The sequence below is a fragment of the Roseivirga sp. genome (assembly GCF_965216855.1).
GTDB lineage: Bacteria > Bacteroidota > Bacteroidia > Cytophagales > Cyclobacteriaceae > Roseivirga.
The window spans coordinates 4,600,929-4,658,599 of sequence record NZ_OZ244204.1 but is presented as its reverse complement, the minus strand read 5'-3'; the positions used below and the strand labels follow the sequence as shown (position 1 = coordinate 4,658,599).

The window sequence follows — 57,671 nt, the reverse complement described above, 5'->3', positions numbered from 1 at the left end:
AGGAGTGGCCTGAAGGCACTTATCTGACCGAGATTCCGACTCTGCCCCTGGCACGTCAGTTACTTGGTCCGGATGATGATGCTATAAGAAAAATCAAAAGCCGATATTATTACGATGAGTTACCCAACCAGGCCAGAACCCGACTGAGACTCGGTAAACATGATCGGGGGGAAGAATACCTGATTGCAGATGGCAAGATTCACGATGGTGATGCTGACGGTCACCGCAGGCACTTGCCATTGCACGTCAAGGTCATACGATACAAGAACTATAGCTTAGAAGCAGGAGAGGTGCTCGATGTCACCTCTTCTGCTACTTATTGGCCTGGATTACACTTTCGCGAGGAGCTCTATGTCTATATGAACATTGACAGACTCGTAGTTAAACCAGGAGCTAAAATCATGGTCAGAGGAAATGTCTTTATTCTGGATTGCCAGAAAATTATCTTTGAAGGGCATGAAGAGCAAAACCAGGAGTCCTTTGCCATCCACATCTTAGGTACAGCACATGCTGCTTATGGAAGCATCCGCAATAGTCCGGGAGAAGCTGGCCAAGATGGATTAAACGGACAAAATGGTATCCATGGCAGTCCATTAATCAAGCAAGGCTCTCTGTTAGGCCCGGTACTGTTACCCGGTAAGGGCTCACCTGATGGAACTGACGGAGAAGATGGCACTGATGGTACCAACGGATCAAATGGTCAGAATGGTGGCATGTCTATGTTAGCTGATATCCGGATAGGCCAGCTGTCTCATTTTGAGCCAGGCATGTTACAGATCTTTGGACAGGCTTCTACTGGACTTCCCGGAGGCGATGGCGGAAAGGGAGGAAATGGTGGCCATGGCGGTAATGGTGCTGATGGCATAGATGGGCATCCCGGAGGAAAAGCAGGTAAAGGTGGCAATGCCGGACAAGGTGGAAACGGAGGCTTTGGCGGCAATGGTGGTTTATCCAGTAATATCTTTGTTCAGCTACCCACTGATTATCATGACTGTCTCCAATTAATCTCCAAAGACAGTGAGGGCGGAGAAGGTGGTAAAGCGGGTGAGGCGGGAGAACCTGGACTAGCCGGTTCAAATGGTGATTACTCTAGTGCTCCTCTACCCAGCAATGGCTTAACTGCCCAACCCGGTAAAGCCGGTAGAAAGGGCAGGGGGAGACAAGGGCCGAGTATTGTTTTGGTCTGCACTTAACCTTACATTAGATATTATAAATTCAACACAATGCCAGAAAACAGGCCCAGATACCAAAGCCTCACAAGAGAGCAAGCTTTTGGCGTAGAGGCAAGGCTTTTACAAAGAGTATTTCCTTTATTCGTTTTAAAAGATGAAGTAAATCCAGCTGATGTAAATGAGTATTACCTTAATCTGTTTGATTTAACTCATCTCTTAATTCAAGTAGGAATAGGGAACAAGTCATTGGAAGAGGTCAAAGAACGGGCTGAAGAACTAAACAAGTACTTTCATTTAAACAAAATCTTTGCTGACAAAAGCTATTTGGCAGTGGAAGCAATCTACTTAATTACAGATGCCCTGAGTCAGTCCAATCGAATCAGATATTACCCACTGCCCGGGCTGCCTGTACATGATCAGGTAAATCCAGACCTGGTTATGTCAATTAGTACCGTATCGCATGCCATAACAAAGTTTAACCTGACCAAAGAGACATTAATTGAACCTGCTGATTTAGACTGTTATTATGTCCTTAAAAACTGCGACTCAGACTATCTAAATAGTGAGTTTTTTGCCAGAAAATTATGGCCAGATAATGGATCACCAACAGGTGATACCGGTATGCCCTTTCCATTTCAAATATTAATCCTTGAAAACTGGAAAAATGATTTAAGGAGTCTGGGTTTAACAGGAACAGTAAAAAGCTATGAAGGTTTGATTTATGGAATAAAGGTTAGATCAGAAAGGCAATTAGAAAATAAAAACAGCAATACCGTGATAAACAATGTAACAATCAATCTTGGCGATGGCTCTACTTTTACCGGGCCAGTTTCGGTAGGAGAAAACATACAGGTTTCCTACAACGCAGCAGCAAGCACTTCAGAAGAAGACTTAAAAGTAAAATTGGAGACTCTGGTTCACAATGTTTCCGGCCTTATTGAACAACTACCAACCGAAAAGGAGAAGAGTAATGTTTCAACCCAATTGAAGGCTTTTGTGGAAGAGTCTAAGAAGGAGTCTCCCAATGAATGGCTCATAAAAGTTTCAGCCGATGGCCTGATTGAAGCCGCTCAAAAACTGGCTTCCTTTACCGAACCGGTTACTTCAATAGTGAAAGAAATCATGGGGCTGTTCTCATGATTAGGAAATAACTCTTTCAGGTGCTCTCGTTTTAACCACAGGGTAGCAGTAGTAAATAACAACATTGTTATATAATGTCCTCAGTTTTGTGTTACATAGCTTGGGGTTCCAACTTCGCTGAAGCTTCGTTGTATAAATCAACAGGGGTATTTTATTCTAAGCAGCGTCTAGCCAATTAGCCACATAGGAGGGAGGCAATGGCACACTTATGTGACACGCTTTGCTGGCGCATGTGTGTGGCATGGGCAGTGGCAAATCTACTTAAGTCGATTAGCCCTCCTGTATTTTGTATTTATATTCAGGGTCAAAATCAACAGATAATTGATCATTAACTTTCTCCGACAAGAATTCCTCTGCTTCACTAAAAGAGGTAAATCCTTCAGCCATGAGAACCAAAAATTCTTGATTTGGATTAAGTGACCCTTTTTGAATTCTATAAATATTATATCTCTTCATTCTAACTCAGAAATGGAGGCAATTTCCTCTTCAATAAGTACGGATTTCAACCTATAAAGTTAATCTAACCAGTTATTTTTAGTAGTTTGTGAAGAAATGTAATGTAAAGGCTGAGCTTATGGCTCCATATCATTAGTACTGCTCTAGAGACTTAATGATAGTTCATTAGGTATCATCAATTACACGCACTAGATATGTTATCTACTAATATAAAAGAGGATTTCTTAAATCTGTTTTATCACGAACTGAAGAGGGAAACGCTAGAAAATGCCAACACTCTTGATCTATTCATTCTAAAAGTTCAGAACAACTCGTTTTCCTACGATGAACTCATAGATCAATTAGGAGATAAGCTCTGTTTTTTCGCCTTATCGAGAATAGAAGTCGAGGCCTTAAAAGCCCAAGACAGGTTTAACTCACTTGTAAAAAAGGCAAAATCTAAGTTTAGAGATTATAGCTCTAATGAAGGCGAGTTTGGAGAGATTTTATTGTACTGCTTCCTAGAGTCACATTTAAAGGCGCCTAAACTTTTGACCAAACTAGAGTTGAAGACTGCTAACAATGATTATGTGAAGGGGGCTGATGGAGTACATTTATTAAAATTGAATGACTCTGACTATCAACTTGTTTTAGGAGAATCAAAAATGAGAGCTGATCTCAAGCAAGGTATTTATGATGCATTTTCTTCAATAGGGAACTTGTTGAGTGATGGCCGGAAGAAATTACGATTTGAACTCGATTTGGTCAATAGTCAGCTTGTCAAGGAAGCCTTTGATGATCAGGCTTACAGTCTACTACAAAACATAATATTGCCCAGCGCTCGTGATGATGAATATAACTTGGATTATTCGTTTGGAATATTTCTTGGCTTCGACATTAACATAACTTCTCAGCAGCAACAGCTAACCAACAGCGAATTCAGAACCAACATAAGAAGCACCATTAAATCAGAAGTATTGGCTGTTGTTGATTCTATTAATAATCAAATCAGAAAAGAGAAATTCAAAGGATATAGCTTCTATGTCTATGTAATTCCTTTCTCTGATCTGGCAAAGACAAGAAAAGATGTAATTGAAAACCTGATAGCTTAATGAAATTGATAGATCGCCTTGTCCAAGATGTTTTTGAAGATGACTATTTCAATCACTTATTCAAGCAATCAGCCTTGCTATCAGCTGATTATGTTTTGGACCAACAGAAAGCCACAAAGCTATCAACCAAAGAATTTCTTGATTCGCTGAGGTTTGCAGATGTCTTGTCAAATAGCAATGACCCAAGAGCAAGAAACAAAGCATATCAGTTGATAACTTATTTGAATACAGAATATTCACAAACCCCTGAATATAAAACAGTATCAAAGGCTGTTTATTCCAAACTTGGGAATTTCCCTGCCATTTCATATTTGGAAAGTGACGATGACAATCAAGCTCAATTACCCTTTCAAAGAGCAATTGAAATGGAGTCAAAAAAAATCATTCAGGCTGTGCCAGATACGGACGGTCTAGTATTTACTGACTCACAATTTGAATTGTTTTCGAGGCTCAGTAATACATTAGAATTCAGTTTCTCAGGCCCAACTTCAATGGGTAAGTCATTCATGATCAAGGCCTTTATTAAAAAGGTGATGAGAAATAGCCCACCTGAAAATTTGGTGATTTTGGTCCCGACCAGGGCATTGATCAATCAATTTTCCATTGATCTACGCAGTGAACTGACTGACTTAATGGAAAAGTACAAGTACAGAATTCTAACTAATTCAAGCGTGTCAGATCTTACATCAGACGAGCCTCATAACTACATACTTGTGCTGACGCCTGAACGACTAATCAGTTATTTGTCTCAACCCGGCAACCCTCCAATAGGTTTTATTTTCGTTGATGAGGCCCACAAGTTGGCTAACGAAAAGGATTCTCGAAGCATTACTGCTTATACATCCTTAGAAAAAGCACTAAAAAGATACGGAAACATAAAACTGTATTTTTCTTCGCCAAACGTTTCTAACCCTGAAGTGTTTTTGGAATTGTTTGGTCGAGGTGCGGCTGAGAATTCATTCAGAACAGATGAATCACCAGTATCACAAAATCTTTTCTTTATTGATTTGATAGAAGCTTCCGCAGAACTTTATATCGATAAAGAACCAATAGCTGTTCCAATGAATGGGTTCTTTAATGAGGTCAATAGTGCAATTGATGTCGTTAAAATGGTCGGCAAAGGGAAAAACAACCTGGTCTACTGTAATGCTAAAGCAAGGACAATTGAAAGAGCACGAGAGTTCACGGAAAATCGAGAAAGGTCTGCTACTTCAAGCGCGATCCGGAAGGCTATCAAGCAAATTCAGGATTATATTCACCCTGATTATTTCTTGGCAGAACTATTAAGATTTCAAACAGCTTTCCATCATGGTAAGCTTCCTCAACTGATTAGGAACCTGGTAGAGGAACTATATAAAAGTGAAGAAGTAAAAACTGTTTTTTGCACATCGACTTTGCTTGAAGGAGTCAATATGCCAACAAAAAACATATTCATCTTAGACAATAGAAACGGACTTAATAAACTTGAGCCAATAGACTTTTGGAACTTATCTGGTCGTGCAGGAAGACTTGCAAAAGAGTTGGCCGGTAATATTTTTTGTATTCAACATGAGGACTGTGAATGGACAGATAGAAGAGTATTAAAGAAAGAGCCTATAAACCTAAAGCCAACGGTACTGACCAAGATTGACAGAAATCTACGCAAAATCGAAAAAGTCCTTAAAGAACAAAATATAAGTGGGTCAAAGGAAGAACAGTTTATTCTCAAATACTTAGCGAATATCATTAGTGTTGATACGCTGGAAATCGACTCGAACTATAAAAGTCCTTTGATAACGAAGTTGATTGAGAAGAATAAGGATCAAATTATCGAATTAGCCAGACAAGCCACTGTAGGCTTTGAAATTCCAGAATATATTCTAGGGCTAAATCAGTCTATCAATTTGAAAGTTCAGAACAATGTTTATACCGAAACGAGAAGAAGGTTTGATAAAGGTATGAATGTGAAGCTTCCGCCAAGTTCCGAAATTGATTACGAAAGATGTAAGAATGTACTATTGGGCATGTATGGGCTTTATGCTTGGGATAAAGCCGAAAAGAAACTAAATAATCAGAATAGCATGAATTATTATGCCATGCTAATGAACAAATGGATACACGGATTCCCCCTTAATATGATAATTAGTCAGTCGCTTGACTACTACAGAGACTCAGGTCAAAACGTTCAGGTAAGTTTTAATGAATACGTACCATTTGAAAAAGGAAACAAGGAGCACATCAACATTGTAATTGAAAAAGTAATTGAGGACATAGAGTATATATTGAGGTTTCTTTTCGAAAAATACTTCAATCACTACTATCAAATTCTGATACAACTATATGGTGAAGATGATGCTGGAGAAAATTGGGCTTCATTGCTTGAGTATGGCACTCAAAACCGTATAGTTATTGCGCTTCAGAATTTAGGCCTTTCTAGAAATACTGCTTTAAAAATTTATCAATCAAAAAGAGAAGCTCTGACTATTGTTGATGGAAAATTGGAGCGAGTGGATAGATCACAGCTACTTTCAGCGTTCAACGCTGATTCCCTAGAATTTGGAGAAATTATGAGGGTCCTATAACTGATAACTGCGTATGAGACTCATGCTTAAAATTCTTGCCGGACTTTTGATTGCTGCTGGTCTAGCAGTCAGCGTATTCTTTTTTATAAAGCTCTCTACTGAATATACAGTTTTCGGGGATAATGCAATTCTATTGGATAAGACCTCGAATGTTGGAGATTTTATTGGAGGCGTGGTTGGCACAATGTTTTCATTTGCTGGTTTTTGGATACTTATTTTGACATTGAATGATCAGAATAAATCCACTCAAAAAGAGAGGTTTGAGAGCAAATTCTTCGACCTCTTAAAGCTACATAGGGAGAATGTACAAGAAATGGCGTCTGACGGAACTAGTGGCAGAAAAGAGTTGCATGACATTTTCATGCAGGTGCTGAAGTGCAAAGAAGAAATAGGAATACATTTTCTCAGAAGAAAAGTCGAGCAGATTTACACAGAAGATTATTTGTCAGAAATAAAGAAAGCAATTGAGAACTTCAACCCAGAGTTAAACCTGAAAGACTTAGCTAAGATCAATTTAGCCTACCTAATAACATTTTATGGCCTAGGAGCTGCCGGAAGACAAATTATACATGATCTATTAGAGAACCGTTACCAATTGAGATTTTCAGACAGAACGATTAATTATATGTCTATGAAGCCAAGGTTAGATAGTGATTACTATTCTAACTGGTGTGAGTTTATGAATATTAGTAGGAAAGGACAACGCAAGAGAGCCTTCGAACTAGTAAGAAAGATTAGAAACAACGAAAAGTTAGATGACTACAAAGATCAACATTTAGTAAGTTTTGCCAAAAAACACTCTTATCCTTCGAACTATATCAAGTTTTATGGAGGACATCAATATAAGTTAGGACACTATTTCCGTCACCTATATCAAGCCTTTTCATTCATTGATCGTCAAAAATTTTTGTCTCCAGAAGAAAAATATTTCTACGCAAAAACTTTGAGAGCGCAATTATCCACACATGAACAGGCACTGCTCTTCGTTAATAGTCTTTCAATGCTCGGACTAGTTTGGGAAATCAAATCTGGAAAAGGACGGGGACAAGGACTGATTTCTAAATACAACCTCATTAAAAACCTGCCAGGTCAAGAAATATTTGGCATTATCTACAAGGAGTTTTACCCAGATGTTCAATATGAGCATGCTCAGTAACCCTTAGACTACCCCTTCGAACTTACCAGCAATTCCCTTATGTCAACATCCAAAATCTCCGCCATTCTGTGTAAATCCTTAAGGTGAGGCTGCGACTTGTTGTTGCAAATTGCCGTCATGGCTGTGGTGCTGATCCCCATTTGTTCAGCTAGCCATTTCTGAGATTTTCCCTGTATGACCAGGACTTCTTTAACTCGGTTAATTCGGAGAGACATATCTGTAAAAGTAACCTAAAATAGGGTATAGGAGGCACTTTTCAGTAAGAATGACTTAGATAAGAATAAGTCTTGCTTACATAAGTTTAAGTAAAAATTTAATTTAGTCTTGCTTTTTATTAAGTCATACTTACTTTTGTATAAGTAAAACTTAAACTTAGGAAAAATCATGTCAGAAAAAAACATTGCCCCATTAACTGCCTTTCCGACAATCACTACCGAAATGATTGAACAATTCGAGATTCTTACAGATTTCGTTAGACCCGCAGAATTTAGAAACCAACTTGTCAACCTGTATCTTCAATTCATTATCAGTGACCCTGAAGGTTTTCCCGGAGACTTCAAGAACATCACTGATAATCTATATATCTTCTTGGAATTCCTAACACATCTTCAAGAGGCAATTGATAACCGCAAACAATGAGTCAAGAATGGTCTAAACTGCGTCCTTTATCTAAGCTCGATCAGCTTGCCGAAACCATTATAAAAACGGCCTTTATACTATCTGAAAACCATCATGTAATACAGAGCTATTTGAATCATGACGGTGCGCATTTTAAAGTATTAAACCGGGTAGGGGAGTCGACTTTCGATGTGCTGTGTAAACAGATCAATCTTGAAAAGACCAATTATGCTTTTATACCTCAAAAACATCTTGAACAAGGTCTAAGAGACGATTTATACATAGGTTTGGTGCTGTTTGTGGACAATCAAAAACCTACCAAATTTCTATTTCCTTCAACTGTCTGGCGCAAGCCTAATCTGCTGTTTACAAATTCATCAATCAAAACGGCTGAGTATGGTATTAGCCTAGGTCAGAAAACCTTTGATATATTGAAAGAACACGACTTTGGGCAGATCGTTAAGACCCTATAACTGTTTTTTAGTTAGAGGAGAAGTTAAGTTTTTGAAGGTGGCTGGGCAGATGGAACCACTGTAGGAAATGAGTCTTGATAATTATTGGGATGTAATTGTATTCTATTGGAGGGTTGCATATTTTGAGTCCTGCAGAGCTACTAGAAATGCCTAAGGGTATTCATGGTCTCTAGGTCAAAATGTTTTCGAAAATGAAGGAATTTATTGAGTCTTATTGGGAGGTTATAATTGCTGTGTCAGCTTTACTCGTTTCCGTAGTATCCGTTTATTTTAATTCTAAAGCACTTAAAATTCAGAGAATTCATAATCAGAAATCTGTTACTCCAATTCCCAAAATCCTGATCAATGATCATTCGAATTACCTTTGCGTTTTCTTAAAAAATGTCGGAGTTGGCCCTTTAATTATTGAGAAGATGGTTGTTTCAAATAGAGTTGAAGGACTAAGCGGAAATACTTTATACGAAATTATGCCAAAATGCCCAAAAAACATAAGTTGGAGCCGTTATCTTGCCTCTTATAGACCAAAACGCACCACATTATCACAGAATGAGAGTATGCCTTTACTTGAAATATTCATAGACAAACAGAATCAAGCTGAAATTGATTTTCAAAAAGAAATAAGAGAGATTTTAAAGGGAACGGAGATTCGTCTTAAATACTGCGATGTTTACCAATACGAAGAGCCCTCTGATTATTCTACTCAATTGACGTATTTTTCTCGTGATTTTTCTGAGGTTGAAACTAGCTATAAGCGGTTTGATTTAATTAATGAAAATTATTATTGACACTTTTTGAACAAAGGTTCTTGCAGCGGTATAAGGTAATCAGGACTATGCTGAAAGCTTCAAATTATATTTCAGCTCATTCATATAGGCAAATGTCAAGTTTTGATGAAGCGGGCGGGCAGAAGGAATCGCGGGGATGCGTCCGCCTCGTGCGGCTGGCCGATTATTCCTTCTTGATTTCTTTGCATACTTTCTGCATCAAGGCAGAAAGTTTGAGCCCAGCGGCTTGAGCGATCACAAAAGCTACTGAACAACAACAGATCGACCTACAGGCTACCAAAGGTAAATGCACAGCCCACAGCAAAAAGAAAAGCCTTAAACTAGTACACAACTCACCAGAGACTACCAATAGTTCAGGACAGCACAAACAAAGCGTTGGCTCACATGTGTTTTGACAGGCAAATTCCTAACGCCTGAGAATTGAATATTTGGATGTATTCTGTACAACAGGACGTACACAAGAAAATAGAGCATTGGCTTTGCCTGGCAAATCTTATGTGAGGGGCTGGCCATTGGCTGGAACAGACACAGCGGGCTTGCCTTCGCGAAGCTTCAGCGAAGCAAAGCGGGTAGAATAAAATAGCAGCTTTGGAACAGGGCAGCCGCGGGTATGCAAATTGTAACAATGGCTCGGATTGATCTCGCTTAACGAGAACTAAGAACTTCATGAAAGACGAGAGCGTTCGGTCCAGCTTCGCTGGTTAATGTAATATAGAATTATATAAAAAACTTAGGTGGTGCGTGTGGGCTTAATTCCTTTAACATAAAATCTGATGTTATCTCACTGCACACTTTCGCTAAAGCTTCAGTGTACAAGTGGCGATAACTGATTTTATGCTAAATACTCGTACCTCGTATTACAGGAATTACTAAGGATTTGTTATATAATTTATATTATGTTAAATAACCCATCTAAAGAATAAGGGAGATTGATTTAACCTCCCTTACCTATTTCAATTAATTATCTTCCAGAGCATCTAGTCTGTCAAGGATTGCATCTCTCTTAGCGTCCATTCCTAACTGATCGTAGATAGTACTCAACGGTCTTAGTGAGTATACATCGTTAGGATCAGCCTCTAAAGCTTTCTCGAACATTGGCATCGCCTCTTTGAATCTGGCCATTGCCTTTTCTTTCAAGTCATTGTATTTGGCATCATCATCAACAGTCAGGTTAGCTTCTTTCATAATCTCAGCTGCCTGGTTAAAGATTACTGATCCGGCTACATATAGTGCCTCAGCATAGTTAGCATCTAAGTCCAACGCTTTCTTAGCATTCTTCTCAGCATCTTCCAACTGCTCGTTGTTCCACTGTAAGTAAGCTAATGTGTAGTAAGTAGTTTTGTCAGCTTGTCCAGCGTCAATGATTTTAGACAGACCACTAATGGCCTCGTCCATTCTCTCTGACTGGATCAATACGTCTACTTCCCACTTCTTGTACATTTCTTCTTCAGGATAGTTACCTTGAGCTTCTCTGATGTGAGCCAAAGCATTGTCGTAATCCTCATTGTCGATTTCGTACTGAATTACGCTGTTGTATGCGTAGTTCTTGTTGTCGTACTCTTCTTCGTGTCCGATTACTCTGTTGTAGAATTCGTAGGCTTCTTCGTCCATCTCAGCATTATCAGCTGCATAACCGGCAAAGAAATCACGCTCAATTGAGTTCTCTACTTCAGCAGAAATAGACAGCATAGCAAAAGCTTTTGCGAAATCTTCTTCTTCCAAAGCAGCATTACCGGCACTTACCAGGTAATAGTCCAACAAAGCCAGGGTTTCACCACCACCGATCCATTTCGTGTTATCAGCCGGGTTAAAGAATGGCTGCTCGAACAATGTCTCTTTGGTTTTCTCCTGAGTTTTCTCATCACCCTTGTCCATTGATTTCTTAAACCACTCCAAGCTTTTCGCAGCTGCTTCAGCGTCAGATTTGCCGCTGTCTACGAATTGCTGCAAGTAGATTTTACCTAATAAAATATATACATCGGGTTCAACTCCAGTCTCCGGGTCTTGAGTAGCCTGAGTAGCCAGCTCGATTGCGCTTTCCATTTCGCCCTTTCTGAACGCCTTGTCAGCATCTCTCAAAACCTTCTTTTGTGCAAACGCTCCCACTACGAACAGTGAAAGTGCAACAGTTAAAAACAGTTTCTTCATGGGTATTTTAGTCTAATTTTGGTTTCTAATTATGATTCAGTTGTCTCTGAGTTTGGCTCTTCGCCTCCCTCCTTGTTTTCCTCTTCAGATGAATCTATAAGTTCTTCATCTTCAGCAATTTGCTCTATCTTTTCTACAGAAGAGATTGCATCTCCTTCCTGTAGTCTGATCAGCTTCACACCTTGTGTGGCTCTTCCCATTATTCTGAGGTCAGCTACAGAAATTCTGATGGTAATGCCCGACTTGTTGATAATCATCAGGTCATCGCTATCAATCACTTCTTTTATGGATACTAAGTTACCGGTTTTTTCAGTAATGTTAATGGTCTTAACGCCTTTACCACCTCTTTTGGTAATACGGTAATCTTCTATTGGAGAGCGCTTTCCGTAGCCTTTTTCTGAAACGACTAACAGGTTAGCGTCATCCCTAGCTACACATACCATGCCAACAACACAGTCATCGTCTCCTTCAAGGCTTACACCTCTTACACCGGCTGCAGTTCTACCCATGGAGCGTACATCGCTTTCATGGAAGTGAACCACCTTGCCTGAACGCTTACCAATAATGATGTGATTGTCGCCATTGGTGAGCTTCACTTCCAATAGTCTGTCACCTTCATTGATGGTAATGGCATTGATACCATTGGTTCTTGGACGTGAATAAGCTTCGAGTGAAGTTTTCTTGATGGTACCTGACGCTGTACACATCACCACATAGTGGTTATTGATATAGTCTTCGTCTTTCAGGTCTTCAGCATTAATGACTGCACGGATTTTATCACCCGGCTCAATGTTCAACAGGTTCTGTACCGGACGGCCTTTAGAGGTTTTGCTACCTTCAGGCAATTCCCACACTTTCTTCCAGAACACTTTACCAAACTCAGTGAAAATGAGCAGGTAATTGTGCGTCATTCCGGTGAATAGGTATTCTGTGAAGTCATCTTCCTTAGAACCAGCTCCTCTGGAACCTACGCCACCTCTACCCTGTCTCTTATACTCAGATAGCAGGGTTCGCTTGATATATCCCTGATGAGAGATGGTGATAATCATCTCCTCATTTGGAATCATATCTTCAGTGGTGAAGTCTTCGGCAGAGTGAACGATATCGGTTCTTCTTTCATCACCGTATCGGTCTCTGATTTCAATGAGTTCATCTTTAATGATGCCCATTCTCAACTCTTCCTTCTCCAGGATTTCTTTCAACTTGGAGATCAACTCCATAATCTCTTCGTACTCCTTCTTGATCTTGTCTCTTTCCAGACCGGTCAGTCTTTGCAGACGCATTTCAAGAATGGCTTTGGACTGAATTTCAGACAGTCCGAAGTTCTCCATCAGGCCGGCTTTGGCTATTTCAGGGTCTCTGGACGAACGAATCAGGTTAATCACCTCATCCAGGTTATCCAAGGCAATCAGGTAACCTTCGAGGATGTGAGCACGCTTTTCAGCTTCGTTCAGCTCGTATTGTGTTCTACGGACCACGACTTCATGTCTGTGCTCTACGTAGTTCTTAATCAGGTCTTTGAGGTTGAGGGTATAAGGACGGCCTTTTACCAGGGCTACGTTGTTTACCCCGAAAGACGATTGTAGCTGTGTATACTTGAACAGGTTGTTCAGTACCACATTACCAATGGCGTCTTTCTTCAGTTCGTAAACAATACGAAGTCCGTTTCTGTCAGACTCGTCACGGATATCGGAGATACCTTCAATCTTCTTTTCATTCACCAGGCCGGCAGTCTTCTCGATCATGCTGGCCTTGTTGACCATGTAAGGAATCTCGGTCACAATAATTTGCTCACGTCCTGACTTGGTCACTTCAATATCGGCTTTAGCTCTGAGCACAATACGTCCCCTACCTGTTTCAAAGGCCGATTTCACACCGGTATACCCGTAAATGGTACCTCCGGTTGGGAAATCAGGGGCAGTTACATGCTGCATGAGTTCTTCAATACTGATATCGTTATTATCGATGTAGGCAATGGTACCATCTACCACCTCCGTCAAATTGTGAGGGGCCATGTTGGTGGCCATACCTACCGCAATTCCTGAACTACCATTAACCAGCAAGCATGGCAGCTTACCCGGCAATACGGTTGGTTCTTTCAGGGAATCATCAAAGTTCAGTTGGTAATCAACAGTGTCTTTGTTGATGTCGGCCAGCATTTCTTCAGCAATACGCTTTAGCCTGGCCTCAGTGTAACGCATGGCTGCGGGAGAATCACCGTCAATGGAACCGAAGTTACCCTGCCCATCGACCAGTGGATATCGCAATGACCATTCCTGGGCCATACGCACCATAGTATCATAAACTGAGGAGTCGCCATGCGGGTGATATTTACCCAGCACCTCTCCTACAATTCTAGCTGATTTTTTATAAGGTTTATTCCAGTTTACCCCTAGATCGAGCATACCGTAGAGTACTCTTCTGTGTACAGGTTTGAGTCCGTCTCTAACATCTGGTAAAGCCCTTGAGATAATCACCGACATGGAGTAGTCGATGTATGCACCCCGCATCTCATCTTCTATGTTAATCGGGATGATCGTTTCCTTGTCTCCTTCTGCCATAAATTGGTTAAAAAGTCCGTTTGATTCAAAGTCGCAAGATACTAAATATTATCTGTAGGAACCCCTAAAACGCAAGGTTTAATTGCCACTTCCTTTGCCTTTTTCAGCGCCTTTTTTCGACTTCTTTTGTTTGATGACAGGGAATGAAGAACCACGTGCTTTTCGGTTCACTCCACGCTGTCCGTAAAGTGGATTTTGTCGCTTGTAGAATGGTCTTCCACGATACATCTTCCCGTTGAAGACATGCTCCATCTGGACCATATCGGCCGAGTATTTATTCCTCGGGTAGGTTGGGTATTTCAGTAACAGACCTAAGTCGATACTAAAGATGGTGTACTGATGTGGCACGCTCACAAAGTCATTGGCCATCGTATAACTTCTCATTTCAACCGATGGTCTGATATAACCTTTGAAGTATTTCGAAAAACGCGTCTGGAACATTAAGCCCACATTGAAGAAAGGATCGTACTGAATGTTATCAGTATTGATCAGCGATTCCTTAATTTTCCAGACTCCTCCATAGACATCGGCATGCATGGAGAAGTCACCCATACTGTAGAAGTTATAAGTGACTGACGCAAACATTTTAGTAGTGGCAAACTCCGTTGTCGGTAGCTCATAGGAACGGAGTAGCGGATCAACATCCTGCTCATTGTAAGACCTTCGGAACTTAATGGCTCCAAAGCCAATTCCGGCACCAATCCTCAGTAGGTCTTCATCGAGGTATCGCTTCTCTCCTGTCCTCTGGAAATGACCTTTATCGAGCTTCTTGAAACTATAAGTCAGACGCAAGGTGATGGGATTCAGTCGACCTGTATTCGTAAAAACCACACTGGCCGTATCGGTACGAACTATCTGAGCATCATCATCAATGCGGTCGACTCCCAGTTCGGTAAAGCGATTGAACCAGTTGTTGTAGGCATTAATAGGCTGAACGCCACCACCTTCTTCCCCAATAGGTACAATGTAAAGGAACTGATTGGAAGGGTCTCTGATCACCGATACCCCTTCGAGCGGATTCTTATAGGTAAAGTAACCGTAGCTTTTTTCGACCTGAAGATTGAATCGATTGAGGAATTTCCGAACAGGACTCACCAGCTGGCGCTCCAGTGCCTTTCTTTGCTCTTCGGGTGTAGGTGCTTCCTGCAATACAAAGCCTTGCACATTCCCCTCTTTCTTTTTCTTCTTTTTAAATATCTGTGCCTCTACCGGCTGAACAGCCAATGACAGGAAGAAAACGAGCAATAAATATTGGAGTGATTTTCTCAAGAAAAAGCCTTTTGCAATTATAAAGACAAACCTATTCAATTATTATGGAATCCATCAAAAACAAACTCAACATTCTGCCTCGGTTCTGACAGTATCGGGAGACTTCAACAGGTATCAATAAAAAAAGACTGCCAAAGCAGTCTCTTTCCGTTTTTAGTATGTTAAGGTTGATTAAGGTTTCTCTACGAGCTCTGCCATGAAAGCATCGATTTTAGCCTTGGCGTCACCACCACTGGCGTATGCTTTTTTAATGGCATTGTATTTTTTTGCACCTAGACCATGAGTAGCCAATTGGCTCACTACAGTTTGAGCAGCCTTCTTTTTCTTAGCTACTACTCTATCTTGCATGGTTTTGTAAAAAGTGATTTCGAATTCAGTTGCTCCAGATCCTGAAAGTTTAGCCGGATCACCTTTAGCGATCTCATCCAACTCTGCAAATCTGTTGTTGTCAATTCCTTCTTGCTTAGCGATGTACTCCTCAACTGTTGGTGTGATTTTGTCAGTGATTGACTTCTGAGCCAAAAGAATGATGGCGTAGTCTTTATAATCCTGATCAGTAAGGTCCTGAGCCTGTGCTGCCACAGACATGAACGCAAAACAAACAGCAGCTAAAACAACTTTAGATAGTCTTTTCATGGTCTTTTTTAATTTTAGTTAATGAAAGGCCAGTGACCTCTCTTCCACAGATTAGTAGTTTAGTTATATTTTACAGCGTCACAAGAAAAATGATTTGTGACTAACATACAAGCGATTATGTGCCAAATTTGTTTAGAAAGGGCTTATTTAGCATTCGAATAACGAAATAAGACAAATAAAATAGCATATGAGAAAAGTTTACTACCTGTCTACCTGTGACACCTGCAAAAGAATTATGAGCGAATTGGACCTGTCGGGATTTGAGAAGCAAGACATTAAGACCGAACCAATGACTGCCGATCAGATTGAAGCTATGCATGCTCTTTCCGGAAGTTATGAAAGTCTGTTCAGTAAGGTAGCCAGAAAGTATCGTGCCCTTGGACTGAATGAGAAGCAGTTGACTGAAGAAGAAATGAAACAGCACATTCTGGATGAATACACTTTTCTGAAAAGACCTGTCTTTATCATCGACAATGAGATCTTCATTGGCAACAGTAAGAAGAATGTAGAAGCAGTGAAACAAGCTTTGGGGTAAGTCCTGGCCGAAACCACCACCCCGGCCCTAAAGGGTGACTAGACCCCGGCCCTAAAGAGACTAGATCCCGACACTAAAAGGTGAAATGTGGTAAGGCTAAATAAAGCTCTTGGCCACTTTTCATTTGTAATTCAATGCCTGAGTATGGACCAAACTCAACGGTTCCTTTTCCCTCTTGAGTGAAACGAAAGATATGCCGGTGAATCAAGGGTAAGTAGATTCCTCTGCTACGCTCGGGATGAAAAAGAGCGGATGAATCCTGCCTTAACCCCGGCCCTAAAGGGAGACTAGACCCCGGCCCTGAAGGGTGACTATAACCAGGGCCTAAAGGGTGACTATAACCAGGGCCTTAAGAGATGGTGGTTACTTCCCATCAAACTCTCCGGCCTTGAGGCGGGTGAAGTAGTGCTGAGCGGCTTTCCATACTTTCGGAGCCAGAATAACGGCTGAAACCATGGTTGGAATCGCCATTAAGGCGAAGCTGCTGTCAATCAGATTGACCACAAAACCCAAGGAGGTGACTGCACCAACTATTATGGTTCCTATATATAAATAGTTGTAAAGATTTCCTCTTTTGGCGCCCAACATAAAGGACACACATTTCACCCCATAGTATGAGTATGACAGCAATGAGCTTACGGCAAATACAAGAATACACAGTCCAAGTAAATAACCTCCTGCTCCTGGGATAGCTGTATTGAATGCCTCGAGGGTTAAGGTCACTCCAAGGAGTCCAGTGTCCTGTGCCCCCAGGTAACTCTCATGTACTCCTGTACCTAATATGACCAGAGCAGTTAATGTACAAACCAATAAGGTATCGATAGCAGGCCCGAGCATAGCCACCAGACCTTCACGAACAGGCTCATCGGTTTTAGAGTCTCCATGCACCAAGGGTGCTGTACCAATTCCGGCCTCATTGGAGAAGGCTGCTCTTTTGGCTCCAACAATAATGACCGCTCCAAGTCCACCACCCAGAATGGCACTACCGTTAAAGGCTTCATTTAATATGGATGAGAAAATAGCCGGTATCTCTGTTACATTCTGAAGCAGTATATAAACCACCAGAATGAAGTAAAGCACCACCATTGACGGCACCATACGAGAGGCCACCTTGGCAATCTTCTTAATACCTCCGAAAATTACTGTAGATACCAATATGGTAAGTATTACCCCGATGATAGATGAGGCATAAGATATCTCTGTACCGAACAAGACGAATGAATTGGCCGGATCATAGCCCATATTTGGACCCAACACAGCATTCATCGCTGCGGTAAGCTGATTGGCCTGGAAGATAGGCAATGCACCAATCAAAGCGAAAATACAGAAGAATATGGCCAGTGGTTTCCACTTTTGCCCAAGTCCCTCGGTAATCACATACATTGGTCCTCCCCTTACTTCTCCTTCAGAGTCTTTACCTCTGAACATAACAGCCAGTGTACAGGTAAAGAATTTAGTGGCGATTCCGAAAAATGCCGAAACCCACATCCAGAAAATTGCTCCTGGTCCACCCATGGTAATCGCCACGGCAACACCAGAAATATTTCCCATACCTACTGTAGCCGCCAAAGCGGTCGAAAGGGCCTCATAATGGCTAATCTGACCTTCTTTATCTTCTTCGTGATACTTGCCTGCGAGTACTCTTATCGCATGTCTGAAGTAGAGAAAGGGAGTAAATCTGGCATAAGCCATAAAAAACAATCCACCTCCCATTACCAGAATTAAAAGAGGTATTCCCCATATCCATCCGGCAAAACCGGAAACAGCATCTTCGATAAAACTCACAAGTGATAATTTAAGTCAAGCCCCTATAATAGTGTATCGTAGCATATACACCAAGTGCATATTGGTTTTTTGGTAGGTTAGATTACAAGACAGGGCTGAGTTTTACTTAAGAAGATTCAAATACCGTAGTCAGTTCAGATGAAATGCTGAACAAAATCAGGCTTGAAATTATAGCAGCCCCTGGCTCATTGCCAACAGATTGATTAGCCTGTAAAGTACCCTGGCACCTACATTCGCATCCCATTCATCTTCTCCAGGGGAAACTTCATTTAAATCGGCACCGACAATGGTTCTGCCTGATTTTACCAGTTTCTTCAGCAGGAACATGACCTGCTCGAATTCAAAACCTCCGGGAACAGGTGTTCCCGTATTAGGGCATAGTTTCGGATCAAGACCATCAATATCAAAAGAGAGATACACCTTGTCAGGAAGCTGATTGACGATTTCATCACAAATACCTTCCCATGATTTACCTGCATACTGTGCTTCTTTAATATGCTGGTCATAGAAGCTAACAACACGACCATCGGAATCACGAACATAATCGGCTTCCTGCTCACAGTAGTCTCTGATACCAACCTGCACCAGCTTACCAACCTGCTCATTCTTCATGGCATTGTACATGATACTGGCATGAGAGAATTCAAAGCCTTCATAGGCAATGCGTAAATCGGCATGGGCATCGATTTGCAGTATCCCAAGCCCGGGGTGCTTCTTTGCCAGCGAGCGAATATGTCCCAAAGGGGTACTATGATCGCCTCCAAGCAGTACGGTAATCTTCCCCTTCTTTTGCCAATAGCTACACTCCTGCTCTACATATTCCATCAATTGAGCACATTCCCGATTGACTTCAGCAAGTATAAGCTCCATTTCCTTAGCTAAAACGGGGTTGGCCCCTTCTTCCAGCCACTCGATGTATTGTTCCGATTTGACACGCAGCTCTTTACCCAAAGAATACCAGACTTCAGGAATATCAGCCATGGCCACACCCAGTTTCCAGGCCTCCTTCAGGTCAGGTTGTTCATAGTCCAGCTGAGAAGAAGCTTCCAGCACCGCCAGTGGGCCATCTGAAGTTCCCGCACCATATGAGACGGTAACATCCCATGGCACAGGTATCACTACTATTCTGGCTTCTTCCAGGCTGTAAGGCAGGCCAAAAAGGGTCCCTTTGACCCCTACATTATTAGGATTGAAATCTTCAGTGCTCATCGGTATCTATTTCAAGTTCAATGCTTATGACTGGCACTAGCCAATCATTTCTTTCACGAAGTTAGGCAGAGCAAATGAAGCCTTATGCATATCGGCATTGTAATATTTCAAACCGGCAGCCTTCACAAAAGCATCCTGTTCTTCTTCGGACTTTTGTTTCATCGGATGGGCAGATCCTTTAGAACTATAGCTAAATGACCACATTCCGGTTGGGTATGTTGGTATATAGGCCAGGTAGCAATGCACCTGATCTTCTCCGAAAATGCCTCTATAAGTTTGATAAATCTCCTTAAATACCTTGCTGTTGAAACGTGGTGACTCACTTTGAGTGATCATAATACCATCAGCAGATAGTATTCTGTAAACCTCCTTATAGAAGTCAACAGAGAAAAGGCCTTCTGCCGGACCAACAGGGTCTGTAGAATCTACAATCACCAGGTCGAAGCTTCCGTCAGCAGCCTCATTGACATACTTGATACCGTCATCTACGATGAGGTTGAGCTTAGGGTCATCCAGCGACTGAGCAATACCCGGTAAGTGCATTTTACTGGCTTCAATTACCTTATCGTCAATTTCTACCATCACTACCTCTTCCAGGTTTTTATGTTTCAGCACTTCTCTGGCTGTTCCGCCATCGCCACCACCGATAATCAGCACTCTCTTCGGGTCGGGATGCGTCAACAAAGGTACATGGGTAATCATTTCGTGGTAAACATACTCGTCTACCTCTGTAGTCATGACCATACCGTCCAGTGTCAGCATATTGCCATAAGCCTGCGTTTTATAGACGGCTACTTTCTGAAAGTCAGACTGTACATCATACAGTTTACCATCATGCTTTAAGGAGAGGGCGATTTTATCATCCCTTTCGGTGAACCAGACATCTCTTGTTCTAATAGGGCTTCCGTCTTCCGAACTTCTTTCGTCACGCATCGACTGCACATTGAAGTTTTTCTTCTTCAACAAGGCCATCTCTCCCCTGCTCAATTCTACCGCTGAGCCATGATCGGCTTCAAAAGCTTCCTTTAGCATTTGATAAGAAACCCATGGGTTTACCGTATCACCACAGGTAAAAAGGTCTACGGAAGCATATCCATATTCCGGCCAGGTATGAATAGCCAGATGGCTTTCCTGAATTACAACCACTCCGGAAACCCCATAAGGCGAAAAGTGATGAAAAGTAGAGTTAATGATAGTCGCGCCTGCTTCTTCAGCCGCATTTTCCATGCTTTTCTCTATATGAACTACATCGTTGAGTAGTTCCGGTGAGCAGTTGTAATACTCAACAATGATATGTCTTCCTAATGATGCCATGCTCCAAAAATAAGGTCTTCCTCTTTTTAGGTGGAAGAGTTTTTTGAAATATTATCAGGAAGGGCCTATCCTATCTGGCCTGGATAATAGAAACTTTTCTGCAGAGCACTGTTTTCAGAAAGATGATTCCAGCTATCATATTCACAGGTCAGCCATACGCAGGTAGATGTCACAAAGCCATCGAATTTTCTCGTGAGATAATTGTGTAATTCAGAAATTCCGGGGTTATGAGCCACAATGGCCACATTCTGAAAGTTATCGTCCATGCGGTTGACAAAGGCCTTCATCAGGTTACCGGTGGCCTCATACAGTTCTTCGGCATCCATCAGGCGCGGCTTACTCTCCAGCGCATTGACGATGGCTAAACTGGTAGCCAGCGTTCTTTCTGCCGGGCTGTGATAAATAGCATCGAGTTGAATGGGCAGGTCTTTCACATGATTTCCAAGAATCAGCGCCTGATTCATCCCGTTAGGACTAAGGCTTCTTTCAAAGTCACGCTTTTTTTCTGCAGGAAATTCTGCTTCTGCATGCCTTATCAGCAATAAATTTCTAACCATTTTGATTGATGTTCAGTTATGTGTCCAACAACGTAATAGATCGCGTATTGATATACTCAAATTGAGCGGAATAATCAATTCGCTTGTTTTTTTGAAAGTTTTATGCGCATCTTTGGAGCGCTCAGAATTTAAAATCAAGCCTTATATGTCGAAAAATCTTGTCATAGTCGAGTCACCGGCTAAAGCTAAAACTATAGAAGGATATCTTGGAAAAGACTTCAAAGTAGTGTCTAGCTACGGCCATGTTAGAGACCTCCCCAAGGGAGACAAAGCCATTGATATTGAGAATGGTTTTATACCGACATATGAGGTAACCTCAGACAAGAAGGAAGTCATCAAAAACCTTAAGAAGTTAGCGAAGGATGCCCAAACCATCTACCTCGCGAGTGATGATGACCGCGAAGGAGAAGCCATTAGCTGGCATTTAAAAGAGGCATTGAAACTTAAAGAAGAGCTCACTAAACGCATAGTATTCAGAGAGATAACCAAAAGCGCTATTCAGAAGGCTTTGGAAAACCCCAGAACCATTGACGAAGATCTGGTACATGCTCAGCAGGCCCGTAGAATCCTGGACAGGCTGGTGGGTTATGAGCTCTCTCCTGTGCTATGGAAGAAGATTAAAAGAGGACTGAGTGCCGGACGTGTTCAGTCAGTGGCTGTGCGTTTGGTGGTAGAAAGAGAAAGAGAAATCGACAAATTCGATGTTCAATCTTTCTTCAAAATCTCAGCCATTTTCGATATCGATGGCAAAGAGCTTAAGGCAGAATTACCAAAAAGGTTCAGTACTGAGGATGAGGCTCAGCAGTTCCTGGAAAGCTGCAAGTCTGCAGAATTCACTATCGAGTCACTCGATAAAAAGCCGGCAAAACGATCTCCTGCACCGCCATTTACTACTTCTACCCTTCAACAGGAGGCCAGCCGTAAGCTGAGTTTCTCAGTGGCTCAGACCATGACATTGGCACAAAGGCTCTACGAAGCAGGTAAGATTTCCTACATGAGAACTGACTCCGTAAACCTGTCGGATGAAGCCATGGAAGGTGCTAAAAATGAGATTCAGTCAGCTTTCGGACCTGAATATGCCAAAGGCCGCAAGTTCAAAACTAAATCACAGTCGGCACAGGAAGCGCACGAAGCGATCAGGCCAACAGACTTTTCTGTACACACTGCTGGTAAAGACTATAATGAGAAACGCCTCTATGAATTGATTTGGAAGCGTACCGTAGCTTCTCAAATGGCAGAAGCGCAGTTGGAAAGAACTACAGTAAGCATTGGTATTTCAACCAACAGCGAGAAGCTGGTAGCCAATGGTGAAGTCATTGTTTTTGAAGGTTTTCTGAAAGTATACATCGAGTCAACCGATGATGAAGACAATACCGAAGAAGCCAAAGGCATGCTTCCTCCTTTAAGTGTTGGCCAGTCACTTAATCTGGACCTGATGAAGGCCCGACAGGGATTCACCAGACCTCCTGCGAGATATACAGAAGCCAGCCTTGTGAAGAAGCTTGAAGAAATGGGCATTGGACGTCCGTCTACCTATGCACCGACTATCTCTACCATTCAGAAGAGAGAATATGTAGTGAAGGAAAACAGGGATGGAACAGAAAGAAATTATAAAGAACTGATCCTGAAAGATGATCAGTTGAATGTTCATCAACTGACAGAAACTACGGGAGCCGAAAAGGCGAAGCTCTTCCCTACCAATATTGCTATGGTGGTGAATGACTTCCTGGTCGACCACTTCCCTAACGTGATTGACTATTCCTTTACAGCCAATGTAGAGGAAGAATTTGACCAGATTGCCAGAGGTTCTCAGAACTGGGACAATATGATCAAGAACTTCTACGGTAAGTTCCACCAGACTGTAGAAGAAACCGAGCAAATCAAGCGTAGCGATGTAGGTGCCAGCCGCGAGTTGGGCATTGATCCTAAATCAGGCAAACCAGTTATTGCACGTCTGGGAAGGTTCGGACCATTGGTTCAAATTGGAGAAAGCTCGGAAGATGAAAACGAGAAGCCACAATTTGCCAGCCTTAAAAAGGGTCAGTTCATTGAGAGTATTACCCTTGAAGATGCACTGGAGCTGTTCAAACTCCCTCGCGATGTGGGAATGTTCGAAGACAAGAAAATTGTCGCGGCTATCGGTCGCTTCGGCCCTTACATCAGACATGACGGTAAATTCGTGAGCCTGGGTAAAGAACATGACCCACTGAGTGTAGATGAAGCCACTGCCATTGAGCTGATTGAGGCCAAACGAAAGGCGGATGCCGAGAAGTTTATCAAAACCTTCGATGAAAACCCTGATGTTCAGGTATTGAATGGCCGTTGGGGACCATACATCAAAGTGGGTAAGCAGAATGTAAAGATTCCTAAAGACAAGGAGGCGGCTGAATTAACGCTGGAAGAATGTCTGGAACTCGCTGCTGCAGCACCTGCTAAAAAAGGACGTGGCAGAAAGTAGGCCTTACCTAACTGTGCATTTGGGTATCTAAAATCATCCATTCACACCGATAGGATTTCTTAACATCCTTTGGCTTATTTATTGTTTCAAGTCTCCATTGAAATCACTAGTTTTCAAACAGATTGACTATGAGCAGACTGGTTATTGTTACCTGTATTTTTCTTTGGCTAATCGCTCCTCTACACGCACAAAACTTTGAGGAGGAGACCATCTTTATAGAGTCAGCTGGTAACCGACTTGGAGGAGTTATCATGTTTCCGGAAGGCAAAAAAAAGAAGCTTCCTGCCGTACTCATCATTCAAGGTTCCGGCCCTACCGATAAAGACGGTAACTCTGAAGCACTCACCGGTAAAAACAATTCCCTTAAGCTGTTGGCAGAAACGCTCGCCAAGAACGGTATAGCCTCTCTCCGCTTCGACAAAAGAGGCATCGGCCTGAGTAAAGAATCAGCCATGTCTGAAAGCGAACTTACATTCGATGACTTTGTCACCGATGCCCAGGCCTGGCTAGAGTACATGAAGAGCGACAAAAGATTCAAGAAGATCGGAATTGCCGGACACTCGCAGGGCTCTCTGATCGGCATGAGGCTGTCTCAGGATAGTCCTGTCAAAGCTTTCGCTTCTATAGCCGGTCCTTCTCTGAGCATAGATGAAACCATCATTGCACAAATCAAAGCCAACCCATTCAATCCTGCTAATGTGGTAAAAGAGGCCAGAGAAATCTTCGGTAAACTTCGTCAGGGAGAAACCGTTGAAAAGGTCCCACCCTACTTAATGAGCATCTTCCGACCTAGTATTCAACCCTTTATGATGTCATGGATGAAATATGATCCTTTGCTGGAAATTGAGAAGCTCGATATTCCTATCCTTGTCATTACCGGAAGCACAGATCTTCAGGTAACGGTAGAAGATGCCCAAAGGCTACAGATATCTAATCCCAAGGCAGAATTAAAAGTCATTGATGGAATGAATCACATCCTCAAGAATTCTTCGGCAGAAGCTAATGAAAATGTAGCTTCCTACTCCAACCCCAACCTTCCCCTGAATACAGAATTTGAAAAGGCTATTACCGACTTCTTCAAAAACACGCTGAAATAAATTATCATATCATTAAATGATACGCAAGCCTGTAATATTCAGGCGCTTTGACTAAACTTTTACCGTAACGAATGATTAAATTTCCATAGTAACATTATTCAATAAGATTTCCCATGAAGCGGATTGTCTGTCTTTTTCTGATTCTCATCACTCATACCGGCCTTTACGGGCAATCCATTAGCGGAAAGGTAATTAATGAGGAAACAGGACAGGGTATTTATGGGGTCAGCATCTATTATAAAGGTACTTCTCTGGGAACAGTCTCTACACCTGATGGCAGTTTCGATCTCCGGTTATTACCAGGCGATTTCACAGAAATCATCTTTGCCAAAGTGGGTTTTGAAATGAGAACCATTCAGGCGAAGGAAATTAGTGGTATTGAAGTGACTCTAAAGCCTCTTGCCGGTACATCAGATGTGATTGAAGCCAAGAAGAGAGACCGCAAATGGAACAGACTCTTCAAGCAATTTGAAAAGGCCATTATTGGGGAGACGGCCATTGCCGATCAAATCGAAATTCTTAATCCCCAGGTGGTAGAATTAAACAAAGGTAAAAGTGGAGAAATCATTGCCCTCGTCACCGAACCACTCCAGATTCAAAACAACGCTACGGGTTACCTGCTCTATTTTCTATTCTCTGATCAGGTAAGTATTGAAGGTCAAAACGCCCAATACAATGGTATACCCTATTTTGTTGAGTTGGAGACCGATGATCCTGAAGAAAGGGAGCAATGGGAGGCCAATCGCTTAAAGACCTACGAAGGCTCTCTTCAGCATTTTATCTACGCCCTCAGTACCAATAGTCTTGAAGAAAATGGTTTTGAAGCCTATAAGGCCAGAAGAGATGAAAGATCTGGTAAGTTTCAGGAGGCAGGTACTATTGTTCCTCAGGAAGTACTTAAGGATGGTTACCTCACCATTACGGATTACCTAAAAGTGAAATACATTAACGAGAAGCCTGAAAATGCTTTTATCAATGCCTTTAGCCGTACTACCACCATTGGCTCACGTAGTCGGAATGGTACTAAGACCGGTGAGATGCTTATTGAAGACATTCCAGACAGAGACGGGCAGGTTTCATACCTCTTTAGTAGAAAAAGCAGGGTGAAAGTTGATGCCAATGGCATAGTAACCGAACCCGAGTACTTACTTGAATATGGCTATTGGAGTTGGGAAAGACTGGCTGAACTGATGCCACTCAATTATCATCTGCAGTACATTAGAAAAGGCTCTGACCAATAGTCACCAGAATTTCACACCCTTCTCCTCTTCTATTGCTTCGTGTAAGCCATGTCCTTTATATTCAATCAAATTTATAATTTAGGACTATGAGTCAAATCACCCGGGAACAAGCAAGAAAACTATTAGAAAACTGGACCAAGACCGACAGTCTGCTTCGCCATGCCCGAAGCGTAGAGCTGGTAATGGAAGCCTATGGCAGACACTTTGGGGAAGATGCCGAAGAATGGGCCATTACAGGCATGTTACACGATGCTGATTACGAGGCTTTCCCGGAAGAACACCCGCATAAGATTGTGGCACTTTTAAAGGATCAGGGTGAGGAAAAGATTGCTCATGCTATCTCTGCTCATTACACCAAATGGGGCGTTAGTTATGAAACACTACTAGATAAGGCCCTGTTGGCTTCTGATGAACTTACCGGATTTATTATTGCCTGTTGCCAGGTAAGACCCGAAGGTATTAATGGCCTCACTCCTAAATCAGTAAAGAAGAAGTTGAAACAAAAGAGCTTTGCCGCTAAAGTAGAGCGCGATGAAATTGAGGCCGGAGTTCAGCAACTAGGAGTTGAACTTGACGAACATATTCAATTTATAATCAATGTGTTAGAAGAAAACAGAGAAGAACTGGGTATTGGTTAAGCCTTTCTATAGCAAGTCAATGCCGTGTATACGGGAATCCTTCAGTTTTATATAATCAATTAGAGATTCCCATGTAGGCGGGAACGACAATGAAGAATGAAAAAACTTGTAGTACTTACCGGAGCAGGAATCAGCGCGGAAAGCGGGCTTAAGACCTTTCGCGATTCGGATGGATTATGGGAAGGCCATGATGTAACTGAAGTAGCGACACCTGAGGCCTGGTCGAGAAATCCGGAGCTTGTTCAGCAGTTTTACAATGAAAGACGCAGGCAGGCACAAACAGTAAAGCCCAATGCAGCCCATGAGATTCTGGCAGAATTCGAGGATCATTTCAAAGTAACTGTGATCACCCAAAATGTAGACAACCTTCATGAAAGAGCAGGTTCCAGTCATGTAGTTCATCTCCATGGCCAGTTATTCCAATCCAGAAGCTCCATCGATGAGGGCCTTATTTACGAAATGGATCATTGGGAGTTGAAAATGGGTGATCTGTGTGAGAAAGGTAGTCAGCTCAGGCCCAATATTGTCTGGTTTGGAGAAGCAGTTCCTATGATGGAGCCTGCCATTAACATAACTATGCAGGCAGACATCTTTCTTGTTGTGGGCACTTCTTTACAGGTTTATCCGGCTGCCAGCCTCGTTCAGTACACCCAAACTTCATGTCCCATCTACCTGGTAGACCCTAAAAAGCCGGGTGGACATTTTGGCCGGGATATGAACTATATCGAAGCTAAAGCGACCGATGGTATGCGTCAACTCAAGGAGATTTTACTCAAAAAGTAATTTTTTCTAGGAGATTTTAAGATTTTGCCATTGATTTGCAGGCATCATGATTTTATGAGAAATACGTTCACTCCATACGCCAAGGCTGCATCGGTTCTGAACCTGGGATAACCCCTATCCCGGTCAAGTATATCTATTTTTTAAAATCTCATAATACTCAACAATGACATCTTATTCTAAAAATAAATACAAGAGGTATTTTCAATATCTAATAGACGCTATCCGTGGTAAAGAAGAAGACTTTACTACCGGAAGCATCCGGAAGGCCATATTCATGCTTTCCATTCCCATGATTTTTGAAATGTTAATGGAATCGGCCTTTGCTTTGGTAGATATCATTTTCGTTTCAAGGGTCTCTGTCAATGCAGTCGCGACAGTTGGACTCACAGAATCTGTAATTACCCTGCTTTATGCCCTGGCGATTGGTCTAAGTATGGCAGCTACTGCAGTTGTAGCCAGAAGAACTGGTGCCAAAGACAAAAAAGGTGCTAAAGAAGCCGCTGTTCAAGCCATCATTCTTGGGGTGATAATTTCGATTGTCATCGGTGCTATAGGCATCATCTACCCTCGGGAAATTCTCGAGCTTATGGGTGGAGAATCTTCATTGATTGCTGAAGGTTATGGCTATACCCGGATTCTGATCGGTGGTAATATTACCATCATGCTCCTGTTCCTTATCAATGCCATATTCAGAGGTGCTGGTGATGCTTCTATCGCCATGTGGGCACTGGTACTATCCAATGGCCTGAACATTATTCTGGATCCGATCTTCATTTTTGGATGGGGACCTGTCCCGGCCTATGGTGTTGAAGGAGCAGCCATTGCAACCACTATTGGCCGTGGTACGGCAGTTTTTGCACAGTTCATGGTGTTGTTCTTTGGTTGGAGTCGTATCAAACTGACACTGAAGGATTTTGTCTGGAGAGCTCAAGTAATGCTCAATCTGATAAAAATCTCTCTGGGGGGTATCGGGCAATTCCTGATTGGAACATCCAGCTGGGTATTCCTGATGCGCATTATGTCAGAGTTTGGTAGCGATGTATTGGCTGGCTATACCATCTCCATCAGGGTAATGATGTTTACCTTAATGCCTTCCTGGGGAATGAGTAATGCGGCCGCTACACTGGTAGGCCAAAACCTGGGAGCCCAACAACCAGACCGGGCAGAAACATCAGTCTGGAAGACCAGCCGGTACAATGCCATATTTATGGTGCTTGTTTCGTTGATCTACCTATTTCTTGCAGAAGAAATCATAGGACTGTTGAGTGATGTGGAAGATGTGGTGGAATACGGTGCCCTAAGTTTACAGGTAATCGCTTCAGGATACTTGTTCTATGCTTACGGTATGGTGATTACTCAGGCCTTTAATGGCTCTGGTGATACCAAAACACCAACGATTATCAACTTTTTCTGCTTCTGGTTATTTCAGATCCCTGTTGCCTATCTGGCTGCCCTGTACTTTGAAATGGGACCAGTTGGTGTCTACGGAGCCATCACCTCATCAGAAATTCTGATTGCGGTGGTTTCTGTAATACTCTTTAAGAAAGGAAAATGGAAAACGACTGAAGTCTAACTAACTGAATGCTTCACCGGTCGGACGACAACTAGTGGTTCGACCGGTTGAGCATTCACAGTTAATATATTATCTCCCCTACTTACACCTCCCTTCCATTTGGGAGATCAAGCCGACCTCAAATATCAGTGCCTTGAGAATGGTGTGTTAAGCGAAGGTATTATTAAGCGCGAAATACCTCGTCTACTGTCTTCGGCTGGCCGGGGCACCCAAAGGCTGAAAACGGTTACCTGGACTCTTCCTTTCATTTCAGCAAAAACCAATTATTATTCATAATTTGTTTGACTCTCTTTTTGATCAAACATGGAATCGCGAAGAACCTTTTTAAAGAAAACAGCTATGGCCAGTGCCGCAATTAGCTTTTTACCGAAAGTCCCTAAAAACTCTGGCCCTGATGAACCTCTATTCTCACTGGCTCAGTGGTCATTACATAAGGCACTACAATCCGGAAAAATGGCGGCTACGGACTTTCCTATGGTGACCAAAAAAGAGTTCGGCATCCATGCTTGTGAATATGTGAACCAGTTTTATGCAGACCAGAAAACCAATGCTGCTTTCTGGTCAGAAATGTTGAATCAAACTCAAAATGAAGGCATCAAAAATCTGCTGATCATGGTAGATGCTGAAGGCGAACTCGGCAATGCCAATGTGGCTGAAAGAAAGAAGGCCGTCCAAAATCATCATATCTGGGTAGATATTGCCGCCAAATTAGGATGTCATTCTATTCGAGTTAATGCTTTTGGTGTGCAGGAAAAAGCTCAATTAAAAGCAGCCTTGGTCGATGGTTTGGGTAGTCTCTGCGAATACAGTCAACAGGCAAAAATCAATGTGCTGATAGAGAATCACGGGCTTTTAAGCTCTCAGGCGGATTTTATAGTAGAGGTCATCAAGGAGGTCAATAATCCATATATGGGTACCCTGCCTGATTTTGGTAACTGGTGCACTTCTGAGCTATGGGGTTCTACTATGGGCGATGGCTGTCAGTCCGTTTACAATCATGTGGAGGGAGTGAAAAAATTTCTTCCTTATGCCAAAGGAGTCAGTGCTAAAACATATGACTTCGATGCCAACGGTAATCAGCCTAAACTCGACTACAAATCTATGCTAAAAGAGGTAAAGGATGCCGGTTATATCGGTCATATAGGTATAGAATATGAAGGCGAGAACCTTGGTGAAACTGAAGGTATTAAAGCCAGTAAAAAACTGATCGAAAGAATTTGGTCAGAACTTTAGTGAGCCGCATTTTTTCATTATCCAATCACCTATCTTTGCGGCCAAATTCCCATTGATGATTTCTGTTGATGCCGTAGGTGTTGAATATAGTGGCCACACCCTGTTTAATAATGTTACTTTCAATATCAATGATAATGACCGTATTGCCCTCATGGGCAAAAACGGAGCGGGTAAGTCTACCTTGCTGAAAATTGTTGCTGGTCAGAATAATCCCACTCACGGCAGAATCTCCGTTCCCAAAGATGCCGTAGTAGCCTACCTGCCACAGCACCTGTTAACAGAAGATGATTGTTCGGTCTTTGAAGAAGCGTCCAAAGCCTTTGCTAAAATTCAGGGCATGAAAACCAGGATTGATGAGCTCAATCATCAACTCGAAACCCGGACTGATTATGAGTCAGAAGCTTACAGCCAGATTATTGAAGAAGTATCCGAACTCAGTGAAAAATACTACAGCATCGAAGACATCAACTACGATGCTGAGGTAGAAAAGACACTTATAGGCCTCGGTTTCCAGCGTTCCGATTTGCAAAAACCGACTAATGAGTTCAGTGGTGGATGGAGAATGCGTATAGAGCTGGCTAAGATCCTTCTTCAGAAGCCAGACCTGATTTTACTTGATGAGCCTACAAACCACCTCGATATCGAATCGGTTCAATGGTTGGAAGATTTTCTGAAAACCAGTGCCAAAGCCGTAATGGTGATCAGCCACGACAAAACCTTTGTTGATAATCTCACCAATAGAACCATTGAGATTACCCGTGGTAAGGTGTACGACTATAAAACCAATTATTCACACTATCTGGAACTGAGAAAAGAAAGGCGTGAACAACAGCAGAAGCAATTTGATGACCAGGCTAAGGAAATCGCGGAAATTAAAGAGTTTATTGAGCGTTTCAAGGGCACCTATTCCAAGACTCTGCAAGTACAATCCAGGGTTAAAATGCTGGAGAAAATGAAGATTGTTGAAGTGGATGAGGTCGATACTTCTGCTTTAAATATCAAGTTCCCTCCTGCTCCTCGTTCAGGAAATTATCCGGTCATTGTCGATAATCTGGGAAAGAGCTACGGAGACCATGTTGTTTTCAAAGGCGCTTCCTTTACCGTAGCGAGAGGCGAGAAAATAGCCCTGGTAGGAAAAAATGGTCAGGGTAAATCTACTTTCGTAAAAGCTGTAATGGGCGAAATTGATTTTGAAGGAACCCTGCAGGTGGGCCATAATGCCATGATCGGATACTTTGCCCAGAATCAGGCCTCCCTCCTTGACGAGAACCTTACCGTCTTTCAAACTATCGATGAAATTGCTCAGGGCGATGTAAGGACAAAAATCAAGGACCTCCTGGGAGCATTTATGTTCTCAGGTGATGCCATAGACAAGAAAGTAAAAGTACTTTCCGGAGGAGAAAAAACACGTCTCGCCATGGTGAAGCTGCTCCTTCAACCAGTGAACCTATTGATTCTTGATGAGCCTACCAACCACCTGGATATCCGCTCCAAAGACATTCTGAAAGATGCCCTGAAGGCTTTTGACGGAACTTTAATACTGGTTTCTCACGACCGTGATTTCCTGGATGGACTAGCTTCTAAAGTACTGGAATTCGGCAATCAAAGAATTAAGGAGCATTTGGAAGATATCAACGGATTCCTTCGCAACAAGAAAATGGAGAACCTTCGCGAGATTGAGCGCAAAGTGTAATCCCGATTAAAAATCCTCTGCCACAAGAATATGCCGCTTCTACGAAGCTAAGTAAACTCATTGAACTTAGAGTTTATAACATCTAGCTCCTATGGAGCCGTTTATGCCGTTCAGTCAAATAGGCCACAGCGTGGCTTAATATCATAATAGGTATCACTAAGTGCTTCTAAACTTCGTAGAAACGATATCTATTTCTTGTCTCCTTGCTATGGTTGTTTGCATCATAATCATGTCGCTTCTACGAAGCTTTAGGCTTATGGCATTGGGCCTAACCATTTAGCGACAATGATAAAGGTATGTGTACGGGCCACAGCATGGCCCAATGTCACAACAAATATCACTTTAAGAGCTGCTAAGCTTCATAGGAGCGACACAAGAACATTATGACATTAGGCCTAACCATTTGAGCGGCAACGATAAAGGTACATGTACAGGACACAGAGTGGCCAAATGTCATAACAAATATCACTTTAAGAGCTGCTAAGCTTCATAGAAGCGACCTAAGAATATTATGACATTAGGCCTAACCATTTGAGCGGCAACGATAAAGGTAAATGTACAGGCCACAGAGTGGCCAAATGCCATAACAAGTATCACTTTAAGTGCTTATAAGCTTCATAGAAGCGACATAAGAATATTATGACATTAGGCCTAACCATTTGAGCGGCAACGATAAAGGTACATGTACAGGACACAGAGTGACCAAATGTCATAACAAGTATCACTTTAAGTGCTTATAAGCTTCATAGAAGCGACATAAGAATATTATGACATTAGGCCTAACCATTTGAGCGGCAACGATAAAGGTACGTGTCAGGCCACAGAGTGGCCAAATGTCATAACAAATATCACTTTAAGAGCTTCTAAGCTTCATAGAAGCGACACAAGAACATTATGACATTAGGCCTAACCATTTGAGCGGCAACGATAAAGGTACGTGTCAGGCCACAGAGTGGCCGAATGTCATAACAAATATCACTTTAAGAGCTGCTAAGCTTCATAGAAGCGACACAAGAACATTATGACATTAGGCCTAACCATTTGAGCGGCAACGATAAAGGTACATGTACAGGCCACAGAGTGGCCGAATGTCATAACAAGTATCACTTTAAGTGCTTATAAGCTTCATAGAAGCGAAATGTACATCTAAATCATCTCTGTATATTGATTATTGTGTTAAGTCAAGATAGATGATCAGCCCTACTGCTCATCACATATTGCTCCCCTATCTGATTCAGGTTGCTTACATTCAGTATTAAATAATTCCGCCATGCTAAAAAAGTCTCTTGTATTCTGCCTAACCATCATCGTTATCATTTCTGGGTTCAGCCAGGCTAAAGCCCAAACTGTTCTGGAAGACAGCGTCATGAACGGCAACAACTTTCAGAAAGCCGCTTTCCGCTTATGGATCGGTTCGGAAACCGAATCGGTGACCGGTGTTATCGTTCTGGTACCGGGTTCCAATGGTAATGGCAGAACTATGGTTGAAAAGCCCGAATGGCAGGCATTGGCGAATAAATACAATATGGCTTTGCTGGCTGCCCATATCACCGATCAGCGCAGTGAGAACATGGCTATTGAACGTTATGTGAATGTAAGCCAAGAGAGTGGCCAGGCCATGTTAGATATACTGGACAGACTTGCAGACAAAAGCGGACATCCTGAGATAAAGAAAGCTCCTTTGGCCTTCTGGGGCATGTCTGCCGGAGGTCAGTTTAATTATGAGTTTGCTTGTTGGAAGCCGGAACGTGTCATCTCTTTTATTGTCAACAAAGGAGGTGTTTATTATACCGCATTGGCCTCTAAAGCTACCCGACAGGTACCGGGAGTATTTCTCACCGGAGAAATAGACAATCCTTACCGCAATGAAATTGTTGAAGGAATTTATGCGGTCAACAGACGTTTTGGTGCTAAATGGATGTTTGCCGAGGAGCCTGGACAGGGTCATGAGTTTGCCAAATCAGAGGCCTTTGCTTTGAAATACTTCGACCTGATTATTCCCATAAGAATGCAGGAGTCTGGCCTCACCCCTTTACCTTCTTCCGGTTATCTCGCCTCAATAGAAAATCATGATATCATTGAAGACAGCACCCGCCCACGACCTAGAGGAGTTACTTCCTGGTTTCCCAACCGGCAGATTGCCGAGTTGTGGTTGACACTGTTTGATCAAAATGAGTGAATTTGATTTTCTTACCTTAGCTCATAACAAAACCGAAAGTTCTTCATATTGTGTATGAAGATTAAAATAAGTTACCGGAATTGTAATGATCAGCACTTTGTCTCAACCTACTAACAAAGTGCACTAGGTTTGAACAAAAAACGACAAGCAGAAAAAGAGTTCCTGGCAAAAGTCATGGAATCACAAGGCATACTCCACAAGGTCTGCCGCATTTATTGTGATAACGAAGAACATCGGAAAGACCTTTTTCAGGAAATACTCATCAATCTTTGGAAGTCCTACAAGTCTTTTAGGGCCGATTCAAAATTCTCGACATGGATGTACAGGGTAGCATTAAATGTTGCCATTCAAGACCTGCGGAAGGTGAAGAAACGCAAGCTTTTATTCTTTGAGTCATTCGAGTTTCGGGAACACATAGAAGAACCAGGCTATTCTGAGCTCGAAAACGAAAGATTCCGACAAATGTATCAGGCCATCAGTGGCTTAAACAAGCTAGATAAGGCAATTGTATTGCTCTATCTTGAAGGAAACAGCAATGAAGAAATAGCAGATTTAGTGGGGATTACCACCAACTATGTACGTGTTAAAATGACACGCATTAAAGAAAAATTGAGCAAAAAAATTAAGGAGAAATAACATGGAGCTATTAGAGTTAAAGGCCACCTGGCAACTGTTTGATCATGAGGTAATTCAGAAAGACTTTGTTAACGAGAAAACGGTTAATCAAAGTATCCGTCAAAAATCAAAAACAGAAGTCAATCATATTAAAAAAGGCATGTATTATAAATTTGCCATGGGAGGAACAGCTTCTTCCGTTGGCTTTGTTATGATCATGCTGACCCTATCGGACATATCTTTTAATCCTCTGGAAAAATTTTTCAACCCTACTGAGAGTCTTGTCTTCTTCGCCATGCTCACATTATCACTTTGGATTATGCTCTTTTTCAATTTGAAGGCTTTCCGTCAAATTCAGAAACTGGAAAAAGCCCCCGAAAATCTCAAGAAAGGCTTAGAAGGAATTGTCAGTAGTATGCGCTCAGCCATGACCTTCAATATTTACAGTGAAGCACTTCTTTCTCCCATCTTCATGACATGGTTATATTATGCTTTTGCTTTCAAAAACCACGATCTGGCCTACGACATAAGAACTTTGATTTTATTACTTCTGCCCATAGCCTCTGGTGTTTTCGGTTACTGTTTTCAACGGTATATGCAGGGTTTGAAGTTCGGTCAATACGTACAGAAGCTGGAAGCCTATTTAAAGGAATTCAAAGAAAATTCTTAAAAAGTGTAATGCTCCAGGGTCATTTGCAACTCACTGAATAAACAAGCATTCAGATGCAAAGAGAGCCCTTTTTAAGAACAATAAAGATCATAAGCATTGTAATTATGCTTTTTGCCTTTGTGGTGTTACCGGAAAGTCTGCCCTGGTATTACGAATTACTCGTTTTCAACCTGGGTTTATGGTCCTGGTTGATAACCTCTCGAATCCTTAAAAAGGGAATCCAGGCAGAAAGTCAATCAACTTCAAATCTAAATGAGTTATGAAAAATACAGATAGAAATAAATGGTTAACGACAGGCATTATTGGCTATAAAGGAGTATTTCTGACTACCATTTACCTTCTTTTTACAATCAGTTTCAGTTTAAAGGCACAAGACTATTCTGATCAGTTGAGCGCCATGGAGAAAAGCTTTGCGGAAAAAGACACAGCTTACATCAATCAGCACCTGAGCAAAACTCTGCAGTTCAAGCCGATTCCAGTAGCCAATACTCCTGCTATACTAAACAACATTTTTACAAGGCTTCCATTTATAGGCATGAAAGTACTGGGTACTGAAAACGGCCTGGCAAATATTCAGTACGAATTTCAAGGGATGGGCACTATGGAGTCAGCTGTGCACTTTAATGACTCCGGTAAAATTGAGCGAATTGAACTAATTGAAAATCTTATCAAGCTGGAAATGGAGCAACAAAGGCAGCTCAGGGAAAGTGTTCAGGTGCCGGGTAGCAACGATGTGGTGATGAAATTTCAGCCTAAAGCTGTTTCTTTCCAGGCCAAGGATGGATTGAAAATAAGTGGCAATCTATATGAAATTGATCCATCGGCTCCTGTCATTCTGCTGTGTCATCAAGCCGGCTATAACAAGGCCGAATACCTTGATATTGCACCCAGATTAAATGAATTAGGCTATAACTGCCTGGCAATTGATCAGCGATCAGGTGGTCCATTTGCTAACCAGGCTAACGAAACAGCCACTTTGGCTCAATCCGAAGGTAAAACACCGACTATGTTAGATGCCCGACAGGATATTACTGCTGCAATTAACTATCTTTCAGGTAGATACGATCAGAAGGTTATTGTTTGGGGAAGCTCGTATTCATCTAGTTTGGCTCTGATGGAATTAAATAACAGCCAAGTAAAAGCGGTGATAGCTTTTAGTCCGGGAAATTACTTTGGCGAAGAAGCTCAACCATTGCAAGAGGTATTGAAGGATACTCAAAAGCCTTACCTCGTGACCTCTTCCAAAACCGAGTCAGAAGCTGTAAGTGAACTATTGAAGCCTGACAAAATGAATTCACTGCAAATGCAGTTTATTCCTGAATCTGATGGCTTTCATGGTTCAAGAGCTGTTTGGATAGGACAAAAAGGAGCGGAAGAATACTGGAATGCTTTAAAAGACTTTCTGAAAAAGCTTCAATAGCTTTTGCGACTAGCTTGAAAACTAGAGAAATGAAAATTCATATGGCTTAATCACTAAAACAAATTGACCATTGAAAAAAAGTACAATTGGATTGACAATTTTGGTATTTGCAGTATGTCTAAGTGCTTGCAAAACAGAGAATTTGAACCGTAAAGCCGATGATTCTTCAACTGAGAAAATATCGTATTTCAGCCAGAAGCCACCGGGCTTAGTACCGGAAGTCTTTGCTCCGGGTGAGGTATCTATCGATGGAAGGTACGAAAGCACCATTTCGTTTTCACCAGACTTTAAAGAGCTATATTTTGATGCTAATTATGAAGACGAGCCATCCCAAATCTACTTCTCCAGGCTCATAGATGGCACCTGGACTCCTATTAAAAAAATCAACCTTACCAAAGGAGAGAAAAAGGAAGAATTGCATCCTTTCGCGAGCCCGAATAGTGACCGGTTATATTTTACGGCATATGACTCATTTTTTTCAGATGAACGCATATGGTACGTTAACCGTCTGGAGAACGGATGGAGCGAAGCTCGTCAACTAAATTCCCCCGTCAATGATAAAATGGTCTTCTTCCCTAATCATTCAAAGAGCGATGGGTTATATTACTTCAACCTTTCAACATTTAAAACCTCTTATGCCTCGAAAAGAAATGGTGAATTCGTGGCCCCCCGACCAGTTGAGATTGAAATGGGTCATCATGCTTTTATCTCGCCAAACGATGACTATTTATTAGTGACCGCGAAGAATGAGCAAGAAGGCAGAAAGGACAATGATATTTATGTTTATTTCAAAAGGCAGGATGGAGCTTGGTCTAAGCCCATCAACCTCGGAACGACAATAAACTCCAATTTTTCAGAAAAAACACCAAGCATCAGTCCCGATGGTAAGTATTTGTTCTTTGGCAGGGACGAAAGAGATATTGAACCAGGGCTGGCAAATGTTTTTTGGGTTAGCACAGAGGTCATTCACAGGTTAAGACCGGATGATCAATAACCATTAAAACACATCTCCTATGCTTAAAAATTATATAAAAGTTGCCTTCAGAAATTTACTCAGACAACCTGGCTATACATCCCTCAACATTGTGGGGCTTACTGTGGGTATTGTCTCAAGTCTGATCATTCTACTTTACATCTTCCATGAAACTAGTTTTGACAAGCACCATTCTAAGGGAGCTCGAATCTATCGTCTTTCCACAGAATTTATAGAGCCCGACAAATCTTTCAAATGGGCAAATATGACAACAAGGGCTGCTTTTACGGTAAAAAACGAAAACCCGGAAGTAGTTCAAGCCACCCGATTGCAAGGACTCAACGTTCAAGGGCCAACACGCTTTAAAGTTGATCAAGTCGAATACTATCAAGGAAATATCTATGCCGCTGATTCCACGGTTTTCGATGTTTTTGACTATGACTTTATCATTGGTAACCCCCAGACAGCTTTAGACCAACCCAATTCAATTGTCATTAACCAGTCCATGGCCAAGAGAATGTTCAAAAATGAAAATCCGATTGGCCAAACCCTTCGAGGCGATTGGAATGACGGTGAGAAGCCCCTTCAAGTAACGGGGGTTTATAAAGATGTTCCAAGTTCTTCTCATTTGATAGCGGATGCGTTAATCTCCTGGACCACAGTCTTTCCCGATGGAGACCGGAGCTGGGGCCTATGGGGCGTGTTTTCCTACGTTTTAGTACAAGAAGGGGTTTCTCAAGAAGCCTTACAGGTCAAGCTCGATTCGACTTCTGCCAAATATTTGGATCCCATATTTGGTCCGATTAACATGAAGGTAAATATCTCTGCAGTTCCTCTGACAAGTATCCATTTAACCTCAGATTTTGAATTTGAACCAGAGCCAGTTGGCAGCCTTCAATATGTTCAGATTTTTACTGCCATAGCTATTTTTCTAATCCTCATTGCCAGTATCAACTATATGAATCTGGCCACCGCACGTTCTGTTAAGCGGTCTATGGAAGTCGGCTTAAGAAAGGTCATGGGAGCGCAAAGAAGCAGCCTGATATGGCAGTTTTTAACTGAATCCGTTCTGGTTACCCTCATTTCTCTTATTCTAAGCCTCATTGTTATCATAGTAGCGGTTCCAGGTATCAACAACATAGTAGACACGAACCTGACTATTACAGATTTATTACACACTCATGTAATCTTCGCAGTCATCGGTATTGTATTGGTCACAGGGTTTGTTGGTGGATGCTACCCTGCTTTCTTCTTGTCTGCTTTTCAGCCAGCCATAGTACTCAAAGGCCTGGGAGTCAAATCTGGAGGCAGGCTATTAAGAAAGGTTTTGGTGACAATACAGTTCTCCATTTCCATCTTTATGCTCATTGGCACATTGGTTATTCACAATCAAATGCAATTTGTCAGAAATAAAGACTTAGGGTTTGATAAAGAGCACTTGATGCTCATCCGTTTCAGAAGCAGTGAAGATAGGGCGAAATGGAATATCCTGAGAAATGAACTGGTTCAGCACCCCGGTATAAATGGTGCAGCATCATCCAGCTCAACTCCGGGTGATGGTTATCCGACTAACGCATTGCTAATAGAAACTGAGGATGGAGCGATGGAAAATAGAAGCATATTCAATTATAGCGTTGATTATGACTACTTTTCTACCCTTGGTGTTGACATAGTTGAAGGTAGAAATTTTTCTTTGGACTATGCCACCGATACTTCTCAAGCCGTCTTAGTAAATGAGGCGATGGTGCAAAGAATGAACTGGACCAATCCAATTGGCAAAAAGGTCCGACTCTCTCGAAATGATTCGGTTCCTCCGGCTCTGGTTATTGGCGTAGTGAAAGACTTTCATCAACAGTCGCTGTACGAGCCTATCACTCCATTGATGTTTCGTCCAAGTCTTTCCAATAATTTTGCCCTTGTCAGAATTACCGGAGAGGCCAAGGCCACTATCGATTTTATTGAAGCAATATGGGACAGTACCTTTCCAACTTCAGCATTTGAGTTTGGATTCATCGACCAACAGTTCATGGAACACTATGAGGCCGACCAGATTCGCGGCAGGCTGTTTTTAGGCTTTTCTGGCATGACCATTCTGATCGCTTGTCTGGGATTGTTAGGTCTCGCTTCTTATACCTCAGAGCAGCGTGCTAAAGAGATCAGCATTAGAAAGGTACTTGGTGCCCGTACTCATGGCCTGGTAAACTTGCTCATTAAAGACTTTGTAATCCTCATTATCATAGCAGCCATACCTGCTTCCATTATGGGATATTTATTGATGATGGGTTGGCTTGAAAACTTCCAATTCCATATCACTCCGGGTTTCGGAATCTTTTCCACCGTACTGTTAGGAACTTTGATAGTAACCGTGCTTACCACAGGATTTCATGCCCATAAAGCCGCCACGGCCAATCCGGCACAGAAACTGAGAAGCGAATAAGAATTAACACAAGCTGATAACAAACAGGTGAAATGAAAACTAAGCAAGTACTTATACTGTGTATCCTACTGACTCTCAATAGTGTTGTAGCGCAAGAAACCGTAAAACCTGGAGCTTATGATCCAAACCTATCGGGGCCTTATCTAGGTCAAAAACCACCCGGCCTAACTCCAGAGCCGTTTGCTCCCGGATTGGTAACAACTCAGCGATGGGAATACAGTGGTGTCTTTAGTCCAGATATGAAGGAATTTTATTTTCTCAGACAACCTGCGGATTCTAGTGAGAAGCAGGAATTTGTTGTCCACAAAAATGAAGGAAATAAATGGCAAGAGACAGTCATTTCCTCTCGCCAGGGACAGCCTTTTGTCTCCCCAGATGGTAAAACAATGCATTTAGGGAGGAGATTTAAGGAGCGTCAGAAAAATGGAGAATGGTCTGAATTAAAAAGGCTAGAATCCCCCTTCGACAGTTTGCCTATCATGCGCCTTACGGCTTCTTCAAAAGGCACATACTTTTTTGACGAATTCAAACGGGACTTTACAGGTGATATTCGCTATTCACGACTTGTGAATGGAAAGTATGAGGCACCGAGGTTACTGCACAAAGGAATTAATGCAGGAGGCAGTTTTCATCCTTTCATAGCCCCAGATGAGTCTTATCTGCTATTTGATAGTAAAAGAGAGGGAGGATTTGGAGATTCTGATATTTATGTCAGCTTTCGCCAACAGAATGGAGAATGGGGCGACCCCATCAATCTTGGTGATAAAATAAATACCGAAGCTTGGGAAGCTTCTGCCAGTGTAACGCCAGACGGAAAATACCTCTTCTTCAATAGGAATATGGGTTCAGAGAACTATGAGAACGTGGATATTTTTTGGATCAGTATGCAAGTTGTAGAAAACTTGAGACCCCAAAATTAATGCATACCTACCATCAACATGAGATGCCTGGCATTCGGCAATTATTATAAGTATGATGAGATAACTTAAAACACGAGTCTATGAAAAATGAACTGGTTCACTTTGCCATATACACAGATGACCTTAAACGTGCTAAAGGCTTTTACTCTGGTGTCTTTGAATGGGATTTTAATGCTTATGGCCCTTCCGACTTTGCTCAAATTACCCATAGAGATGGAGGAGAAATACCGATTGGTGCTCTTCAATCAAGACAATATAGCCCGATAGGTGAAAAGATTATCGGCCTTGAAGGTAGTATATCTGTAGAAGACATTAATGACACAATTGCCAAAGTAGAGGCATTTGGAGGTGCGATAGTCATGCCTAAAACTGCCATACCTAATGTAGGCTGGATATGCAAATTCAAAGATACTGAGGGTAATTTGCTGTGTGCCGTTCAATATGATCAAAATGCCAAAGGATAATGGAGAGGCCAATTCACCCTGACTTTTTGAAGCATCTCGAAATGAAGGAAATCAACCTGATAGAGCTATATGCAGATCTGAGAAACTACATTATAGAAATATGTCCGGATGCAAATGAATTACTTTATCATACTCACGCACTCACATCTGTCTATTCTTTGTCAGATAAGCTTGGGGATGCTTTCTGTATGATTCCAATCTACTCAAACCACCTGAATCTTGGATTTCATCAGGGGACACTTCTACCCGACAGAAATCAACTGCTCCAGGGAACGGGTAAACTCATTCGACACATTCCGGTGAAAAGATCTTCTGATTATAAAAACAAGGGCGTCAGGAAGTTAATTGATGATTCCATAGCCCTAGCCAAAGAGGAAATGACAAAGCCTTCAAAACTCAAAGGCCAAACTATATCGAAGATTAAAAACTAACTTCCCAACCCTTAGGCTGATTATAGAGCAACTCCCCTTTTCTGATTTCCAGCGGAGACTCAAAGTTATTATGATAGAGTTGGCCGGTTCCTAAGCCTTGAGGCAATAGGTTCTCATATTCCGCTGTAAACTGGGCAATTGCGTTGAGTCCAATATTGGACTCCAGCATAGAAGTCATCCACCAGCCAATGCCTCGCTCTTCAGCCAAGTCAATCCATTCCTGACAAGACCTGATTCCACCGACCAAAGAGGGTTTTAGAATAATGTATTGGGGCTTTATGGTATCCAGTAGTTTAACCTTGTCCTGAAGTGAGTGAACACCGATCAACTCTTCATCCAAGGCAATGGGCAACAGACCTTCTGCACAAAGCTCAGCCATTAAACCCCACTGACCAGGCTTAATCGGTTGTTCAATAGAATGAATCTCCAAAGAGGCCAGGTCCGTTAATCGCTCCCTGACATTCGATTCATCAAAAGCACCATTAGCATCAACCCTCAGGGTGATTTCATGAGCAGAGTAGCTTTGCCTGATAGACTCCAATAATTTGAATTCAGTGTCGAAATCAATAGCACCAATTTTCATTTTAATGGTATTGAAGCCAGCTTTGAGTTTTGCCTCTATCTGCTCCTGCATAAAGGATTCTTCTCCCATCCATATCAGCCCGTTGATAGGAGTTCGTTTCTTACCCTGCCAGAACTGATTGTCGAAGATTTTGAATTGGCAGCCATTAACGTAGTCCAACAAGACGGTCTCGAGCCCAAAGCGAATGGACGGAAAATCAGCGGGGATTTGTTCTGTCACCCACATAAGAATTTCATCAGCAGACTCGGGGATTTCAAGAGAAGCCAGTTCTTGAAGCATATCTGTAAGTACCGCTTCAAAGTCCTCAGTATAATCTTCTGAAAGGCCCTTAAGCGGACTTACCTCACCCCAGGCGACTAAATTGGGTTGAGCAGGATCATAAGCTTTGACCGTCCAGGTTTCCTTCTCGGTGAATGAGCCTCGGGAAGTACCCGCTGTAAATGTAAAATGGAGTGTATATGGAATAATTTCGAACTTCAGCTTCATATCTATTCTGGAACATGCTCTAATACCCAATCGATAGCATCAGTTCCCATAACCCTGCGAATAAAAAGTATGTCATTTGAAAAGGAATAAACAACCACATGATTATCAGTTGTTTGCTGGGGAAACAAAAGCTTTATCCTGATGCCTTTGCTTTGATTTGCAAATACCTCTTTTATAGCCAATGATTTTGTTCTTTCAATAAAATCTTGACTAGACTTCATATCATTGATATTCAATTCATAAATTCCCTCTAAATACCACATATCAGGTTTCGGGCTGAGCATGTAACCGACTAATTTACCCCTGGATAAAATTCCAACCCTCTCCAATTCTATTTCTTTTCTAATAACCTCTTCACGTATTTGCCAATAATATCAAATTCGAGATTGACCTGATCGCCAATTCTTAAATAGCGGAATACGGTATGTTCGTAGGTATAAGGAATAATCGCCACACGGAACTTTCCTTCTTCTGAATTAAAGCAGGTAAGGCTGGTGCCATTGATACAAACGGAGCCTTTCTCAACAGTAACATTTCCCTCTGAAGGATCATATTCGAAGTCGAAAAGCCAGCTACCATCCTGCTCCTGAATATCCGTAACTGTACCAATTTGATCCACATGTCCTTGCACCACATGCCCGTCAAACCGTCCATTAGCCACCATACAACGCTCTAGATTCACTTTATCGCCCACTTTCCATTGTCCGAGGCTTGTCTTTTGCAAAGTCTCATCAATGGCTGTTACCCTGTGAAAGTCATCATGAACAGCCACCACGGTCAGGCACACGCCATTGTGGGACACACTCTGGTCTACCTTCAATTCAAAACTGAATTTACTCTGTATATCGAAATGGTAATTGCTTCCCTCCTGTTCAATGGAGCTGATTGTACCTACGGTTTCTATGATGCCTGTAAACATAGAGCAAGTTTAAGCATAGTATGATAGAGTTAACAAGCTTTTAGAGATTTAGTTGGGTAATCTGTTGACTTGATTCAAACAAAAAAGGACAAGCCAAAGGCCTGTCCTCTTAATCAGTTGAATTAATCTTAACCCGGGTTAGGAACAATAGTCATGGTATCGCCCCAATTGCCTACCTGCCAACTGGCAATCATAGTTCCACCCTGGACTCTTCCACCGGTAGAGTTATTGATATAACCTGCTCCACCGTTCTGACCTCCCGGTCCTGAAATTGATTGGATTCTTACTCCGAACTGAGTAATTGAACCGTACTTTTGAATCTGTGCTTGCATCTGTTCGATGTCTTCAGCTACTGAACTCATAATAATGTTGTTTATTGTTAAAAATGTGTTTACCTATTTAAGTAACTGAAAATAAATGAGATATAAAAGGTAACTTCCAGTTTTGGTGAAATTACCAGGTTGATTTCAATGCTGAAAATTGGTTTAACAACAACTCAAAAAATTAGTCAAGAAGTTAAATCTCATTCGTCATTTTCTTCTGGTTGACCTATCTTCGGGCGCTCAATATGCAGGACAGTTACAGACATAAGGGAATGAGGAGACAACTGGTAAAAGTTGTCAGAGAAAAGGGAATTAAGGATGAGCGCATTCTGGAAGCAATCGGGAAAATTCCGAGGCATTACTTCTTTGAAAATGCCTTGGTAGAGCATGCCTATGAAGATAAGGCCTTTCCTATTGGTTCAGGACAGACCATCTCACAACCTTATACCGTGGCATTTCAAACTGAACTATTGAATGTAAAACCTGGCGACAAAATCTTCGAAATCGGAACAGGTTCGGGTTATCAGTCTATTGTCTTGCTTGAATTGGGTGCTGAAGTATACACCATAGAGTATCAGAAAGAGCTATATGAACGCACCAGACGATTTCTACCTCAAATGGGCTATCAACCCAACTTCTACTATGGTGACGGTTCTCAAGGTATGCCACGTTTTGCACCTTACGACAAAATCATAGTCACCGCAGGCGCCCCTACTGTTCCCGATGCCCTCATCGATCAGCTTAAAGTTGGTGGTATTTTGGTTATCCCTGTAGGCGATGCCAAAACCCAGCAAATGCTTCGTATCACCAAAACAGCCGTCAATAGAGTCCGAACGGAAACCTTTACCAACTTCAAGTTTGTTCCATTGCTCGGAGCCGATGGCTGGAGGAAATGATTTTCAGGCTCTTGATCTTTGAAGTTTGGGGTGAAATTTCATAGCCCTATTTGGGCAGAAACCCAAAGCCATGACGGTAGAATATTCTAAAATATCTTATCCTAAAGAATTAAAACTCGCAATTCATTAATTACTTTTGCATTGAACAAAATATACTATGGCGAAGCAACCAAAGAAGGCAAGTGAATCAAGCGTAACCATGACGGAGTTGGTACTCCCGAACGACACCAATACGCTGAACAACTTAATGGGTGGTAGACTTATGCACTGGATGGATGTAGTAACAGCTATTGCAGCTCAAAAACACTCCAATCGCATTGTGGTAACTGCTTCAGCCGACAACATCTCCTTCAAAAACCCCATCCAACTAGGCGATGTGGTTACACTAACTGCCAAGGTAACCCGTGCCTTCAGTAGTTCTATGGAGGTTTATGTTGAAGTATATGCCGAAAACATCCCTTCTGGTACAAAATTCAAGAGCCACAGTGCCTTCTTCACCTTTGTTGCGGTAGATCAGGGCGGCCGACCTATCGATGTGCCTGAGTTGGTTCCTGAAACTGACGAGGAAAAGGAGCTTTACGAAGGAGCCTTAAGAAGAAGACAATTAAGACTTGTGCTGGCTAAACGCATGAAACCGGAAGATGCCACAGAACTCAAGAGCATCTTTTTTGACAAAGCTATCGGTCAGGTACAATAATTCTTTGAACTATCCCTTGTTGCCAATCAGGGATCGACTATTTTTGGTTTATGTCTGACAGAGCCTTTCTTGCTGAATTCATAACCGAACCGCTTTACCTGATCAGTGAAAAAGATCAGGTAAAGGCCGATTATCCTTCGGTTGAAGAGAAGGCAGCAGAACCTGCCCGAGTGGAAGAACCTAAGGCCAAAGTAGAGTTGAAAGCCCTCACTACATCGGGGAACAATCTGAAAGGCTGTATCATTCTGGTTTCCTGGGGAGATGAAGCCGTTGCCAGCGAAAAGGAATTACTACTGAAGATTCTGAGCTCTGTTAAACTCGGAGAAGGCGATGTACTCATCGCGCATGCCAGCGGTGCTTCCCATGAGCAGATTGAAGCGCTCTTGGCTGAACAGAATCATAAACATGTATTGGATTTTGGTACCTCTTTGCTCGATCAAGTGAAAAACTCACCTTCTTATACTCCGGTAGCCAATGGTTATAAGAAATACCTGAAGGCAGATAGGTTGGACAGCATTGCAACCAGTGTCGACCAAAAGAAGGCTTTATGGAAAGCCCTTCAGGATATATTCCTTTAGAGCGTCTCCTGCCTGAAAAGGTCAATTTCCTTATACAGTAGTTTGGCTGACTTGTTCACCAGGCTTCTAAATTCATTGAAGTCTTTGGGCCATTTACCTCTTAAAGGTCCACTGAAATACACCGTTACCTCATGAGGTTCCTCAAGATCAAATCCTATTTGTCTAAAGTGTAAATCCCTGAAAGGATAGAGTGCTGTTCTCAATGGTTCTGGAAGAAAATGAAGAATACTCTTAATGGTCGGGTGCCAGTAAAAGCTAAGATATACTTCCATTATCTTACCTCCTTGATAACTAGTGAAATAACCAGATTCATGCAAGTCAGGAATTTCTCTGAACATATTCTCTACAGCATACCTTAATTCTTCTGAAAGAAGTCTGGTCAAGGCATGATGAGACTCCTGTTCTTCTTTGAAATAACTGAATCGATAATCCCGAGAAACTACTTGTCCTGTATTGGCATCCCATTTATGTGCCTCAATACTTCTCGAAGTTTTAGCTTCATCCAGTATATCAAAATAGAGGCCATCTGGACGAGCTTTCTTTAAATCGAGACTTAGCGCCTCGAGCACCATACGTTCCTGAATTTCATTTCTTCTGGACAAAATCACATGAGGGCACTGGATCTTTTCAAGTAACTCCAAAATCCTGCCTTGATCGACCATCTGCTTTTGCCAAAGTAGCAGAACCTTATCCCTAACCTTTGCTTCCGCTCCGTCAATCTTCAGCGACCATTCCAGTTTGAGATCAGGAATTTGAGATAGATATTGACCCGCTAAGTTCAGCAGGTCAATATCATTAAGATTCAGATTGGATGCCATTACCAGTTTTTAGGATCAGCATCGTTCCATACTTTCTCTGCTACAGAAGCAAAGTCTCCCCCAATCTCTTTGAAGGCACTTACAATATCATCCTTAGCATAACCACCTGTTTGCAACAAAATACCCAGCTCTTTAGGGTCACCTATATGATAAACATCTTCTAAAGCAGTGGTAGCATCTTTAACGCCTATGTGCATAGCATTAAACACTGCAGGCACTGCCATGAAAGGAACCTTCAAGTCATTAAGCATTATTGTGGCAACCTGATTGGCATTTAGCCCTAACTGACCTAAAGCTATTCCTATATTAGAGGGATCCATTTGGTAGCTGGTTTGTAAACCCTTGGCTATCACATCGGCACTATAGCCCATTGTTCCCTCCATATACTGAAGACTTGCTTTTAATCCAGCACTCGGAACACCTATAGAGTTAAGTCCATTTAAAAGACCTTCAGCCGTATTTTCTACAGGGGTAATCAACTTGGAAGTGATAGCTTTAAGATACCCCACCGGATTATTCATTAGGGCCATAATCAAAGGCATTGGGTTATCTATGATATATTGGATGATAGCCTGTATCACCGATTCTACTGAAGTGCTTCCATTTAATACAGCCACCCCCATATCGATATCTTCTCCCAGAAAAACAATGTGTATTCCGGCTTCAAAGCTGTACTGCATACAGGTTATCTGAGCGCTGATCTTATTGGCAGAGGTCAAATCCCCTATCTCCTTAGGCATTGGTATCGGAGATTTGGGCTCGAAAGATATTGCCCCTCTCAAGCCATTGCTGTTTAACGTAAAGGCCGTATCTACCTGTGCTAACGTTCCAAAATCGAAGTCAATGGTGATCCCTTCTTCACCTACCTTAGCATTAATGCTTTGGGCCGGTAAGTCCAGAAATTGGGCTTTACCATTGATGGTTCCCTGTGGAATATTCTGTGTACTCAGACTTATATCGAAGCTTGGTCCATTGGCAGAGACCATAGTTTGCATAGGTGCATTTTCAGTAGACTTGTTATCCTCAGCAGATTTCGGTATTGCTCCATTTGGCACCTGTTTTCTTTGAATCGCTGGTATATCCCCGTCACTGGTCAAACTAAAAACCTCGGCAATGTTTATAGGATCAGCCTGATATTTACCCGAGTAACTCTTTCCTTTCACTATCTGCATATCACCAAAAAACTTATAGCCGATAATGGAAACGTAAGATTCTACACTAAACCCAGGCTTACCTGGTTGACCGTTCGGTAAAGTCACTGACTTTTGGCACCAGGTGAAAGAAGGATTCTCCAATTCAAACCCCAGACCTGTATTCACTAATCCCGGTAATCCACAAAGCTGTATGAAATTGTTAAAGTCAACAGAAGAAGCACCAAATGATATATAAAGAGGAACCGGTACATCACCTTCAACATCACAGACTATGGTGAAGCTGGAGGTTGGCATGTTCATCCCCTTTAAAGCTCCTTCAGCCGTAATACCTACCAAACAGCCCGGGGGATCGAAGATTACCCCAAGTTCTCCACCTATGTTTTTCAGGGTAAGGATATCATCAAGGATTGGCGGTAAATCAATCCCCTGCGGGGCATTAATATCCAGACCTGCCTCAGCAGAAGCCATACCCGAAGGAGAAACACTAACAGCCATATTGACATTCGCTGGTAATGTCTGATTATTAAATAATGTGACTGGCAATGTAGCCAATACTTGGAATTTAGCTGACGGAGGACTGGATAAAGGACTTACTGACAGGTTAACTGTAGGGTTATTCAGTGTTAGACTGAGCCCGGAACCAGCATTCAGGTTCACCTTATCTGTTTTGAAAGAAACAAGCAGAAAGGCATCCGTTGGCTTTACCCCACCAGTATTCACGGTAATTGTTGAAGGAGCTGTACAATCCTTGGGTAACATATCATTAAGAACGCCAAATAGTGGAGCAGGAAAATGAATATTACTAACCGTTACATCAGCGTCAAAAGTAAGGGAAGAACCGTTGGTTGTAGGATTGTGTATGTTACTAAGGGCAAAATCAGGGTAGCCTGATGGTAAAGACACCTTAAGTGTCTCCAAATACTGACTTAAGTTCATATATGTTTATTGTTTTGGTTAAAGTCTGATAATAGGGTAAAATCTGCTTCGCTCCTATCCCTTCTTACAGAAAATCAGCCCAAGTATAAAATCAAAATACTTTTCCTTCGATAAGCTCTATACCCAGACTCATTAGTATTCTCCTTATGTATTCATTCTGTTGATTTATAAATATTTTAGTATCATAATATTTTTAGTATTATTGACTAATGAAACGATCTGGACATACTGATTTACCCTTACATCACGGGACAGTACCAAGATGGCTGGCTGAAAGAATGGCCAAACTGGGAAGGGCTATTACTGAGGTGATTGTAATGGAATATGGACGTGATGAGTTCATTCAAAGAATCAGTGATCCCTTCTGGTTTCAGTCATTGGGAGCGGTCATGGGAATGGACTGGCACTCCTCCGGTATTACTACTTCAGTTGTGGGAGCCTTGAAGCGCACTATCAACCCGATCTCAGATGAATTGGGGATTTATGTTTGCGGAGGCCGGGGGAAACACTCCAGAAACACTCCGCAAGAACTGATTGAAGTAGGATATAAAACAGGACTCAACGGGAATGAACTGGCGAGGTCGAGCCGCCTGACGGCTAAAGTAGACAATACGGCCATTCAGGATGGCTTTAATATTTACCTGCACTCTTTCTTTGTATCGAAAGAAGGTCAGTGGTCTGTGGTACAGCAGGGCATGAATACGGAAACGGCTTATGCGAGGCGATACCATTGGCATTCTCAGGCTTTTGCAGCTTATCTCAATGAACCTCATACTGCAGTATTTGGTCAGAATCAGGGTGATATTCTGAATCTGACTGCAGCAGATTCTGATGCAACCAAGTCGGGCATTTTATCACTAAGCCGGGAAAAACCAGAATTAATCCGGAAGGAAATGCAACGTTACCTCTGCATGCCTGCACATCATGAAGTACGGGCTAAAGATGTTGACCTGAAAAGATTGGGTGCTACTCTGGCCCTGGCTCATCATTCAGACATTAAACAATTCGAAGACTTATTACTGCTTCAGGGAGTAGGCCCCAGAACCATTCAATCACTCACCTTGGTCAGTGAAGTAATTCATGGCACCCCATCGCGTTTTAAAGACCCTGCCCGTTTCTCATTCGCTCATGGTGGCAAAGACGGGCACCCTTTCCCGGTTCCTCTAAAGGTTTATGATGAAACACTCTCTGTTCTGCGCCATGGCATAGAAAAGGCAAAAGTAGGGCTTTCCGACAAGCAGAAAGCCATTAAAAGTCTTCACCGAATCTCTGCTCAAATGGAAAAAGACTTTCAGCCCAATGCGAACTTTGAAGAAGTAATAGCCAAAGAAAAAGCTGAAAGCTATAAGTATGGCGGAATGACAGTGAACGGGCCGGCCAAGCGGCCCGTATCACCGCGTCTTCGTCAGTTGAGTCTGTTCTAAGAACGAAGATCTTTATCTCTTACCTCCAGGGCCTGATTCACTTCCTGTACCGTTGCCGGAGCATCCAGCTTAAACAAACCGGAAAGTCCTCTCTCAATTCTGCTGGCCCTGATAGCAGACTTGATCGCAAAGAACACACTGGAAGCCAACACCAATGGTGGTTCCCCTACTTCTTTGCTGGACAGTAGTTCATTTGGATTTTCAGGCACCTCCGAGGAGTTATCCCGTGGGTACAGGTAAGTATTCATTTCCAACGGAATAGTTGTTACTGCCGGTGGCTTATACCTCCAGGTATTCAGTGTATTCAATCGACCGACTTCCTCTCCTTCCGGTTCAAAAACCAGTTTCTCGGTAGTCACATAGCCTACTCCCTGAACAAAGGCTCCTTCTACCTGACCAATATCAATGGCCGGGTTTAGGCTCCATCCCATATCAAAGACAATATCCGAACGCAGAATCTTAACTTCTCCTGTGAGTATATCTACTTCCACTTCAGAACAGGCTGCCGAGAAAGTCCACCCGACAAAGGAGTCTACTACTCCACTGGTGGATGGCACTTCAGCCAACTCAATACCGGGTATTTCCTTCTGTTCATCCAGAGGTTTAAAGGTCATTGCCGGGATTGGGGTAGTTCCTCCCGGAATAGGCGCTGTAAATGAAGCAATCAGGTCGACCCTGTTCTGATAAGCCAAACCGACCAGGTTTTGCCAGATGAGTCTTGGATGTTGGTCAATTCCGGGCCTGATGACACTCGCTGACCAGCCTTCTACACCATAATTCCAATAATCTATTCCATTGGCTTTACACCAGTCTTCACCATTGTCTTTCAGTAAATCCTGAGCAAAGTCCATTAACCTCGACCGCATTTTCTGACAGGCCTGTTTCACTGCTTTACCATTGTAGGCAGTTCCTGTAGAACCTCCGGTACTGGTCGGGTTAGGAATTACTTTGGTAGATGGGCTGTGAATCTGAATCAGATCCATAGGCACATTGAGAATATAGGAGGCGATTTGCTCTACTTTGGTCATCATGCCCTGTCCCATATCGACACCACCCTGATTGATGGTAATACTGCCATCGCCAGAGAAGACGGAAACGATAGCTGCTGCCTGTTCAATCATCACCAGGTTGTAGCCTGAGCCATATTTGACGGGAACGGCATAAATGCCTCGCTTCTTCCACTTGTTCTTACTGTTGAATTCCGCAACGGCCTTAACCCGATTGTGGTAGTCACTCTTTTCTGCCACATATTTCCAGACATCTCTCATATAACAATAAGAGAGTGCCTGACCGAATGGTGTGACATCACCACGCTGGTACATATTCTTCAGACGCAGATCGTAAGGGTCCATATCTACACTGAATGCTGCATCATCTACCGCATTTTCCAGAATCAATTTGCCCTGCATATCTCCAAAGGCCCGCATGGCCGTATTAGGCGCCTTGTTGGTTCGGCATACATCGAGCTGTGATTCGAAGTTTTTGATGAGATAGGCATTGTCCATACGCAACTGAACACAGTTACTTACAATAAAGGAACAGTCATAGAAGGCCCCGCCATCTCCCCAGAGCTTCACTAATAGTCCACGGATGATACCTTTATCTTCTCCCCTTATATCTCCCTGATCTACAGCTATTTGATATTGACCATAATAACCATGCCTTTTACCAATCATAGCCGTATCATGCTCCCTTTTCATGGCCATACGGATAGGAATATCCAAGGCACGAGCTGCTACGGCCACAGGTCCTGTGACAAACTTGGCCTGCTCGGTCTTACCTCCGTATCCACCGCCCAATTGACGGACATCAACGTTGATTTTATTATGCTCTGAAGCCAGGGAAATAGCCACAGTTTGATGCATTTCCATCGGGCTTTGTGAGGAAGGATGTACTTTGATCTGATCGTCATCTTCAGGGAATGCTACGCAAGCCTGCGTCTCCATATAGAAGTGGATTTGCTCTCCTGAGATCTGAGTATTTTCCACCACGAGACAGCTGTTGCCATCGATCCTGGTTTTACGTTTAGCCGGTTTCTTATCTAATGGATCCTTATTTTCATTAGTCCAGTATAGCTCTGTTCCCGGTCTGGTGATCTTCCAGATGTGAGTAACAAATGGTGCCGTTTTGGGACAATCGGGAAAGATACTTCCTTTTTCAATCGCCTCATCCAGACTCATAATAGGCTTTTCCCATCCTTTAGACCAATTGATTGGTTGATATCCCAGACAATAAGAAGAAGCAAATTCAGCGATTTCTATGGCCAATTGTTCGCTATCGGCAATGACCATAGCAATGACCTGGCCTGGGTAAAGAATCTGATCTACGGCAAAGAGTGGCTGATCGGCTCCCATCCCCTGATAGTTGACTCCACCAACAGGGATGTCTTCATGATTGATGAGGGCATAAAAGCCTTCGAACTGATCTGCTAACAAGTCGGCCAGCTCATCGCGAGTGATTTGCTTACCATTTTCCGGGTTAATGAAATGGTAACGAGCCAGGGTTCTCTGACTTTGAATAAAAGCCGCATTCTGGCCCATTGGTGGCATTTCTATTTCATGGGTATAGTGTACCTCACCCATGGCCTGATGAAAAGCCATTAACTTGATATAGGGTTGTGAAACAGGTGCTTTATAATCCTGGTTCTTGTAATGCTGTATTCCTCCACTGACTCCCCAGTTACCCCAGTCGATTTTACCTGCGGAGGCAATATTCTCAGGAATCTCTTTCGGTTTCTTGTCAACAATGGCCCTTACAATAGCCTTATAGACATAAGATAATGCCAGGTTGATTTTATATTCATTGGTGAAGCCTTCGGATGGAAGTCCTTTAAACCTTCCCTTTTCATCCCAGAAGGCTAGTTCCTTTCTTGTCTCACGCTTAACAATACCCAACAAACGTGGCAACAGGTCCAAAGAGAGTTCTTTACCTATCAACCATCGCTCTGCATTCTTTGCATGCCAGGTAATGGGCGCGATGCCGCCATAGACAACCGAAGCTTCTTTAATAGTCAGGTCCTTATGAAACTCCAGTCTAATCGTTGAATTAACTATGGAGTGTGAATTCACTTCTCGGAGTGCCACCTTTTGTGAGAGAATCATCTCCTCTCCTTTTCCTGCAGGAATAAAATACCTGACGATAATGAGATCATCTGCCAATGACGGATTAGCTCTTAGTTTTCTCACCAGAACATCAACATGGTCTTCCATGGTTTTACCGGTAGATACTCGCAGGTAGGTAATAGTAGCATTATTGGCATCAAGAGCAGTAAACAAGTCTGAAGGGAATGGTTCGCCATGCATCAGGTGCTTGAGTACCAACATGGTATTTCCTGCTATTGAAGCTGCATTACGCACAATCATTCCCGCAGTACGATGAACCATGTATAAGCTGGCCCCTAGTCGGCTGGTTGGTTCCGACTTGAGTGCTTCCAGAAAATCAAAGAGCTCGGAATAAGTAGTGGTTGCACCAAAGGATATACCTTTATCCGTTTTCTCTATCCCCTTTAACTCTTCAATTAGCTTAATGTCTACCATCAGGTTCACTTCAGGGTATTCATCCGCATAAATACCGAATGATGTATTTCCGAACACGATACGGGTAGTGTTGCCCGGATGCTTACGCATAATCTTCTTCAGGCCATCCAGGGTATGTGGTGTTACCCAGTCACATTGGCTTTCAAGAATCCGGGTATCAGGTAATGGCGCTTTTGCCGCTTCAGGGAAAGGAATCTTCACCTGATCATGCACCAATACCTCTTCGCACTTATCCTCTGTCTTACACTTCATTCTTTCAGCCTCATCTTTAGCGGTCCAGTCAGAAGCGAATGTTTTCATACCGGTCAGGATGGCTCTGTATCCTGTGCAACGACATATATTGCCATCGAATGCTTCTTCTATCTGTTGCTTCGTAGGTGACGGATTCTTAGCTAGGAAAGCGGACATGTTCATCACAAAACCCACTGTGCAATAGCCACACTGTGAACCATTATTAATGGCCAATCGATGAGCCACCGGGTTAATACCCTCGTGCAGGTCATGTAAATCTTCATCACCCAGGTTGACAGCAGTCATACCCTTGGCTGATTCCACCTTGGCTAAAACGGCCTGTGCCAGTGTCTTTTTCTTATCCTGATGACTCAGTAGTTGCTTTTTAGATTCATTCCATCGTTCCGTAGGTTGAATGGCACCAGGGACTGATCCCCTGGTGGCAGGTACCATATAAGTCAGGTGCTTGTTTTCCGGACGCTTTGTACCACCGGTTCCTTCAATGGTCGTGATGGAAAGCCCTCCCAGAGAGCAAACAGGTCTCAGACAGGAGTTGATTGATTTATGCTCTGCTTCCTGCTTTTTATGATTCCAGGAAGACATGATGACCGTACAGGCCCCACATCCACCCTGACCACAACCTTTCTTGGCTCCCGTGAGGCCAATTTCCTGTGATCTTAAAAAATCAATAAGCAGTAGTTTTGGAGATGGATTCTCCAAAACTACTTGCTGACCATTTAGAAAAAATGATACTTGGTTTGACATATGTCGATTGAGTTAAGTGTGTCTATTTTCTTTTAATAAAGTGCTTGGTATAGCCTTCCTGTAAATGCTGAAGGAAGTGTTTATCTCCGGTCTTATTGGAAGTACCTGTTACATGATTGACCATTTTGGCCATGACCCGATGCAGATCATTCTCATGGCTTTCATCAATCTCAGTATCCCACTTAAGTGGCTTGACATCCGCAAAGTCCTTTCTCGGTTGGTCTTCAGTCAATACCCCCGAAAGGCTTGGAGCGGCCTCATCTCTGGCTGTAAGGTGTCCCTTCAATTGGAAGCATTCCTGCGCTGTCTTAATGATCGAGCTATGATCGTAAGGTAAATCACCCTTCGGTCTGGCTATCAGACCTGGTTTTATCCATGGACTGATTAATATACACGGCACCCGTACGCCAAAACGATTGAACAGGAAACCATCCTGGCCAGGTTTATTCTCCGGATCAGGATTCTTCGCCTCTCCCGGAGGTGGCACATGATCATAGCATCCACCGTGTTCGTCATAGGTAATCACGAAAAGTGTCTCATTGAAAACGGGTGATGACTTGACGGCATGATACAAATCTGCCATTAACTGTTCTCCCGGTCTGATGTCTGCCGGTGGGTGCTGATCATTTTGCCCCGCACCACCATAGCATGGCTCCAGAAAGGAATAGCTGGGTAATTGGCCGGAAGCACAAAGCTTTTTGAAGTCGTCTAGCGTACCGAAGTTATCGTCATACTTAGCATCATGCAATTGAGTCATGCAAAGCCTGGTGAGTGAGAAATGATCATCCTTGGTCTCTCCGGGTTTGTCCTTTTCTCTTTTGTATTCGCTCGTAGGCATCAGGTTACTACTGTAAATCCCCCAACTCAGGTCCTTTCTGCCTCCATCAATGGCTTCCTGGATCTGATTGTAGATGGTTTTACCATCGCAGAAGGCGTTAGGCGAATTGTTGACATTGCCGCCCGAAGTAGCTGCATGCACAAAAGAACGATTGGGCAGGGTTTGACTGGGGACGGAACAATGATAATGATCGCAGACAGCAAAGTCTTTCGCCAGGCCAGATAAAACCGGTGTCTGATCCGGAGTAAAGCACTTCATGATATCCCTTGGGTTGCTGGGTTGGTCGCCAAAACTATAAGCACCATAGAGCATGGCGTTCTGATAGTTCTGTACAAAACCCATGTTCACCGGTTTGGGTGGATAAAGGGCCCCGACATTATACTCACTGAAGAGCTGATGATTGGTGTCTTTAAAGCCTTCTCCCGGATCGGGATCAGGAAAACAAAAGTCAGGATCTACCTTTTTGGTGCGTCCGTATTTATCTTTTTGAATACCGTTCTTCTGTATGGATACCTTCTCAATAAATGGCATTCCATCACTGTCGATATTATTAAGCGGATTCCAAAGGTGCTCATTTAGTCCTTCGAAGTATTGGTCATAAGGAGGTTTTTCCTCGTCATATAACCAGCCGAGGAGATTATCAAAAGAGCGGTTCTCCAGCATGAGTACCACTATATGTTTGATATTCTCCTGCAGCTTTTTAGTCTGTGGAGGCAGATACTGGCTCATCCATTATTTGTTTAAGGCTTCACCTACTGATTCTTTTATTTCGCCACTTCTGTGCATTGGCACAGGTGTTCTTTCATATTCCTTATACCAGTAGCCTTCCACATTCTGGTTTTTCCACTCAGTGAAATAGCCCAATGCCAGAGAAACCTGTAAGGAGAAGTCACATGAAGTTGTCCCTTCTGAGTAAGGTGTAGCACAGCGTATATTGGTAAAGTACTTCTTGAAGGCGGCTGCCTCAGTATTGGTTAGTTTGACCAGGTTACCCTCTTTATTTCTGATGCCTTCAAAGGCCTCAGCAGGTACCAAAGCGGCTGCTTGCGGGTATTCAGCTGTTGAGTGACAAGACATACATGAAGCATTATTCAAATCAACAGGACCATCCAGTCGGCCACCCCAGCCCAGGTGTTGTGGAGGAAGTTCTTCCTTGTTGGGGTTGATCTTCGTCTCCTTCAGGTTAGGATTGATAA

The 57,671-nt window shown here is 42.5% G+C and carries 49 protein-coding genes (2 of these 49 cut by a window edge); 30 read left to right on the top strand and 19 right to left on the bottom strand.

Annotation, left to right across the window (positions count from 1 at the left end; translation table 11 throughout):
• Positions 1-1,193, top strand: the 3' portion of a protein-coding gene (locus ACOOEY_RS20495) for a hypothetical protein (protein WP_420386599.1). Its footprint begins 40 nt before the window's first position; the window shows 1,193 of its 1,233 coding nt (coding positions 41-1,233); its start codon lies off the left edge, out of view; the stop codon is at positions 1,191-1,193.
• 30 nt (positions 1,194-1,223) lie between these two features.
• On the top strand, positions 1,224-2,312 hold the full coding sequence (locus ACOOEY_RS20490; protein WP_420386598.1) for a hypothetical protein: 1,089 nt from the start codon (positions 1,224-1,226) through the stop codon (positions 2,310-2,312).
• Positions 2,313-2,582: 270 nt separating this feature from the next.
• On the opposite strand, the gene ACOOEY_RS20485 is transcribed toward ACOOEY_RS20490, so the two are convergent.
• Complete coding sequence (locus tag ACOOEY_RS20485; protein ID WP_420386597.1) at positions 2,583-2,768, bottom strand: hypothetical protein; 186 nt, start codon at positions 2,766-2,768, stop codon at positions 2,583-2,585.
• 194 nt (positions 2,769-2,962) lie between these two features.
• Here ACOOEY_RS20485 and ACOOEY_RS20480 point away from each other — a divergent pair, with 194 nt between their 5' ends.
• Genes ACOOEY_RS20480 through ACOOEY_RS20470 form a run of 3 tightly spaced genes read left to right on the top strand, consistent with a single transcriptional unit; the run spans position 2,963 to position 7,576 of the window.
• The gene (locus ACOOEY_RS20480) at positions 2,963-3,859 is read left to right on the top strand and encodes a DUF1837 domain-containing protein (RefSeq protein WP_420386596.1); all 897 of its coding nucleotides are present in this window, start codon (positions 2,963-2,965) and stop codon (positions 3,857-3,859) included.
• Positions 3,859-6,420: a DEAD/DEAH box helicase gene (locus ACOOEY_RS20475; protein WP_420386595.1), complete on the top strand. Its 2,562-nt coding sequence runs from the start codon at positions 3,859-3,861 to the stop codon at positions 6,418-6,420. The genes ACOOEY_RS20480 and ACOOEY_RS20475 overlap by 1 nt, the downstream gene beginning before the upstream one ends.
• A 22-nt stretch (positions 6,421-6,442) precedes the next feature.
• Positions 6,443-7,576, top strand: a complete 1,134-nt coding sequence (locus ACOOEY_RS20470) for a putative phage abortive infection protein (protein WP_420386594.1) — start codon at positions 6,443-6,445, stop codon at positions 7,574-7,576.
• Between the two features lie 8 nt (positions 7,577-7,584).
• Here the strand turns inward: ACOOEY_RS20470 and ACOOEY_RS20465 are convergent, their stop codons facing one another.
• On the bottom strand, positions 7,585-7,791 hold the full coding sequence (locus ACOOEY_RS20465; protein ID WP_420386593.1) for a helix-turn-helix transcriptional regulator: 207 nt from the start codon (positions 7,789-7,791) through the stop codon (positions 7,585-7,587).
• A gap of 169 nt (positions 7,792-7,960) precedes the next feature.
• Between ACOOEY_RS20465 and ACOOEY_RS20460 the strand changes: the two genes are divergently transcribed.
• From ACOOEY_RS20460 to ACOOEY_RS20450, 3 genes are all read left to right on the top strand, one after another.
• Entirely contained in the window at positions 7,961-8,215 is a 255-nt protein-coding gene (locus tag ACOOEY_RS20460) for a hypothetical protein (RefSeq protein ID WP_420386592.1), read from the top strand.
• Positions 8,212-8,667, top strand: coding sequence for a hypothetical protein (locus ACOOEY_RS20455; RefSeq protein ID WP_420386591.1), 456 nt, complete (start codon positions 8,212-8,214; stop codon positions 8,665-8,667). The genes ACOOEY_RS20460 and ACOOEY_RS20455 overlap by 4 nt, the downstream gene beginning before the upstream one ends.
• 191 nt (positions 8,668-8,858) lie before the next feature.
• Entirely contained in the window at positions 8,859-9,452 is a 594-nt protein-coding gene (locus ACOOEY_RS20450; RefSeq protein ID WP_420386590.1) for a hypothetical protein, read from the top strand.
• Positions 9,453-10,409: 957 nt separating this feature from the next.
• On the opposite strand, the gene ACOOEY_RS20445 is transcribed toward ACOOEY_RS20450, so the two are convergent.
• The 4 genes from ACOOEY_RS20445 to ACOOEY_RS20430 all read right to left on the bottom strand — a co-directional run bounded on the left by ACOOEY_RS20445 (position 10,410) and on the right by ACOOEY_RS20430 (position 16,066).
• Positions 10,410-11,600, bottom strand: coding sequence for a TRAFs-binding domain-containing protein (locus tag ACOOEY_RS20445; protein ID WP_420386589.1), 1,191 nt, complete (start codon positions 11,598-11,600; stop codon positions 10,410-10,412).
• 29 nt (positions 11,601-11,629) lie between these two features.
• Positions 11,630-14,161: a DNA gyrase subunit A gene (gyrA, locus tag ACOOEY_RS20440; protein ID WP_420386588.1), complete on the bottom strand. Its 2,532-nt coding sequence runs from the start codon at positions 14,159-14,161 to the stop codon at positions 11,630-11,632.
• A 78-nt stretch (positions 14,162-14,239) separates the two neighbouring features.
• A complete protein-coding gene (locus ACOOEY_RS20435; protein ID WP_420386587.1) occupies positions 14,240-15,430 on the bottom strand; it encodes a hypothetical protein in 1,191 nt (396 codons plus the stop codon).
• A 171-nt stretch (positions 15,431-15,601) separates the two neighbouring features.
• Positions 15,602-16,066 carry a hypothetical protein gene (locus ACOOEY_RS20430; protein ID WP_420386586.1) on the bottom strand — a complete coding sequence of 155 codons (465 nt, stop codon included), beginning with the start codon at positions 16,064-16,066 and terminating at the stop codon, positions 15,602-15,604.
• Between the two features lie 187 nt (positions 16,067-16,253).
• On the opposite strand from ACOOEY_RS20430, the gene ACOOEY_RS20425 reads away from it, so the two are divergent.
• Positions 16,254-16,601 carry an arsenate reductase family protein gene (locus tag ACOOEY_RS20425; RefSeq protein WP_420386585.1) on the top strand — a complete coding sequence of 116 codons (348 nt, stop codon included), beginning with the start codon at positions 16,254-16,256 and terminating at the stop codon, positions 16,599-16,601.
• Positions 16,602-16,964: 363 nt separating this feature from the next.
• Here the strand turns inward: ACOOEY_RS20425 and ACOOEY_RS20420 are convergent, their stop codons facing one another.
• From ACOOEY_RS20420 to ACOOEY_RS20405, 4 genes are all read right to left on the bottom strand, one after another.
• Complete coding sequence (locus ACOOEY_RS20420) at positions 16,965-18,386, bottom strand: alanine/glycine:cation symporter family protein (protein ID WP_420386584.1); 1,422 nt, start codon at positions 18,384-18,386, stop codon at positions 16,965-16,967.
• Between the two features lie 168 nt (positions 18,387-18,554).
• Complete coding sequence (locus ACOOEY_RS20415) at positions 18,555-19,595, bottom strand: agmatinase family protein (RefSeq protein WP_420386583.1); 1,041 nt, start codon at positions 19,593-19,595, stop codon at positions 18,555-18,557.
• A gap of 36 nt (positions 19,596-19,631) precedes the next feature.
• The gene (gene speE / locus ACOOEY_RS20410; RefSeq protein WP_420386582.1) at positions 19,632-20,909 is read right to left on the bottom strand and encodes a polyamine aminopropyltransferase; all 1,278 of its coding nucleotides are present in this window, start codon (positions 20,907-20,909) and stop codon (positions 19,632-19,634) included.
• Between the two features lie 65 nt (positions 20,910-20,974).
• Positions 20,975-21,466, bottom strand: a complete 492-nt coding sequence (locus ACOOEY_RS20405) for a SixA phosphatase family protein (RefSeq protein ID WP_420386581.1) — start codon at positions 21,464-21,466, stop codon at positions 20,975-20,977.
• 145 nt (positions 21,467-21,611) lie between these two features.
• On the opposite strand from ACOOEY_RS20405, the gene topA reads away from it, so the two are divergent.
• From topA to ACOOEY_RS20320, 17 genes are all read left to right on the top strand, one after another.
• Positions 21,612-23,924, top strand: coding sequence for a type I DNA topoisomerase (gene topA, locus ACOOEY_RS20400; protein ID WP_420386580.1), 2,313 nt, complete (start codon positions 21,612-21,614; stop codon positions 23,922-23,924).
• Positions 23,925-24,052: 128 nt separating this feature from the next.
• Positions 24,053-25,021, top strand: a complete 969-nt coding sequence (locus tag ACOOEY_RS20395; protein WP_420386579.1) for an alpha/beta hydrolase family protein — start codon at positions 24,053-24,055, stop codon at positions 25,019-25,021.
• A 113-nt stretch (positions 25,022-25,134) separates the two neighbouring features.
• Positions 25,135-26,262: a carboxypeptidase-like regulatory domain-containing protein gene (locus tag ACOOEY_RS20390; RefSeq protein ID WP_420386578.1), complete on the top strand. Its 1,128-nt coding sequence runs from the start codon at positions 25,135-25,137 to the stop codon at positions 26,260-26,262.
• A gap of 86 nt (positions 26,263-26,348) precedes the next feature.
• Complete coding sequence (locus ACOOEY_RS20385) at positions 26,349-26,900, top strand: HD domain-containing protein (RefSeq protein ID WP_420386577.1); 552 nt, start codon at positions 26,349-26,351, stop codon at positions 26,898-26,900.
• A gap of 96 nt (positions 26,901-26,996) precedes the next feature.
• Positions 26,997-27,683, top strand: coding sequence for an SIR2 family NAD-dependent protein deacylase (locus ACOOEY_RS20380; protein ID WP_420386576.1), 687 nt, complete (start codon positions 26,997-26,999; stop codon positions 27,681-27,683).
• Between the two features lie 163 nt (positions 27,684-27,846).
• A complete protein-coding gene (locus tag ACOOEY_RS20375) occupies positions 27,847-29,256 on the top strand; it encodes an MATE family efflux transporter (protein ID WP_420386575.1) in 1,410 nt (469 codons plus the stop codon).
• A 303-nt stretch (positions 29,257-29,559) separates the two neighbouring features.
• Positions 29,560-30,489 (top strand): sugar phosphate isomerase/epimerase family protein, encoded by a 930-nt coding sequence (locus ACOOEY_RS20370; RefSeq protein ID WP_420386574.1) that lies wholly within the window; start codon positions 29,560-29,562, stop codon positions 30,487-30,489.
• 55 nt (positions 30,490-30,544) lie between these two features.
• The gene (locus ACOOEY_RS20365) at positions 30,545-32,182 is read left to right on the top strand and encodes an ABC-F family ATP-binding cassette domain-containing protein (protein ID WP_420386573.1); all 1,638 of its coding nucleotides are present in this window, start codon (positions 30,545-30,547) and stop codon (positions 32,180-32,182) included.
• A gap of 1,270 nt (positions 32,183-33,452) precedes the next feature.
• Positions 33,453-34,361 (top strand): hypothetical protein, encoded by a 909-nt coding sequence (locus ACOOEY_RS20360; RefSeq protein WP_420386572.1) that lies wholly within the window; start codon positions 33,453-33,455, stop codon positions 34,359-34,361.
• A gap of 129 nt (positions 34,362-34,490) precedes the next feature.
• The gene (locus ACOOEY_RS20355; RefSeq protein WP_420386571.1) at positions 34,491-34,997 is read left to right on the top strand and encodes an RNA polymerase sigma factor; all 507 of its coding nucleotides are present in this window, start codon (positions 34,491-34,493) and stop codon (positions 34,995-34,997) included.
• Between the two features lies 1 nt (position 34,998).
• Positions 34,999-35,646 (top strand): hypothetical protein, encoded by a 648-nt coding sequence (locus tag ACOOEY_RS20350; protein WP_420386570.1) that lies wholly within the window; start codon positions 34,999-35,001, stop codon positions 35,644-35,646.
• A gap of 259 nt (positions 35,647-35,905) precedes the next feature.
• Positions 35,906-37,066 (top strand): alpha/beta hydrolase, encoded by a 1,161-nt coding sequence (locus ACOOEY_RS20345; protein ID WP_420386569.1) that lies wholly within the window; start codon positions 35,906-35,908, stop codon positions 37,064-37,066.
• A gap of 142 nt (positions 37,067-37,208) precedes the next feature.
• On the top strand, positions 37,209-38,060 hold the full coding sequence (locus tag ACOOEY_RS20340) for a TolB family protein (protein ID WP_420386568.1): 852 nt from the start codon (positions 37,209-37,211) through the stop codon (positions 38,058-38,060).
• Positions 38,061-38,079: 19 nt separating this feature from the next.
• On the top strand, positions 38,080-40,476 hold the full coding sequence (locus ACOOEY_RS20335) for an ABC transporter permease (RefSeq protein ID WP_420386567.1): 2,397 nt from the start codon (positions 38,080-38,082) through the stop codon (positions 40,474-40,476).
• Between the two features lie 32 nt (positions 40,477-40,508).
• The gene (locus ACOOEY_RS20330) at positions 40,509-41,396 is read left to right on the top strand and encodes a hypothetical protein (protein ID WP_420386566.1); all 888 of its coding nucleotides are present in this window, start codon (positions 40,509-40,511) and stop codon (positions 41,394-41,396) included.
• A gap of 80 nt (positions 41,397-41,476) precedes the next feature.
• Positions 41,477-41,860 (top strand): VOC family protein, encoded by a 384-nt coding sequence (locus tag ACOOEY_RS20325; protein WP_420386565.1) that lies wholly within the window; start codon positions 41,477-41,479, stop codon positions 41,858-41,860.
• Complete coding sequence (locus ACOOEY_RS20320) at positions 41,860-42,291, top strand: DUF1801 domain-containing protein (protein WP_420386564.1); 432 nt, start codon at positions 41,860-41,862, stop codon at positions 42,289-42,291. Before ACOOEY_RS20325 ends, ACOOEY_RS20320 begins: the two co-directional genes overlap by 1 nt.
• Here ACOOEY_RS20320 and ACOOEY_RS20315 read toward each other — a convergent pair.
• From ACOOEY_RS20315 to ACOOEY_RS20300, 4 genes are all read right to left on the bottom strand, one after another.
• Positions 42,281-43,360, bottom strand: a complete 1,080-nt coding sequence (locus ACOOEY_RS20315; RefSeq protein WP_420386563.1) for an o-succinylbenzoate synthase — start codon at positions 43,358-43,360, stop codon at positions 42,281-42,283. The two genes, ACOOEY_RS20320 and ACOOEY_RS20315, sit on opposite strands and share 11 nt — an antisense overlap.
• 2 nt (positions 43,361-43,362) lie before the next feature.
• On the bottom strand, positions 43,363-43,689 hold the full coding sequence (locus tag ACOOEY_RS20310) for a hypothetical protein (RefSeq protein ID WP_420386562.1): 327 nt from the start codon (positions 43,687-43,689) through the stop codon (positions 43,363-43,365).
• Positions 43,690-43,691: 2 nt separating this feature from the next.
• Positions 43,692-44,279, bottom strand: a complete 588-nt coding sequence (locus tag ACOOEY_RS20305; RefSeq protein ID WP_420386561.1) for a riboflavin synthase — start codon at positions 44,277-44,279, stop codon at positions 43,692-43,694.
• A gap of 128 nt (positions 44,280-44,407) precedes the next feature.
• The gene (locus ACOOEY_RS20300) at positions 44,408-44,641 is read right to left on the bottom strand and encodes a hypothetical protein (protein WP_420386560.1); all 234 of its coding nucleotides are present in this window, start codon (positions 44,639-44,641) and stop codon (positions 44,408-44,410) included.
• Between the two features lie 233 nt (positions 44,642-44,874).
• Between ACOOEY_RS20300 and ACOOEY_RS20295 the strand changes: the two genes are divergently transcribed.
• From ACOOEY_RS20295 to ACOOEY_RS20285, 3 genes are all read left to right on the top strand, one after another.
• Entirely contained in the window at positions 44,875-45,498 is a 624-nt protein-coding gene (locus ACOOEY_RS20295; RefSeq protein ID WP_420386559.1) for a protein-L-isoaspartate(D-aspartate) O-methyltransferase, read from the top strand.
• 157 nt (positions 45,499-45,655) lie between these two features.
• Positions 45,656-46,195, top strand: a complete 540-nt coding sequence (locus ACOOEY_RS20290; protein ID WP_420386558.1) for an acyl-CoA thioesterase — start codon at positions 45,656-45,658, stop codon at positions 46,193-46,195.
• 50 nt (positions 46,196-46,245) lie between these two features.
• Entirely contained in the window at positions 46,246-46,773 is a 528-nt protein-coding gene (locus ACOOEY_RS20285; RefSeq protein WP_420386557.1) for a hypothetical protein, read from the top strand.
• Here the strand turns inward: ACOOEY_RS20285 and ACOOEY_RS20280 are convergent.
• Together ACOOEY_RS20280 and ACOOEY_RS20275 are read right to left on the bottom strand one after the other, a co-directional pair.
• A complete protein-coding gene (locus ACOOEY_RS20280) occupies positions 46,770-47,591 on the bottom strand; it encodes a hypothetical protein (protein ID WP_420386556.1) in 822 nt (273 codons plus the stop codon). The genes ACOOEY_RS20285 and ACOOEY_RS20280 overlap by 4 nt on opposite strands.
• A complete protein-coding gene (locus tag ACOOEY_RS20275) occupies positions 47,591-49,681 on the bottom strand; it encodes a hypothetical protein (protein ID WP_420386555.1) in 2,091 nt (696 codons plus the stop codon). Before ACOOEY_RS20275 ends, ACOOEY_RS20280 begins: the two co-directional genes overlap by 1 nt.
• 209 nt (positions 49,682-49,890) lie before the next feature.
• Between ACOOEY_RS20275 and ACOOEY_RS20270 the strand changes: the two genes are divergently transcribed.
• On the top strand, positions 49,891-51,105 hold the full coding sequence (locus tag ACOOEY_RS20270; protein WP_420386554.1) for a DUF763 domain-containing protein: 1,215 nt from the start codon (positions 49,891-49,893) through the stop codon (positions 51,103-51,105).
• On the opposite strand, the gene ACOOEY_RS20265 is transcribed toward ACOOEY_RS20270, so the two are convergent.
• The 3 genes in view from ACOOEY_RS20265 to ACOOEY_RS20255 are tightly spaced (at most 22 nt apart) and all read right to left on the bottom strand, a layout consistent with a single transcriptional unit that may run on beyond the window.
• Positions 51,102-55,637, bottom strand: coding sequence for a molybdopterin cofactor-binding domain-containing protein (locus tag ACOOEY_RS20265; RefSeq protein ID WP_420386553.1), 4,536 nt, complete (start codon positions 55,635-55,637; stop codon positions 51,102-51,104). The genes ACOOEY_RS20270 and ACOOEY_RS20265 overlap by 4 nt on opposite strands.
• Before the next feature lie 22 nt (positions 55,638-55,659).
• A complete protein-coding gene (locus tag ACOOEY_RS20260; protein ID WP_420386552.1) occupies positions 55,660-57,204 on the bottom strand; it encodes an alkaline phosphatase family protein in 1,545 nt (514 codons plus the stop codon).
• Between the two features lie 3 nt (positions 57,205-57,207).
• On the bottom strand, positions 57,208-57,671 hold the 3' end of the coding sequence (locus ACOOEY_RS20255) for a hypothetical protein (protein ID WP_420386551.1). 976 nt of this gene lie beyond the right edge of the window; 464 of the gene's 1,440 nt are visible here — the last part of the coding sequence; its start codon lies beyond the right edge, outside the window; its stop codon occupies positions 57,208-57,210.

Bases quoted from the DNA above. Each gene is read 5' to 3' on its own strand.
- ACOOEY_RS20490 (WP_420386598.1), top strand. From the start codon at position 1,224: ATGCCAGAAAACAGGCCCAGATACCAAAGCCTCACAAGAGAGCAAGCT.
- ACOOEY_RS20485 (WP_420386597.1), bottom strand. From the start codon at position 2,768: ATGAAGAGATATAATATTTATAGAATTCAAAAAGGGTCACTTAATCCA.
- ACOOEY_RS20480 (WP_420386596.1), top strand. From the start codon at position 2,963: ATGTTATCTACTAATATAAAAGAGGATTTCTTAAATCTGTTTTATCAC.
- ACOOEY_RS20475 (WP_420386595.1), top strand. From the start codon at position 3,859: ATGAAATTGATAGATCGCCTTGTCCAAGATGTTTTTGAAGATGACTAT.
- ACOOEY_RS20470 (WP_420386594.1), top strand. From the start codon at position 6,443: ATGCTTAAAATTCTTGCCGGACTTTTGATTGCTGCTGGTCTAGCAGTC.
- ACOOEY_RS20465 (WP_420386593.1), bottom strand. From the start codon at position 7,791: ATGTCTCTCCGAATTAACCGAGTTAAAGAAGTCCTGGTCATACAGGGA.
- ACOOEY_RS20460 (WP_420386592.1), top strand. From the start codon at position 7,961: ATGTCAGAAAAAAACATTGCCCCATTAACTGCCTTTCCGACAATCACT.
- ACOOEY_RS20455 (WP_420386591.1), top strand. From the start codon at position 8,212: ATGAGTCAAGAATGGTCTAAACTGCGTCCTTTATCTAAGCTCGATCAG.
- ACOOEY_RS20450 (WP_420386590.1), top strand. From the start codon at position 8,859: ATGAAGGAATTTATTGAGTCTTATTGGGAGGTTATAATTGCTGTGTCA.
- ACOOEY_RS20445 (WP_420386589.1), bottom strand. From the start codon at position 11,600: ATGAAGAAACTGTTTTTAACTGTTGCACTTTCACTGTTCGTAGTGGGA.
- gyrA (WP_420386588.1), bottom strand. From the start codon at position 14,161: ATGGCAGAAGGAGACAAGGAAACGATCATCCCGATTAACATAGAAGAT.
- ACOOEY_RS20430 (WP_420386586.1), bottom strand. From the start codon at position 16,066: ATGAAAAGACTATCTAAAGTTGTTTTAGCTGCTGTTTGTTTTGCGTTC.
- ACOOEY_RS20425 (WP_420386585.1), top strand. From the start codon at position 16,254: ATGAGAAAAGTTTACTACCTGTCTACCTGTGACACCTGCAAAAGAATT.
- ACOOEY_RS20415 (WP_420386583.1), bottom strand. From the start codon at position 19,595: ATGAGCACTGAAGATTTCAATCCTAATAATGTAGGGGTCAAAGGGACC.
- speE (WP_420386582.1), bottom strand. From the start codon at position 20,909: ATGGCATCATTAGGAAGACATATCATTGTTGAGTATTACAACTGCTCA.
- ACOOEY_RS20405 (WP_420386581.1), bottom strand. From the start codon at position 21,466: ATGGTTAGAAATTTATTGCTGATAAGGCATGCAGAAGCAGAATTTCCT.
- topA (WP_420386580.1), top strand. From the start codon at position 21,612: ATGTCGAAAAATCTTGTCATAGTCGAGTCACCGGCTAAAGCTAAAACT.
- ACOOEY_RS20395 (WP_420386579.1), top strand. From the start codon at position 24,053: ATGAGCAGACTGGTTATTGTTACCTGTATTTTTCTTTGGCTAATCGCT.
- ACOOEY_RS20390 (WP_420386578.1), top strand. From the start codon at position 25,135: ATGAAGCGGATTGTCTGTCTTTTTCTGATTCTCATCACTCATACCGGC.
- ACOOEY_RS20385 (WP_420386577.1), top strand. From the start codon at position 26,349: ATGAGTCAAATCACCCGGGAACAAGCAAGAAAACTATTAGAAAACTGG.
- ACOOEY_RS20380 (WP_420386576.1), top strand. From the start codon at position 26,997: ATGAAAAAACTTGTAGTACTTACCGGAGCAGGAATCAGCGCGGAAAGC.
- ACOOEY_RS20375 (WP_420386575.1), top strand. From the start codon at position 27,847: ATGACATCTTATTCTAAAAATAAATACAAGAGGTATTTTCAATATCTA.
- ACOOEY_RS20370 (WP_420386574.1), top strand. From the start codon at position 29,560: ATGGAATCGCGAAGAACCTTTTTAAAGAAAACAGCTATGGCCAGTGCC.
- ACOOEY_RS20365 (WP_420386573.1), top strand. From the start codon at position 30,545: ATGATTTCTGTTGATGCCGTAGGTGTTGAATATAGTGGCCACACCCTG.
- ACOOEY_RS20360 (WP_420386572.1), top strand. From the start codon at position 33,453: ATGCTAAAAAAGTCTCTTGTATTCTGCCTAACCATCATCGTTATCATT.
- ACOOEY_RS20350 (WP_420386570.1), top strand. From the start codon at position 34,999: ATGGAGCTATTAGAGTTAAAGGCCACCTGGCAACTGTTTGATCATGAG.
- ACOOEY_RS20345 (WP_420386569.1), top strand. From the start codon at position 35,906: ATGAAAAATACAGATAGAAATAAATGGTTAACGACAGGCATTATTGGC.
- ACOOEY_RS20335 (WP_420386567.1), top strand. From the start codon at position 38,080: ATGCTTAAAAATTATATAAAAGTTGCCTTCAGAAATTTACTCAGACAA.
- ACOOEY_RS20330 (WP_420386566.1), top strand. From the start codon at position 40,509: ATGAAAACTAAGCAAGTACTTATACTGTGTATCCTACTGACTCTCAAT.
- ACOOEY_RS20325 (WP_420386565.1), top strand. From the start codon at position 41,477: ATGAAAAATGAACTGGTTCACTTTGCCATATACACAGATGACCTTAAA.
- ACOOEY_RS20320 (WP_420386564.1), top strand. From the start codon at position 41,860: ATGGAGAGGCCAATTCACCCTGACTTTTTGAAGCATCTCGAAATGAAG.
- ACOOEY_RS20315 (WP_420386563.1), bottom strand. From the start codon at position 43,360: ATGAAGCTGAAGTTCGAAATTATTCCATATACACTCCATTTTACATTT.
- ACOOEY_RS20305 (WP_420386561.1), bottom strand. From the start codon at position 44,279: ATGTTTACAGGCATCATAGAAACCGTAGGTACAATCAGCTCCATTGAA.
- ACOOEY_RS20300 (WP_420386560.1), bottom strand. From the start codon at position 44,641: ATGAGTTCAGTAGCTGAAGACATCGAACAGATGCAAGCACAGATTCAA.
- ACOOEY_RS20295 (WP_420386559.1), top strand. From the start codon at position 44,875: ATGAGGAGACAACTGGTAAAAGTTGTCAGAGAAAAGGGAATTAAGGAT.
- ACOOEY_RS20290 (WP_420386558.1), top strand. From the start codon at position 45,656: ATGGCGAAGCAACCAAAGAAGGCAAGTGAATCAAGCGTAACCATGACG.
- ACOOEY_RS20285 (WP_420386557.1), top strand. From the start codon at position 46,246: ATGTCTGACAGAGCCTTTCTTGCTGAATTCATAACCGAACCGCTTTAC.
- ACOOEY_RS20280 (WP_420386556.1), bottom strand. From the start codon at position 47,591: ATGGCATCCAATCTGAATCTTAATGATATTGACCTGCTGAACTTAGCG.
- ACOOEY_RS20275 (WP_420386555.1), bottom strand. From the start codon at position 49,681: ATGAACTTAAGTCAGTATTTGGAGACACTTAAGGTGTCTTTACCATCA.
- ACOOEY_RS20270 (WP_420386554.1), top strand. From the start codon at position 49,891: ATGAAACGATCTGGACATACTGATTTACCCTTACATCACGGGACAGTA.
- ACOOEY_RS20265 (WP_420386553.1), bottom strand. From the start codon at position 55,637: ATGTCAAACCAAGTATCATTTTTTCTAAATGGTCAGCAAGTAGTTTTG.
- ACOOEY_RS20260 (WP_420386552.1), bottom strand. From the start codon at position 57,204: ATGAGCCAGTATCTGCCTCCACAGACTAAAAAGCTGCAGGAGAATATC.